The organism is Blautia acetica (genome assembly GCF_038739805.1).
GTDB lineage: Bacteria > Bacillota > Clostridia > Lachnospirales > Lachnospiraceae > Blautia.
This window is the reverse complement of the sequence record NZ_JBBEWO010000010.1, coordinates 57,672-102,597: the sequence shown is the minus strand read 5'-3', so window position 1 is coordinate 102,597 and position 44,926 is coordinate 57,672. Positions and strand designations below refer to the sequence as shown.

The following is a 44,926-nucleotide window of genomic DNA, read 5'->3' as shown; positions in this document are numbered from 1 at the left end:
ATCAACCTGCACTTTACCGGAGATTTCCATGCAATCGGTGCAGCCAACAACCTTCTGGCAGCTATGCTGGATAACCACATTTATCAGGGAAATGAACTGAACATCGACCCAAGAAAAATCACCTGGAGAAGATGTGTGGATATGAATGACCGTCAGCTTCGTTTCGTAGTAGACGGTATGGGCGGAAAGACCAACGGCATGCCAAGAGAAGACGGCTATGACATCACCGTAGCTTCTGAAATCATGGCAGTTCTGTGTCTGGCCAGAGACATTACAGACTTAAAGGAAAGACTGGGACGTATTATTGTTGGTTATACATACGGAAAAGTTTCCGAACAGAAACCGGTTACGGCTCATGACTTACACGCAGAAGGCGCTATGTGTGCCCTGTTAAAAGATGCTCTGAAGCCAAACCTGGTGCAGACCTTGGAGCATGTACCTGCCATCGTACACGGCGGCCCATTCGCAAACATTGCACACGGCTGCAACTCTGTTATCGCAACCAAGATGGCAATGAAATTAGGTGATTACGCCATTACAGAAGCAGGCTTCGGCGCTGACCTCGGCGCAGAGAAATTCCTGGATATCAAGTGCCGTATGGCAGACCTGCACCCAAGCGCAGTGGTTATCGTAGCAACGGTTCGTGCCCTCAAGTACAACGGCGGCGTGGCAAAAGCAGACTTAAATAACGAAAACCTGGAAGCATTGGAAAAAGGACTTCCGAACCTGTTAAAACATGTAAGCAACATTAAAAATGTATACAAACTGCCATGTGTGGTTGCTATCAATGCATTCCCCACAGATACGAAGGCAGAACTTGACCTGGTAGAACAGAAATGTAAGGAACTGGGCGTAAACGTTGCCCTGTCTGAAGTATGGGCCAAAGGCGGCGAAGGCGGTATTGCTCTTGCAAAAGAAGTTATCCGTCTGGTAGAAGAACCAAACGACTTTACCTTCTCTTATGAACTGGAAGGAAGCATTGAAGATAAATTAAACCAGATTGTACAGAAAGTATACGGCGGAAAGAAAGTTGTCCTGACAGCCAATGCGCAGAAACAGGCAGCACAGTTAGAAGCATTAGGATACGGAAACTGCCCAATCTGTGTGGCTAAGACACAGTACAGCTTAACAGACGACCAGACCAAACTGGGTGCGCCTACAGACTTTGAAGTAACCGTAAGAAACTTAAAGATTTCCGCAGGTGCAGGATTTATCGTAGCATTAACCGGTGAAATCATGACTATGCCGGGTCTGCCGAAAGTGCCGGCTGCTGAAAAGATTGATGTAGACGAGACAGGAAAGATTCACGGCTTGTTCTAAGCAGAAAGAGATACGGTTTTAAGGAGGATACAACAATGGGATTTTCAACAGTGCCATGCAATGAATTCGTAGAAGTCCTGGCTTCTAAAGCCCCGGTTCCCGGCGGCGGCGGCGCTTCTGCCTTAGTAGGAGCAGTAGGAACTGCTCTTGGAAATATGGTAGGAAGCCTTACAGTAGGCAAAAAGAAATATGCAGAGGTAGAAGAAGAAATGTGGGAGTTAAAGAAAAAATGCGATGAACTCCAGAAAGATTTTCTTCGCCTGATTGAGAGAGACGCAGAAGTATTCGAGCCTCTTTCCAAAGCATACGGTATGCCGAGAAATACAGAAGAGGAAAAGGCAGAAAAAGCACGTGTTATGGAAATCGTGTTAAAAGATGCCTGTTCTGTACCTATGGAAATCATGGAAAAATGCTGTGAAGCCATTGAAGTTATTGTAGAGTTCGCAGCAAAGGGTTCTACTTTGGCTATCAGTGATGCAGGGGTAGGCGCTGCTTTCTGTAAAGCTGCTTTAAAAGGAGCCAGCTTAAATGTTTACATCAATACAAAATCCATGGCCGACAGAGCTTATGCGGAAGAATTAAATAAAAAAGCAGACGCTATGCTGGCAAAATATACAAAGATTGCAGATGAAACATTTGAAAGCGTATTATCCAGATTAAAATAATCATAGAAAAAGAACTATTAGGAGGATGCTGGAAATGGCAAAAAGATTACTTGGTAAAGAAGTAACAGCAGCATTAAATGAGAGAATCAAAGCAGATGTTGCTGCACTGGAAGCAAAAGGGGTAAGACCAACTCTGGGAATTATTCGTGTAGGAGAGAATGAAAGCGATATTTCCTATGAAAGAGGAGCAACCAAACGCTGTGAAACTTTAGGTGTTGCATGTGAGAAAATCTTACTTCCGGCTGATGTTACACAGGAGGAACTTCTGGCAACCATTGACAAAGTAAATAAAGATGACAATATTCACGGAGTATTATTATTCCGTCCGCTTCCAAAACATCTGGATCAGTCTGTGATTGAAAATGCTCTGGACCCTGAAAAGGATGTAGACTGTATGACAGACGGCTCTATGTCCGGTGTATTTACCGGAAAGAACGTAGGTTTCCCTCCATGTACACCACAGGCTTGTATGGAAATTCTGGATTATTACGACATTGACTGCACAGGCAAGAAAGCAGTTGTTATCGGACGCAGTCTGGTTGTAGGTAAACCGGCTGCCATGATGCTGATTAAGAAAAATGCAACTGTTACAGTATGTCATACAAGAACCGTGGATATGCCTTCTGTAGTAAAAGAAGCAGATATCGTCATTGTTGCTGCAGGACGTGCAGGTGTAGTAGATGACACTTATTTAAGAGAAGGTCAGGTTGTTATTGATGTGGGTATCAATGTCAATGCAGAAGGAAAACTCTGTGGAGATGTGGATTTTGAAAAGGCAGAACCAATCGTAGAAGCTATCACTCCTGTGCCGGGCGGTGTAGGAAGCGTTACAACTTCTGTACTGGTAGGCCATGTGGTAGAAGCTGCTAAGAGAAAATTTGCATAAAAAGAACCCAGTACAGAAGAGATTCTATATTGGAGGTATGGGCGGAACCTGTTTTGGGTTCCGCCTTTTACAATGTATTTCGGATGAAAGGGCGGAACTATTCTTCTGTAAATTCTGTCATGTTTTTTCGATACCAAAGGGGCAGGAAATTTCTCTGACATTTGGCATTGGCCCGCTCTTTGATAGAGACAGAATCGAAAAACGTTTTCCACAATCTTGTATAAGAATCCTTTTTGTTTCGGACACTTTCCATGTAAGCCAGTTCTTGGGGTGTAATGGGAGTTAAAAAGGCTTCTTGATTTTTAGGGTGCACTACAGCAAGCAGGCGATTCTTATCTGTAATTATCCAGTCTTCTGAGGGCATACGGTCTTCAAAATGAGGAGCCAAGAGCGTCAGCACATGAGATTTCGGTTCAATGACAGAGAATAGAATCTGGTTTTCCAGACGGTCAAAGCGAACAAATTCTCGGAATTTGTGTGTTTCATTATATACACTTCGCTGCAATTCAAAAATGGCCTGTACCTCCGGCTGATGGAGCATATCCAGCACAGCGTTTCCACAGGCAAAGCCCAGCACCAGAAAACGGTAAATTCTGTCCAGCTTTTCCTCATGAGAAGACAGGGAGGCAGCATATACATACTGATACGCCTGAAAAGAGATTTTTTTGTGGATTGAGCGGATAACTTTCTGAACTTTTTCCATTTCCGTATCAATATGGCGGTATTCACAGAACAGTTCCAGGTTGCCCACAGGTTCTGTTTGAAGCCGGATATTGGAGTGTCCCAGCCGGGCTGCCCAAGCGTCATAAATACAGGTCATCATGGATTCAAAATTGTCATAACAGGTAAAAACAACCATGGAAGAGCCTCCTTTTCTTATAATTGACCCCAAAAGGTCTTACAACTGTCTTCTACGGTAGGCGGGACTTCCAGAAAATGGTGGTCAAAGAGGGAAAGCTGTTCATAAGTCTGAGGATGTTCTGCTTCCCAGGCTGTTTTTTTATCTGTGCCGGTCAGTTGGCGGGTAATAAAATCCTCTTCAATAGGAGTTCGATACAGCATTTTTCCCTGGCAGGTGATGAAATATTGTGCCCGCTTTAGAACTACCCCCATTTTCTTTAGCGCAGAAAAATCCAGAGTGCCCTGGCGGCGGGCCTGAACAATTCGCCACGCAGATTTATTGCCGATTCCCGGAACCTTTAACAAGTCGCCATAAGAAGCATGGGAAACTTCTACTGGAAAAATTTCCAGATGACGCAGCGCCCAGTCACACTTGGGGTCAAGCAGGATGTTAAAATTGGGCCTGGCGGGGCTGAGCAAATCCTCAGCATGAAAACCATAATAGCGCAGCAGCCAGTCCGCCTGATAAAGCCGATGTTCCCGAAGCAGAGGAGGGGCTGTGTCCAGAGATGGCAGAGCAGAGTCTTCGTTAAGGGGAATATAGGCAGAGAAAAAGACCCTCTTTAAATCAAATTTCTGATACATCTGCTGGGTTACCTGTAAAAGTTCATAGTCATTTTCAGCGGTGGCTCCGATAATCATCTGTGTGCTCTGTCCAGCAGGTACAAATGGCCGTTTTTTTTGCTTATCTATAGGGACTGACAGAGAACGGGAATTCTGTATCCGGGGTGTAAAAGCAGTTTTTTCCAGAGCCAAGGAGGAAGCACCGGACAAAGTACTGGCAGTATCCGTAAAAATTGTACTGGAGAGATACTGGTTTTGTCCAAAGCGCTCCATAGAAGCAGTTTTGCCCAGGGAAAGCCGGTAATCTATAATTTTCCCCTGTATCTGGGCCATAGGTTTTACAATGGACTGCTGTGTTTTTCCGGGGGCCAGGGTGTGCAGGCTTTTCTCCGTAGGGAGTTCCATATTGATACTCATACGGTCGGCCAGATATCCGGTCTGCTCAATAATTTCCGGAGACGCGCCAGGAACAGCCTTGGCATGGATATAGCCCCTGAAATGGTATTTTGTACGCAGAAGGTACAAAGTCTGATAGATCAGTTCCATGGTATGGGTAGGGTTTTTGATGACTCCGGAACTCAGAAACAGTCCTTCAATATAATTTCTTTTGTAAAATTCCATGGTGATACTGCAGAGTTCCTCCGGGGTAAAGGTGGTGCGCACCTTATCGTTGGAGCGGCGGTTCAGACAGTATTTACAGTCATAGACGCACTCATTAGAGAGCAGGACTTTCAAAAGAGAAATACACCTTCCGTCTGCGGCAAAGCTGTGACAGATACCTGCAGCACAGGAGTTCCCCAGACTGCCTTTTTTCCCTCTCCGGTCAGAACCACTGGAAGTACAGGCAACATCATATTTGGCAGCATCTGATAAAATCTGCAGTTTTTCTTCTAGGGAAAGAGAAAAATTCACTTTCATGTAAACACCTCTTTGTAAAAATGATAAAATAGAATCGAACATATATTCTGATTTTATTATAACAGGTATATAAAAAATGTCAAGAACAAATGTTCGTGAAATTGGGAGGAATTTTTTTGAAAGGTCTGTCATATAATCTAGCAATACGATGAAAGGGGTATTTTATGGATACATATAATATTTACAAGGATATACAGGCTCGTACAAACGGAGAAATTTACATAGGTGTTGTGGGTCCGGTGCGCACGGGGAAATCCACATTTGTGCGAAGATTTATGGAACTGGCTGCACTTCCCAATATGGAGGAAAACCTGAGAAATGAAATTCGTGACCAGCTTCCGCTAAGCGGTTCCGGTAAACTGATTACCACCGTAGAACCTAAATTTATTCCAAAAGAAGCAGCAGCAATCCAAATGGGAGAGGAATTTCAGGCGAAAATACGGTTGATAGACTGTGTGGGATTTTTGGTTCCCAATGCGGCAGGAAACATGGAAGACGGAAAGGAACGTATGGTAAAAACGCCCTGGTACAGTTATGAAATCCCCTTTCACCAGGCGGCAGAGACAGGCACCAGAAAAGTCATCGAAGAACATTCCAACATTGGCCTGGTGGTTACCTGTGACGGCTCTTTTGGGGAAATTCCCCGGGAAAGTTATATCACGGCAGAAGAGAAAACTGTGTCAGAACTAAAGAAAACAGGCAAGCCGTTTTTGATTATTTTAAATTCCCAGAAGCCTTATAAAGAAGAAACATTAGCCCTGGCAGAGGAACTGAAAAAGAAATATCAGGCCGGAGTTGTAAGTGTAAATTGTGAACAGTTGAGAAAAGAAGATGTGTCCAGAATTATGGAAAAACTTCTTTATGAATTCCCCATTGTGCAGATGGAATTTTATGTTCCAAAATGGGTGGAAATGCTGCCCGCTGACCATTATTTAAAGGAAAATCTTCTTGGGTCTATTCAAGAACTTATGAGTCATATGAAGTATGTAAAGGACGCGTCCAAAGACCATTTTGCGGTTGCTTCTGAGTATATCAGAAATATGATTCCGGAGAAGACAGACCTGTCCAGCGGAAGAATCTGTGTACGGGTAGAAATGGATGAAACCTGGTACTATGAGATTCTAAGCGAGATGACAGGCGTGGATATTTCTGATGAATATGAATTGATTCATACCATGCAGGAACTGGCAAAAATGAAAGAGGAATACGTCAAAGTAAAAGGCGCTATTTCCTCGGTTCGCGGTAAGGGATACGGTGTGGTAACTCCGGACAAAGAAGAGATAAAACTGGAAGAACCCGTTGTTATTAAACAGGGCAGTAAGTATGGGGTTAAAATCAAATCCATCAGCCCTTCCATACATATGATTCGCGCCAATATTGAAACAGAAATTGCGCCGATTGTGGGCAGTGAAGAACAGGCAAAAGATTTGATTTCTTATATTAAGGCCAGTGATGAGCGAAAGGAAAGTATCTGGCAGACGAACATTTTCGGCAAATCCATCGGACAGCTGGTGGAGGATGGGATTCACACAAAACTGGTGCAGATTGGAGATGAGAGTCAGGTAAAACTCCAGGACACCATGCAGAAAATCGTCAATGACAGCAAAGGCGGACTGGTGTGTATTATCATTTAAAAACAGAGAACTGCAGCACTGAAAAATGGGGCGTATCCATTGGATAAGCTCCGTTTTTTAGTGCCGCAGCAGCTTTCATAAACCTTTAAGATATGATAAAATAAAGAAAAATATACTTTATGAGGAGGAGAAAAGGCTATGGCAGATTCCAATTATGAGAAAGTTTTCCGACAGTACCAGGAGTGGTTTTTGCAGGACAATCCAAGGGAAACAGCAGACTTTCTGGGGTTGAAAACAGACAGAGAGTATCTCTATATTCCCTTCTTTGGAGAATTGTGTACCATTACCTTGAAAGACGGAAATATTGGAAAAGCAGACGGTTCTGCAGTGCCTGTAGAGGACAGGCTGACCATCATGCAGCACCTGCATTATCATAAAAAAGATGCCAGGGAAAGTACAAAACAGGTTCCTTTCCGTGAAATTAAAGAAGCAGCCGTTTTTGAAAAAGCCTACCAAAAATCAGCTCTGCTGCCTCTTGTACGAAACTTTTCGGGAAAGACGAAAGAACTGCTTCGGGCGGGATTAAGCATAAAAGGAAAACAGGAGCGGTTTGGGGATGTCAGCTTTACGCTGCAGGCTTTCCCTAAAATTTCTCTGACTTATATATTCTGGGATGGGGATGAGGAATTTCCGGCTTCCGCAAACATTCTTTTTGATGACCAGATTGCAAACTGGACACATCCGGAAAGTGTGCCGGTACTGGCCGAAACCGGTACCAGGAAACTGATAGAGGCCGCAGGAGGAGAACGTGGATTTTGGGTAGAAAGATAATGGTTTGCGTTGACTTTTATTGTAGAAAATTATATAATGAATACGGTTATAAATAGAAAAAAAGCTGAACATTTCCATGGAAACAGGAGAATTTCCTGTGCAAGTCCGTTACTGTAAAGCCAGATACATGAAATGTTCAAGGAGTGGAAGCATTCTGCGGCAACCGGATACTTCCAGGAATAATGAATAGAAAAAGCCGTTGTCTTGACAGGACAGCGGTTTTTTTCGGCAGGAATGAAGTGAGGAAACTATGACAGGAACCACGGGACTGGAAGGGTACTACAGTATTAAAAACAATAAAAAAATGCGCTATGGCTATACCACCGGCTCCTGCGCAGCAGGGGCTGCAAAGGCAGCGGCGTTTATGCTTCTTTTAAACAAATACAAAGAAACAGAAAGCCTGATGACGCCCAAAGGAATTCTTCTATCCCTGAAGATTCTGGATATTACCAGGGGAGAAAACTGGGTTTCCTGTGCTGTAGAAAAAGACGCAGGAGATGACCCGGATGTGACCCACGGGCTGAAAATTTTTGCCAAAGTAGAGAAAATTTCCGGGAAAGAAATTATCATCGACGGCGGCGTTGGCGTGGGAAGAGTGACGAAAAAAGGATTGGAACAGCCAGTAGGCAGTGCAGCAATCAATAAAGTTCCCCGTGCCATGATACAGAGGGCTTTGGAAGAAATCTGCAGCCAGGCAGACTACGAAGGCGGTCTTCTGGTAACCATCAGTGTGCCAAAAGGAGAACAGACCGCTGCCAGAACCTTTAATCCCCGGCTTGGGATTGAAGGGGGGATTTCTATACTTGGAACTTCTGGAATTGTTGAACCTATGAGTGAAGCAGCCCTTATCAAAAGCATTGAAGTGGAGATGCGGCAAAAGGTAGAAAACGGAGCCGAATATCTTTTAGTGACCCCGGGAAATTATGGTGTAGCATACATAAAAGAACATATGAATCTGCCTTTTTCAGAGAATATGAAATGCAGCAATTATGTGGGAGAAACTCTGGATATGGCTGTGGATATGGGGGTAAAAGGGATTCTTTTTATCTCTCATATCGGAAAGTTTGTGAAGGTAGCAGCAGGAATTATGAATACCCATTCCCGCTGTGCGGATGGCAGAGCCGAAATACTGGCCGCCAACGCCCTAAGGGCCGGAATTTCCATGGAAGGAGCCAGAGAAATTCTGAATACCATTACCACAGATGAAGGACTTACCGTGATACAAAAAGAAGGGCTTTTAGAGCCGGTTATGGGAGAGTTGATGGATCGAATCAGCTATTATCTGAATCATAGAACCTATGGAAGACTGCAGACAGAAGCGGTATTGTTTTCCAATGAATTCGGATATCTGGGAGAGACAAAAGAAGCCAAAACTCTGGCTGAACTGCTGCGGCGGCAGTATCCCTGCTATACAGAAAAGACAGAAGAAAAGGAGAAAAAAACATGAATGGAAAATTATTGGGACTGGGCGTAGGACCCGGAGACCCGGAATTATTAACCATAAAGGCTCTGCGGATAATACAGGAAAGTGACGTCATTGCTGTTCCCGGAAATGAGGTGCAGGAAAGCGTGGCTTATCAGATTGTAAAAGGTGTATATAAAGAACTGGACAGCAAACCGTTGATTCCCATAGCTATGCCTATGACAAAGGATAAAGCTGTATTGGAAGCAAACCATGAGAAAGCAGCTGATGACATAGAAGCCTGCTTAAAAGAGGGAAAACAGGTTGCATTTCTGACGCTGGGAGATCCTACGGTTTATTCCACCTATATGTACGTCCATAAACGGATTCTAAGCCGGGGATATGAGGTGGAAATTGTCAGCGGAATCACTTCTTTTTGCGCAGTAGCAGCCAGATTAAACAGGAGTCTTGTAGAAATGGCAGAGCCGCTTCATGTGATTCCGGCTACTTATAAAGCAGATGAAATGAATGAGATTCTGGCCCTTCCGGGAACCAAAGTTCTGATGAAAACAGGCAGAAAATTAAAACAGGTAAAAGAGAGTATTTTAAACAGCGGACAGTCTGCGGTTATGATTGAAAACTGCGGAATGGAAACAGAAAAAATATATGAGACTGCAGAGGAAATACCCGATGCGGCAGGTTATTATTCACTGATTATTGTGAAGGAAAAGGGGTGAAAACATGATACATTTTGTGGGTGCAGGAAGTGGAGCTGCAGATTTGATTACACTTAGAGGAAAGAAATTTCTGGAGGAAGCAGATGTGGTCATTTACGCCGGTTCTCTGGTAAATCCTCAGCTTTTGGAATACGCAAAAGAGGGCTGTGCAATTTATAACAGCGCGAAAATGACGCTGGAAGAAGTGCTGGAGGTTATGTTTCAGGCAGAAAAAGAGGAGAAAATGACTGTGCGTCTTCACACAGGAGACCCCTGTCTTTACGGGGCTATTCGGGAGCAGATGGATGTTTTGGATGAAAAAGGAATTTCCTATGATTACTGTCCGGGAGTCAGTTCTTTCTGCGGTGCGGCTTCTGCCCTGGATTTGGAATATACACTTCCCAATGTATCTCAGAGCGTTATCATTACAAGAATGGCTGGAAGGACGCCGGTACCGCCAAAAGAGAGCATCGAATCCTTTGCTGCTCATCAGGCTACCATGGTTGTATTTTTAAGTACGGGTATGCTGGAAGAACTCTCCAGGAGACTGATAGAGGGAGGATACCGTCCGGATACACCGGCTGCTATTGTCTATAAAGCCACCTGGGAGGATGAAAAATCTTTCGTGTGCACGGTGGACACCCTTGCGCAGACAGCCAGGGAAAATCATATTACGAAGACGGCTCTTATGATTATCGGCGATGTGGTGGCCCATCATTCTTATGACCGTTCCAAGCTGTATGACCCGGAATTTACTACAGAATTCAGAGAAGGAAATTCCCCGTTATAAGACACAAAATCTTGCCCAAGAACTATGGAGGTAGATTATGAAAATATCAATTATCAGCTTCAGCCAGTCCGGATACCGGCTGAGTGAAATGCTGTACTGGGTATTAAAAGAACGTTCTTATGAAGTGACATCTTATACGAAAAGCAAGTATACTAAAAAGGTGCTGGATGAGTCCCAGCTGGATGAAGAATCCAGAGATTTCAGAAACGTAAAACAGTTTGCAAAACCGGTGGATGAATCCATCCACGAGTGGACCGGACAGCGTTTTCAGGACAGTGATGCCATTGTGTTTGTGGGGGCCTGCGGCATAGCTGTGCGCAGCATTGCTCCTTTTGTAAAAAGTAAAAAGATGGATCCGGCTGTGGTGGTGGTAGACGAACAGGGACGTTTTTCCATTTCCCTTTTGTCCGGGCATCTGGGAGGAGCCAATGAACTGGCAGAAGAGGTTGGTGAGATTGTGCATGCCCAGCCGGTAGTCACAACGGCTACGGACTTAAATGATAAATTTGCAGTGGATATCTTTGCAAAAAAGAATGGTTGCTATATCTCAGATATGGTGCTGGCAAAAGAAATTTCTGCCGCTGTACTGGCCGGAAAACAGGTGGGATTTGCCAGTGACTTTCCGTGGATTGGGGAACTTCCTGCAGAGCTGAAGCTGTGTGGAGAAGAGGAAGAAGAAAAGCCGGAGCTTGGTATTTGCGTTACCTCTGGCTATTTGGAACATCCTTTTGTACACACTCTTTATTTGATACCCAGGGTGGTTACCACAGGAGTAGGCTGTAAAAAGGAAACCCCAAAGGGAACAGTGGAAAATGTAATCCGCAGAGCCTGTGACGAACTGCTGATTCCTTCTGTGGCTATGGAACAGGTAACCAGCATTGATTTAAAGAAAGAAGAACAGGGGATTTTGGAATACTGTCAGGAACGAAACCTTCCTTTTATTACCTACACGGCCGAGGAACTACAGGAAGTAGAAGGCACATATGCCCAGTCTGATTTTGTAAAAGAGACAACAGGTGTGGATAATGTGTGTGAAAGAGCGGCTCTTCTTGGCAGCAGCAGAGAGGGAAAAGGAAGACTGATACAGAGAAAATATGCACAGGACGGCGTGACTGTAGCCCTTGCGATGAAGAAATGGAGTGTGAATTTTGAATAAATTATATGTGGTAGGTATCGGGCCCGGTGCCTATGAAAAAATGACTATTGAAGCCTCACAGGCTTTGCAGAAAAGTGATGTGATTATTGGATATACCGTGTATGTAGACTTGGTAAGAAACCATTTTCCGGGAAAAGAATTTATGACAACACCGATGAAAAAAGAGGTAGACCGCTGTGTTCTGGCCTTTGAAGAAGCCATGAAAGGAAAGACGGTTTCCATGATTTGCAGCGGAGATGCAGGTGTGTACGGCATGTCCGGTCTGATGTACGAAGTGGGAGTCAAATATCCGGAGGTAGAACTGGAAATTATTCCGGGTGTCACTGCAGCTACAGGGGGAGCGGCTGTTCTTGGAGCGCCGCTGATTCATGATTTCTGCCTGATTAGTTTAAGCGATTTGCTCACTCCATGGGAGAAAATTGAGGCCCGTCTGCTGGGAGCATCCCAGGCGGATTTTGTGATTTGCCTGTACAATCCTTCCAGCAAAAAACGGCACGATTATCTGGAAAAAGCCTGTACATTAATGATGAAGTATAAGTCTCCCGATACTGTTTGCGGAATTGTAGGAAACATTGGACGGGAAGGGGAAAGTATGCAGGTCATGACACTGGAAGAGCTGAAAAATACCGGAGTGGATATGTTTACCACGGTGTTTGTAGGAAACTCCCAGACAAAAGAAATCAATGGAAAAATGGTAACACCGAGAGGCTACAAAAATGTGTAAAGTCATTATTTTTGCCGGGACAACAGAAGGCCGGCAGATAGCAGAATTTCTGAATCGAAGAAAGATTTCCGCGCTCATTTGCGTAGCCACGGAGTATGGAGAGCAGCTTTTGCCCGCTTCCGATACATTAGATGTTTCCCATAACCGCCTTTCAGAGCCGGAGATGGAATCGCTGATGAGGGAAAAGGGCAGTCCTTTGGTATTGGATGCCACCCATCCCTATGCCGCAGAAGTGACAGAAAATATAAGAAAAGCCTGTGAACAAACAGGCTCTCCTTATGTGAGAGTGCTAAGAGAAAATACTGCAGAGAACATGGAAACAGAAAGCCTTTATGCGGGCAGTGTAGAGGAAGCCGTTACACTTCTGGAACATACAAAAGGGAATATTCTGGTGACAACAGGAAGTAAAGAGGCGGAGAAATATACGGCGCTTTCAGATTATAAAAAGCGGGTATTTCTGCGGGTTTTATCCCTTCCCAATGTAGCGCAGCAGTGTGCAGCACTAGGCTTTGAGGGCAGGAATCTTATCTGTATGCAGGGACCGTTTTCTATGGAATTAAATGCAGCTATGCTTCGGCAGCTGGACTGTAAATATCTGGTAACGAAGATGTCGGGCAGCACCGGAGGCTTTCAGGAAAAGATAGAGGCTGCCAGAAGCTGCGGCTGTATACCGGTGATGATTGGCAGACCATTAAAAGAAGAAGGGATTTCTCTTATACAGTGTAAAAGGCTGCTGTGTGAGAGATTTTCGCTTTCCTCTCAGGCAGAAATTACTCTGGTTGGGATTGGAATGGGAAGTGAAAAAAGCCGTACCAGAGAAGCTGCAGAGGCTGTCCGGGGAGCGGATTTGCTGATTGGAGCCAGACGTATGGTGCAGTCCTGTGTCGGAAGAGGACAGGATGTGTATGTGGAATATGACAGTGAAAAGATTGGAAATTATATCCGTCTTCATCCCGAATACGAGAAGATTGCCATTGTCTTATCCGGAGACACCGGATTCTACAGCGGCGCCAGAAAGCTTCTGCAGGTGTTGGGAAATCAGGTAAAAGTGATATGCGGAATTTCTTCTCCGGTATACTTCATGAGCCGTATCCAAAAGACCTGGGACGATACTATACTTACCAGTGTCCATGGAAAACATACAGAACTTGTGGGGCTTATCCGCCGTCACAAAAAGGTATTTTCCATTCTGGGAACCTCAGATGGGATTGCCGAACTGGCAGAAAAGCTAATAGCGTCGGGGCTGAAAAATGTCCGTATGTACACCGGAGAAAGACTGTCCTATGAGGATGAAAAAATCAGACAGGGAGGGCCGGAGGATTTCCTGGGATATGAAGCAGATTCTCTGAGCGTAGTCTATGTGGAAAATTCCGATTATGAAAAACTTCCTGTTACCCATGGCATTTCAGACAGTGCATTTTTGCGGGATAAGGTTCCCATGACAAAGGAAGAAGTGCGTACTGTATCGCTTTCCAAGCTGCGCTTATATGAAGATTCTGTCTGCTATGACATAGGTGCAGGAACTGGTTCGGTGTCTATAGAAATGGCGGTGCGGGCCTTTTCGGGAAAGGTCTACGCCATAGAAAAGAAACCTCTTGCCGTAGAGGTTTTAAAGAAAAACAAAGCAAAATTCGGTGTGGGAAATCTGGAAATTATAGAAGGTCTGGCCCCGGAAGCCATGGAAGATTTGGAACCTTGTACCCATGCGTTTATCGGCGGTTCTTCGGGAAATATGAAGGAGATTATCCGTCTGCTTCTGAAAAAAAATCCTTGTGTGCGGATTGTCATAAACTGCATTGCACTGGAGACACTTTCCGAAGCCTTACAGTGCTTAAAGGAGCTGCCGCTTACGGATACAGAGATTGTACAGATTGCGGCAAGCAAGGCAAAAAGTGTGGCCAGCTACCATATGATGATGGGAGAAAATCCTATTTATATTATTTCCTGTACCGGAATTGGCGCTTCAGAATAAGAGAGGAAACGTTTATGAAGAACATACCTCGTTTTTTAATCACTGCAGGGGCCAGCGGCAGCGGAAAAACACTGGTAACCTGCGGAATTCTTCAGGCTTTTAAGAACAGAGGGCTTTCTGTGGCCTCTTTTAAGTGCGGCCCGGATTATATTGACCCCATGTTCCATGCCAAAGTGATAGGAACTGCCTCAGCGAATCTGGATACTTTTTTTACAGAGGAGGAAACCACCCGCTATCTGCTGGAGGAAAACAGCAGAGGATGTGAGATTTCTGTAATGGAAGGGGTCATGGGATATTATGATGGAGTGGGAGGCACAACCACAAAAGCCAGCGCTTATGATTTGGCAAAGGTGACAAAGACCCCTGTCGTATTACTGGTAAATTGCAAAGGCATGAGTGTTTCTATTCTGCCGTATATCGAAGGGTTTGTAAAATATCAGAAGGACAGTGGGATAGAAGGTGTTCTTTTAAATCAGATGTCCCCCATGCTGTATCCCAGAGTGAAAAAACTCATAGAAGACCAACTTTCTATTTCGGTGTACGGCTATATTCCCCCAGTGGAAGAATGTGATTTAAAGAGCCGTCATTTGGGATTGGTATTGCCGGATGAGATAGGGGAACTTCGGGAAAAACTGAACCGTCTTGCCGCTGTTCTGGAAGATACTGTAGAACTTGACGGGCTGCTTCGACTGGGGAAATCAGCCCCGGATTTGGAAGTGAGAACGCCGGATTTTTTAATAACATCCAATATGAAACAAGAGAAATCTCCGGTGTGTATCGGGGTTTCCAAAGATGAGGCGTTCTGCTTTTTATATGCCGACAATCTTCGGATTCTGGAAAAAATGGGAGCAAAAATCTGTTATTTTTCTCCTTTGCATGAGGAGCATCTTCCAAATGATTTGGACGGGCTGCTGCTCTGCGGCGGCTATCCGGAGCTTTTTGGAAAGAAACTGGAAGAAAACGAAACTTTACGGCTGGAAATCCGGAAAAAACTGCAGCAGGGACTGCCTCTTTTGGCAGAGTGCGGAGGCTTTATGTATCTACACGATACTTTTGAAGATATGGAAGGAAATTTCTGTAAGGGTATTGGGCACATAACCGGAAAGTCCTATCGCACCCCCCGGTTATCCCGTTTCGGATACATTCAGGTGAACAGCAAAAACGGGAAGCTGTTCGGAGCCGATACAGGCAGCTGCCCGGCCCATGAATTTCACTATTTTGATTCTACAAACTGCGGTACAGACTGTTATGCTGCAAAACCGGAGAGCAGCAGAGGCTGGGACTGCCTGCATGTTACAGATACTATGCTGGCAGGCTTTCCCCACTTTTATTATTACGGAAATCCCCGGCTTCCTATGGCTTTTACGGATTGCTGCAGAGCCTACAGAAAACATAAGAAAGAAGGTTTATAAAATGAATTTACAGGAGACTATCGAAAAAATTAAGCCGTTGAATCAAGAGGCTATAGCGTATACCCAAAAGCGTTGGGACAGCATTGCACATCCCCTTCACAGTCTTGGAAAGCTGGAAGATATGGTAGTACAGATTGCCGGTATTACAGGCAGCCCGGATGTGCAGAAACCCAGAAGAGTGCTGGTTCCCATGTGTGCAGATAACGGTGTGGTAGAGGAAGGTGTTACCCAGACCGGACAGGAGATTACAGCTCTGGTGGCAGAGAATTTTCTTCAGACAAAGGCGGCCTCCAGCATTATGTGTAAAAGTGTAGGCTGTGATATTTTTCCTGTAGATGTGGGAGTGGCTTCAGAGGTTAGTATCCTGAACCGCAAAATCGCATACGGCACAAAAAATATGGCAAAAGAGCCTGCTATGACCAGAGAACAGGCTGTCCAGGCTGTGGAAACAGGTATCGAAATTGCGGAAATGATGAAAGAAAAAGGTTATGATATCATTGCCACAGGAGAGATGGGAATTGGAAATACAACCACCAGCAGCGCTGTTGCGTCTGTGCTTTTGGACCTTCCGGTGGAAACTATGACCGGACGCGGCGCAGGACTTTCCACACAGGGATTTCATAAAAAAATCCAGGTTATCAAGGACGCCATTGCCCTGCATAAGCCGGATAAAGAGGATGCCTTAGATGTACTGTCAAAGGTAGGCGGCTTTGATATTGCGGCCATTGCAGGTCTGTTTTTAGGCGGTGCAGCCTTACAGATGCCGGTGATCATTGACGGTGTAATTTCAGCTACCGCAGCGTTGGCAGCGGCAGCAATCTGTCCTCTTGCAAAAGAATATATGCTGGCTTCCCATGTATCCAAAGAACCGGCAGGCTCCCTGCTTTTGGAAGCTCTTGGAAAGGAAGCACCTCTGCACTGCGATATGTGTCTGGGCGAAGGCACCGGAGCTTTGAATCTCTTCCCCCTTCTGGATACGGGACTGGCTGTGTACAATGGCATGAGTGATTTCAGCGGCTGGGGTATGGAGGCCTACAATCCTTTAGATTGATGGAGCACAGTATATGATTACAGTCATTACAGGAGGCAGCGGCAGCGGGAAATCTGCCTATGCCGAAAAAATAGTTACGGATTTTGGAGACCTGGAAAGGATTTACATTGCCACCATGTTTCCTTTTGATGAGGAAAGCCACCAGCGAATTGCCCGCCACCGCCAGATGCGGGCAGAAAAAAAGTTCTCTACCATAGAGTGCTATACCGGATTGAAAAATCTGAAAATTCCACCCAAAAGCTGCGTGCTTCTGGAATGTATGTCAAACCTGACGGCTAATGAAATGTTTCAAAAAGACGGGGCAGGAGAGCATACCGTGGAAGAAATTTTAGAGGGAGTACGCAGCCTGCAGACCCAGGCAAAACAGCTGGTAATTGTGACAAATGAGATATTTTCAGACGGCATTTCCTATGATACAGAAACACAGAGATACGAGAGCTATCTGGGGGAAATCAATCAAAAAATTGTCGGTATGGCGGACTGTGCCGTTGAGGTGGTTTATGGAATTCCTCTGTTTTTTAAGGGAAATGCAGAAAAATTTACAGAAAAGAAGGACAGATAAATGGGACGATTGTGGAACAGTTTTAAGATTGCGTTTTCGATGTATTCCAAAATACCCATGCCGAAAAGTGAATGGACAAAAGAAAATATGCGCTACATTATGTGCTTTTTTCCTCTGATTGGCGTGATTATCGGGGGACTTACCTGGCTGTGGGGGTACTTTGGGAAAGTTCTTGTCAGCAGCCATGTTTTTTATGCGGCTGTTCTGGTTCTGATACCGGTAGCGGTAAGTGGGGGAATCCATCTGGATGGGCTTTTGGATACCTCAGACGCTCTTCATTCTTATCAGCCCAGAGAACGAAAACTGGAAATTTTGAAGGACTCCCATGCAGGCGCATTTGCTATTATTACAGCAGTGGTGTATTTCCTTTTATACCTGGGTGTGTACAGTGAAATAACGCTGAAAAGTCTGCCGGTGGTCTGCATTGGCTTTGTACTTTCCAGAGCCTTGGGAGGCTTTTCCATAGCCGCATTTCCCATGGCAAAAAACACAGGGCTGGCAGCCGCTTTTTCCGATGGAGCACAGAAACAATGTGTGAAAATGGTATGTGCGATTTACGGAATTCTCTGCGTTGTCTCAATGCTGGCTTATGACCCTCTCATTGGAGGCTGCGCGGTTCTTGGAGCTGCTTTGGAATATCTGTATTACTACAAAATGTCTATGAAAGAGTTCGGCGGCATTACAGGAGATTTGGCGGGTTTTCATATGCAGATGAGTGAGCTGGTTATGGCATTCTTCTGCGTTGCGGGAGAAATTATCAGCAGATTTTTATAGAGAAAAAGGAAAGGATACGAGGATGAAATTAATCATAGGCGGTGCATTTCAGGGAAAAAAAGAATACGCAAAACAGCAGTTTTCTCTTCAGGAAGACCAGATGAGAGATGGAAAAGAAGCTGATTTTGAAGAACTTTTCCGTGTTCCCTGTCTTTACCATTTTCATGAATGGATTCAGAAAGGGCTGAAGCTGGGATGGGATTTTGACGGGATTACCGAAAGGCTTTTACAGGAAAATCCTGAACTGATTCTTATCTCCAATGAACTGGGATACGGGGTAGTTCCCATGGAGGCTTTTGACCGGACTTACAGAGAAACAACCGGGAGAATCTGTACAAAAATAGCTGCAGAAAGTCAGATGGTTATCCGGGTTGTCTGCGGTATGGGAATGGTGATAAAAAATGCTTAAAATCATACTGATACGTCATGGAAAAACTTATGGAAACACCAAAGGAAGATACATCGGGTCAAGGACAGATGAGCCTTTGTGCCGGGAAGGAAGAGAGTCTCTTCAAAAGAGGAAATATCCCAAAGCAGAGCTGGTGTATGTAAGTCCTATGAAACGCTGCATGGAGACTGCACAGTGCATTTATCCGGGAATTTCCATGGAAAGCAATGCCTTTTTAAAAGAATGTGACTTTGGATTATTTGAAAATAAATCCTACGAAGAACTGTCTGACTGTCCGGAGTATCAGGCCTGGATAGACAGTAACGGGACTCTGCCTTTTCCAAAAGGAGAGTCGCAGGAAAGCTTTAAAAAACGCTGCTCCAGAGGATTCGCCCGGTGTGTGGAGCAGGCCCTGCAAAGAGGGATTCAGCAGGCTGCCATGGTTGTGCATGGAGGAACCATCATGAGTATTCTCTGTGCTTTTGCTTCTCCAAAGGGAGCATATTTTCAGTGGCAGATTGGAAACGGCGAGTACTATGAATTGACGATTGAGGAAGAAGTATGGAAGAAAGAACAGGCAGTCAGCCTGGTGAAGAAAGGAACTTTTGGCAATGATTAAGTGGACTGCAGCGGCCCTGATTTTGGGCTTTTTAATAGATTTGCTGCTGGGAGACCCCAGGTGGCTTTACCATCCCGTGCGTATCATCGGAAACAGTATTTCTCTTCTGGAAAAATGGCTGCGGAAAGTATTTCCTGCCACAAAACAGGGGGAACAAAAAGCCGGGCTGGTACTGGTAATGCTGATTTGTGCGGGCAGTGGTCTGATACCGCTTTTGCTTTTATGTGCCGCATATAAAATCCATGTGGTTCTGGGCTTTTTGGCGGAAACTTTTTTCTGTTATCAGCTTCTTGCCACAAAGTCTTTGAGGGACGAGAGTATGCGGGTATACAGGGAACTGAAAAAGAAAGATTTACCGAAAGCCAGATACGCAGTTTCCATGATTGTAGGAAGAGATACGGCAGAACTTACGGAAGAGGGCGTGACAAAAGCCACTGTAGAAACCATTGCAGAAAATACCTCAGACGGCATTATTGCACCTCTGTTCTATATGGCAGTGGGAGGTCCGGCTCTGATGTTTCTGTACAAGGGAATTAATACCATGGATTCTATGGTGGGATACAAAAATGAAAAATATTTGTATTTTGGCAGATATGCGGCAAAGCTGGATGATATTGCTAATTATATTCCGGCCAGAATCTCAGCCTGGCTGATGATTGCAGGGGCTTATATTACAGGTATGGACGGGAAAAATGCAAAAAAAATTTTTCAGAGAGACCGTTATAACCATGCCAGTCCAAACTCTGCCCAGACGGAAGCTGTTATGGCAGGTGCACTGGATATTCAGCTTGCGGGAAACGCATACTATTTCGGAAAACTTTACGAAAAACCCACCATTGGAGACCCTCTGCGTGCCGTAGAATGTGAAGATATTCCGCGCGCCAACCGTCTGCTGTATGTAAGCGCCGGACTGGGAACCTTCGTGTTTGCTGCTTTGCGTTTGCTGGCAGTGGGAATTTGGGGACTGCTTTAAAGGAGAACATTATGGCAAATTTACATATTCACGGGGGAGATGTATACCGGTATCCCCATATGCTGGATTTTTCGGCAAACTGTAATCCGTATGGAATGCCGGAGGGCGTTAAAAAGGCGGCAAAAGAAGCCGTAGAAAAAGCAGATTGTTATCCGGATGTAGAGTGCACCGCGCTGCGAAAGGCTCTGTCTTTGGAAGAACAGGTACCTATGGAGCAGATTATCTGCGGCAACGGAGCTGCGGATTTGATTTTCGGACTGGTACTGGCATTAAAGCCGAAAAAGGCCCTTTTGCCAGCGCCTTCTTTCGCAGAATACGAGCAGGCGTTACAGGCGTCCGGGTGTGAAATTCGCCATTTCTTTCTGCGGGAAGAAGAAGAATTTGTACCGGGGCAGGACTTTATAGAAAAGATTACCGAAGACACAGATATGGTTTTCTTCTGCAATCCCAATAATCCTACAGGAGTTTTAAAGGATTTGGATTATATAAAAAAGATTGCAGAAAAGTGCAGGCAGTGCGGCACATTTCTGGTATTGGACGAGTGTTTTGTGGATTTCACAGAGCAACCGGAAAACTATACGATGAAGCCGTTTTTAGATGAATATTCCAACCTGTTTCTCGTGAAGGCCTTTACAAAAAAATATGCCATGGCTGGCCTCAGACTGGGATACGGATTTTGCAGTAACACAGAAGTCCTGGAACATATGCACCGCGTCATGCAGCCCTGGAATGTGTCTGTTGTGGCACAGGCAGCAGGCGAAGCAGCCTTAAAAGAAAAGGATTATGCAGAGGAAACACTAAAAAAAATTCAGATAGAAAAAGAGATTTTATTAAAAGGGTTAAAGGCCAGAGGACTTCGTATTTACGGTTCAAAGGCAAATTATATTTTCTTTCAGGGACCGGAAAACTTAAGAGAAGACGGCTTAAAACAGGGTATTTCTATTCGGGACTGCAGCAACTATGTGGGACTTGGGGAAGGATACTACCGGGTTGCAGTCCGGACAAAAGAAGAAAACAAAAAGCTGCTGGATGCGTTAGATGCAATACAGCGACAAAGTGGAAAGGAAGAGGGATTATGGCAAAAGCAATTATGATACAGGGCACAATGTCCAATGCGGGGAAGAGCCTGCTGGCTGCGGGACTCTGCAGAATTTTTAAACAGGACGGGTATAAAGTAGCACCTTTTAAATCCCAGAATATGGCACTTAATTCCTTCATTACAGAGGAGGGTTTAGAGATGGGAAGGGCGCAGGTTATGCAGGCAGAGGCTGCAAAAATCAAACCCTCTGTGCTCATGAATCCCATTCTTTTAAAGCCAACCAATGACATTGGAAGCCAGGTAATTGTCAATGGGGAAGTTCTGGGAACCATGAGCGCCAGAGACTATTTTGCTTACAAAAAACAGCTTCTGCCAAAGGTAATGGAGGCTTATCATAAGCTGGAAGAAGAGTATGATATTATTGTTATTGAAGGTGCGGGCAGTCCGGCAGAAATCAATTTAAAACAGGAAGATATTGTAAATATGGGAATGGCCAGACAGGCCAAAGCCCCGGTTCTTTTGGTAGGAGATATTGACAGAGGCGGTGTTTTTGCACAGCTTATGGGAACTATTTTTCTGCTGGAGGAAGACGAGCAGCAGATGGTCAAAGGCATGATTATTAACAAGTTCCGCGGGGATAAAACGATTTTAGACCCCGGTGTGGCAGCTCTGGAGGAGAAAACCGGAATTCCTGTGGTGGGCGTGGCTCCTTATATGGAACTGGAAGTGGAGGATGAAGACAGCCTGACAGAGCGTTTTGGAGGAAACCAGGAAGTGGACCTTATTGACATTGCAGTGATACGCGTGCCGAGAATCTCTAATTTTACGGATTTTAATGCCCTGGAGGTAATCCCCGGCGTCTCTGTGCGCTATATCAAACATGCAAAGGAACTGAAAAATCCAGACATGATTATTCTTCCCGGAACGAAAAATACCATGGAAGATTTACTCTGGATGCGTCAGAACGGACTGGAGGCAGCTGTACTGAAAAAAGCGGCGGAAGGCAAGGTGATTTTCGGTGTTTGCGGTGGATATCAGATGTTGGGAGAGTCTCTATCCGACCCCGACCATGTAGAAGCCGGAGGCGAAATCAAAGGTATGGGACTTCTGCCTATGCATACTATTTTCAGAGACTCCAAGACCAGAACCAGAGTGCAGGGCCGTTTCCCACAGGTAAAGGGAATTCTCCACACTCTGACGGGAACGGAACTGGAAGGATACGAAATTCATATGGGAGAAAGTATACTTTCAGAAGGAGCAGAACCTTTCACAGAAATCACAGATACTGTGAAAATGGAATCGAAAACAGACGGGGCGGCCTGCAGCAATGTGTACGGTTCTTATGTGCATGGAATTTTTGATAAGGAAGAAGTAGCGAAAAAAATTGTGGAAGCCTTAGGGGAGGCCAAGGGAATGGATGTTTCCCAGATGACCAGCGTGGACTTTGCACAGTTTAAGGAAACCCAGTATGATAAACTGGCAGACGGACTTCGGAAACATTTGGATATGAAGAAAATATATGAGATTCTGGAACAGGGAATTTGAAAGGCGGACAAGTATGAAAGTGCAACTGGAAAATGTAAAACCAAAAGAAATCGAAACCAGAAGTTTTGAAATTATTACAGAAGAACTGGGAGAGAAAAAGCTGACTCCCGAAACCGAATTGATTGTAAAAAGATGTATCCACACCAGTGCAGATTTTGATTATGCAGAGAACTTGTGCTTTTCTGAAAATGCGGTGGAAAAAGCCCTTGAGGCGATTAAAAACGGAGCATGTATTGTAACGGATACCCAGATGGCAAAAGCCGGTATCAATAAAAAAGCACTGGCAAAATATGGCGGAGAAGTATATTGTTTTATGTCGGATGAAGATGTGGCAAAACAGGCAAAAGAACAGGGAAGCACCAGAGCCACTGCCAGTATGGATAAAGCAGCTTCTATGGGAAAACCGTTGATTTTCGCCATTGGAAACGCACCTACAGCATTGGTTCGGCTATATGAACTGATAGAAGAGAAAAAAATTTCTCCATATTTGATTATAGGGGTTCCTGTAGGCTTCGTAAATGTGGTACAATCAAAAGAAATGATTATGGATACAGAGGTTCCTTATATTGTGGCCAGAGGCAGAAAGGGAGGCAGCAACATTGCGGCATGTATCTGTAATGCATTACTGTACATGATTGACAATGAAAGAGATTACTGGAAATAAGGTTTCCGGGAAAGGACCATTATGAAGTGTGAAAGATGCGGGAAAGAACTTTCAGATGCGGATTTATACTGTGACCGGTGCGGACAGGCCGTATTTCCGGAATATATGGATGAGGCGGATGTCTGGGCCTATTATAAATCGGACGAGGAACTGGAACAGATTCTGAAAGGGGAAAAAGAAGGAAAATCTCAGGAGCAAAAAAAGCAGCCGGAGCAAGCCTTAAAAAAAGAGGAAACATCTGCGGAAAACTCGGATGAAGCAGCAGAAAAGCCGGAGAGCGGCAAAAAGGGGTTCTGGGGCAGACGCAAAGAAAAAAAAGAAACAGAGGCGGCAGCTCCTGAAGAAAAAACGGAAGATGGGGCTGTGGAAACAGACAGCAATGAGAGCTCCGAAAAGTTTATAGAGCCGGTAACCGAGACAGAAAACGAGGCGCCGGAAAATACGGAGGATATGGCTGAACCGGAAGAACCCACAGTGCATACAGAAGTTATGACAGAAACGCCGGAAGTCCTGGAGGCGGAAACCGTGGAAACGCTGCCGGAAAAGGCACTTCTGGAGGAGAGCCAGGCTCACAGTGAACTGGAATCTGTTGCTGAAACCGTCAGCAATGAAGAAGAGGAAGAAAACTTTTTTGCAGAAGAGGACGATGAAGAAGAGGATGAAGAGGACGAAAAGGAAAAGCGAAATCTGACGCCGGAGGGCAAGAAAGCCAGAAGACGCAGGATTCTTTTGGCGGTTCTGTTTTTGCTTTTGTGTCTGACAGCGGGCATTTTCCTTAGTCTGCGTAAAATGAAAGAAATGGAGCAGCAGGAAAAAGAATATTATCAGCAGTTGGATTCTGCGGCAAATACAGAAAATACAAAGCAGAAAGAAGCATCAGAAGAAAACACTCAAAAAGCATCAGAAGAACCTGCAGCAGCTGAGGATAAGAAAGAGACGAAAAAAGAAGAGTATTTCAAGTTGGTTTCTGCAGAAGATGTGGATTTTTCCAAGTATAAGAAAATTCAGCCCACATCCACAGAAGAAAATTCCGTAAAACAGTCGGATTCTTACGATTACAGTGCTAAAAGCGCCATTGATGGAGACACAGCCTCTTCCTGGCAGGAAAATGAAGACGGTTCAGGCGAGGGAAAGGGAATCAAACTGACGTTGGATGGAAACCACAAAATACGGTATATAGTTTTGTATCTGGGAAACTGGCGGAGTGATGAACTCTGGGATTATAATTCCAGACCGAAAGAATTGACGATACAGGTGGGAGAAACACAGAAGAAAGATGTGAAGTTTTCCGACGAAAAGAAAAAATTCTGCCTTTCTTTTGATGAACCTGTAGACGCATCCTTTGTTTCTCTGTATATTAAATCCGTGTATGAGGGCTCCAGATGGCAGGATACCTGTATTTCAGAAATTGAATTATATGAATAAATAATAGAAAGAAACAAACGTGATTATAAGGGGCGACAACACTTGAGGCTGTCGCTCCTTGATTGCTACTTACTGGACTTTCTTTTCTCCTATCTGATAATCATAAATAAAGAACGTCATATCCCCTTTTTCGCCTTTTATGTCTATGATTTGCTTTTTCTCACACCGTCTTGTCAATCCCATGTGTTCATAAAATGGATAATTGCAACTGGTATCTGTGAACAGGTAAAAGTTGGAAATATCTTGCGACTTCATGTAGTCAACAACAGTTTGAAATAATTTTTTTCCCAATCCTTTGCCACGACATTTTTCACTGATTGCAAAGAACGCCAGCTCACCTTTGTACTTCTCTTTACAGGCAGAAAGCAATGCTTTATCGATTCCTTGCACAGCCGCAAATATTTTTGAGATTTCTCGTCCCTCTTTGGATATGTAAAGCGAAACGATAGATTTTAGCCATTTCATACGCAAAGAAAGCCGGCATTTATGGTTTTCAATATCTTTCCCCATGATAATACCAACTGGCTCACCGTTTATTTCTGCAACTTTTGTAAAGGTCTGATTGGTGAGACAACTGCTCAAATAAACTTTTGCCATTTTTGCCGCTGTCTTAGGAGAACAAAAGCGGTCATACTTCCATGCTTCCCGCACTATATTTTCCAGCGCCTGATGGTCTGTTTTCTGATACTCTCTTAGGATAATCTGTTCATTCATTTTTGCTTGTTTCCTCCATTTCTTGCTTTGCTACTTCTCATGGCATATAATAAACCGTACAGTAACAGTACAGTCAAGGGGGATTTTCTATGTTTTTTGATACAAATAAATTATTTACAATCGGACAATTTGCAAAACTGCACGAAATCAACAAAAAAACGCTCATGTGGTATGATAAAGTCGGCATATTAAAACCTGCTGTGATAAAACCGAATGGCTATCGGTATTATACATATCAGCAGAGTTCCCTACTGGAAACCATTCTTATGCTGCGGGAATTAAATGTGTCAATCTCAGAAATACAACACTTTTTGAATAACCGGTGTGCGTTTTCTTTAGAAAGTCTGTTGACTGATAAAATAACAGAGCTGGACAACACCATATCTCATCTTAAAGCTATCCGAGCCGTTATGAATGAGAAAAAGCAAAATATGACGCATATCCGCACGTTAGATATGTCCGGCTTCGAAATTGTTGAAAAGACAAAAGCACATTATTTCGTAACTGTCCCTACCACAACGGTTACATCATTTGAAAAGGAAATAGAAATGGTCGTAGATGAAACGAAAAAGTATCAATTACATCGTTTACATGACGCTTCCTATGGAGCTATGTTATCCGTCAAAAATCTATACAATGGCAATCTCAATGACTATTCCTTTTTGTATATTGAATTACCAGAACCAACGCATAAACAGGGACTTCACATACAGCCCAAGGGGAAATATCTAAGGGCTTTTTGTAAAGGAGATTGGAGTAAAATTCCAACCCGATATGAAGAAATTCTTTCCTATGCAGAGCAGCATTATTTACAATTTTCCGGCTTTGCTTATGAAAAAGGCCTCAATGAGCTTGTCATTGACACTTTTGATGATTATATTACGCAGATTGAAATACCAGTTCAAACGGAATAGTGTACTGTGGTCTTTCATATTTTGTGAATTACTTTACCGCATATATGGTTAAATTGCCGGATATCAACCATAAAATAGCGATTTATCCGACATTTTGCTTTCTTATTTAGGGATATGGTGTTATAATCTTTCTATAAAAATTAGAAAAAGGAGAAGGTGCCTATGAATTTTAAGAAAGCAGCAGCAACGAGTTCTGCAATTGTAATTGGGGCAACAACAATTTTGACAGGAATTCCGACTTCTGTATCTGCCGCACAGGTTCATACGGAAGTGGTACAGCAAGAACTTTCTACAAAAGAAACACAGGCAGAAACAAAAGTTGGGGAAGACACAAAAAAAGAAGTAAAAACGGAAACTGAGACGCAAAAACAGGATACGCAAAAACAAGAAACATCAAGTGAGGAAGGGCAGAATCTGGAATCCCCAAAAACGGAAGAGACTGCTCCAAGTCCTGCACCGGAAAAATCGGAAACTGAGACAGAAACCACTCCGAAACAGGAAAAGGTAAAAGAAGAATCAGAAGCGCAGCAGCCTGAGAACTCAAAAGAAGAAACTCCAACAGAGGAAAAAACAGAGGAAACTCAGCCAGTAGGAATTAAAATTGATGAAACGAATTTTCCGGATGCAGTTTTTCGGGCAGAACTGGAGAAAAAATCTTATGGTGAGGACGGTGTCTTAACTCCAGAGGAAATAAGTAAAATAGATCGGCTTAGTATTAATAATCCGAAAATAACTTCATTGCAGGGAATTCAGTATTTTACCGAACTGACAAGTATATATATTGCGAACACCAAGATAACCAATTTAGATTTAATCGGTTTGAATAAAATGGATACGATACACATGGCTTATAATTCCCAGTTATCGTCATTGAAAATTTCTTTACCGGCGCTTAAAAACCTGAGTTGTACCAACAATGGGCTGACGACTTTGAGTATTGACGCCCCGGCCTTGGAGCTCTTGAAGTGCCAGGGGAATAAACTGACTTCTCTGAGTGTGGATGGTTCAAAGGTGAGAAGTATAGAGTGCTATAATAATGAACTGCAAACTCTTTCCTTGAATACGCCGGCTTTAGAGGTTTTGAGTTGTTCCGACAATCAATTGACTTCCCTGGATGTGTCTGATATTAAAACTTTGACATCCGTGACTTACGACAATAATCCTCCATTAAAAACTCTGGATTTCAGAGGATGTGACAATCTGGAAAGAGGATATCATTCACAGAATCAGGAAACCGTTTATATATCTGCTGGCATGACGAAGTATATTGGTTGTCATGTAGTGCCTGAACATACAGGAAACCTGATTATTGATTTGAATGGTTATTTCATAGTAAATTCGGATGGAAGCAAATCGGTAGATTTGAATCAGGTCATTTCGCCTGCTTTTATTAAAGTTCTGGAGAAAGAAGGACATGCCTGCTTTGATTCAGAGACACATATTTTAACGATCCCGGCACAAGATAAAGCCACGGTATTAGAGGCAGGATTTGACGGTCAGATAAATTCAACAAAATGGACCTTTTATACAGATATCACGGCCGTGGATGACTGTGTTGTGAAATTTGACAGCATGGGCGGTACTTTGGTGGACGACCAGATGCTCAGCAATGGAGAGAAGGCTGCGGAACCAACGGTTCCTGTGAAAGAAGGTTATATTTTTACTGGTTGGTACACGGATAAAGAATGTACCACTTTATATGACTTCTCTGCGCCGGTGACAGCAGATATTACACTTTATGCAGGCTGGTCCACTCAAGCCGTGAATACACCACCAGTGATTACAGCCGGAGATATTACGCTGATGGTTGGAGATACCTTTGACCCATTGACCAATGTGACAGCTACAGATAAGGAAGATGGAAACCTCATTCTGACAAAAGATAACATTGCGGCAAATGATGTAGATACCAAAAAGGCGGGAACCTATCACGTTACTTATAAAGTAACAGATAAAAATGGAGCTTCTACAGAAAAGACCATTACAGTAACAGTAAAAGAAAATACCCCGCCTACCATTACAGCCAAAGATATAACGCTGAAGGTAGGGGACAGCTATAATCCTCTGTCCGGTGTTACAGCAGAAGACAAAGAGGACGGAAAAATCACCTTGACAAAAGACAACATTATAGCAAATGATGTGAACACGTCAAAAGCGGGAACCTATCATGTTACTTATAAAGTAACAGATAAAAATGGAGCTTCCACAGAAAAGACCATTACCGTGACTGTGAAAAAAATTACAAAAACAAGTACAACTACGGAAAAGTCACCGAAAACAGGTGATATGGCAAACCTGGGTCTGCTGACTTCCATGTTAGCCGGTTCTTCCGGACTGATTGCCGTTTTAAAAGGAAAGGGCAGAAGGAAAAAATAAATGAATTTTAAATACTTTACAAAAAGAGGCCGCCTTTGGGCAGCCTCTTTTTGTTGCTGAAAAGTATCGCATCTCTCACCGCTTTAAAAGCAGAAAAGAAATGACAATATTGAAGTATCATGCTATTATTTATGAATGATACAAATCTATGATATAGGAATTTAAAAATACTCAGTTGCAAAGAATTTCAGACAGGAGGAACAACCGCATGAATTGGAATATACCACCGCTTTTTCCGGTAAAAGGCGTTATCTTTGATATGGATGGCCTGATGCTGGATACGGAACGAATGATTCAATATAGTTGGGAAGTCACAGGAGGAGAACTGGGATACTCCAATTTTGGCAGCAATATTTTGCACACTCTGGGCATGAGCCGGGCCCAGAGAAATCAATATTTTCTGGAAAAATACGGGGAGGATTTTCCGCTGCAGCAGTTTACAGACCGTTATCATGAGGTTTATCATACCTATGAACGGGAACATGGGATTCCGCAAAAGAAAGGACTGAAAGAGCTTCTGGAACTTTTAAAGCAGCGGCAGATTCCCATGGCTGTGGCGACTTCTACCCATGGAGAGCACACGATACCGGAATTGAAACGACAGGGGATTTTCTCTTACTTTCAGGAAATTGTTACAGGAGACATGGTAAAAGAGGGGAAACCTAATCCCCGTATATACCAGCTTACCTGCGAGAAGCTGCAGCTATGGCCGGAGGAAGTACTGGCCTTGGAGGATTCTTATAATGGAATCCGTTCTGCCAGCCAAGCAGGCACGAAAGTCATTATGATTCCGGATATTCTCACGGATGATACCCCGGTAAGTTCCTATCTGTACGGGAAAATGGAATCACTGACCCAGGTGGCCCAGTGGATTTCCGGCCAGGAAAAATAGAAAATATTTTATTTATACCAAGGTAAAATATACAAAAATGAAATCCAGATATGAAAAGGAGGATTGGCTTTATGAAACGGAAAAGGAAACTTTTATTCGTTGTTGTTTTCGTTTTATATACAGTGATACTTGCTGGTATTTCTTTTTTCATTGGAAATCAAAGCGCAAGAAAACAGATAGAAAATTTAGCAGATGGGGGTACGGCAGAAACGTTCTATGCTGAGATTTCGGACAGAAAAAATAATTTTCTGCGAGTAACAGGGCTGGAAATAAATGATATAAATTTTCGTGGAGATTTTGTCTTTTCCATTGATGAGGAGACAAAAATGACGTGGAGATATACAGAAATCTCTGTGGAAGATTTGGACATAGGTGATACTGTTTCCATCACTTTTACCGGAGAAATTCAGGAAACAGCACCTGCAAAAATTACTCATGTGACGCAAATACAATTGCTGGAGGATGAGAAATAAAACCAGAACAGGCGTTATGGATGAGGATAAAAAGAATCAAGTGCGCTTATGAAATCCTTAAGTACGGAGGCTTTGCAGTCTTAGCTAAGGCTGTTTTAAAACAATAGACTTTTTTTCAGGAACTGCCGTTTGCACAATTCAAAATCATGCGCGGCAGTTCCTTTTTTATGCCCCGGTCAGAGATTCAGATACGGATGCGAAAATGTTATAAGATAGACATAAACCACTCCACAGTCTTGGGATTGTAGTGAGAGAAGAAGAGGCTTTCGCCTTTATCCAGGGTTTCAATGGCTGCCATATCTTCGCTGCTCAGTGTAAAGTCGAACACGTTAAAGTTCTGTTCCATTCTGTCTTTATGAACAGACTTAGGAATCACAACCACATCACTCTGCAGGAGAAAACGGAGAGCCGTCTGGGCAGCCGTCTTGTTATATTTCTTTCCGATTTCGGTCAGAATGGGATTGGTGAACATATCGTTTCTGCCTTCTGCAAACGGTCCCCATGATTCAATCTGGCAGCCAAGTTTCTGCATGTATTCTCTGGCAGTTTTCTGCTGTTGAAAAACATGAGTTTCGATTTGGTTTACAGCCGGTTTAATCTCAGAGAAATGTTCCAGGTCAAGATACCGGTCCGGACCAAAGTTGGATACACCTATGGCACGTATTTTTCCGGCTTTATAAAATTCTTCCATTGCGCGATAAGTTCCATAATAGTCTCCAAACGGCTGATGAATCAGAAGCAAATCCAGGTAGTCTGTGCGAAGCTTTTTCAGAGAGGCTTCAATAGAAGCTTTTGCTTTTTCATAACCTGCATTTGTAATCCATACTTTTGTTGTGAGGAAAAATTCTTCACGGGTTAAGCCACATTCGGCCAAAGCGTCCCCAACCCCCTCTTCATTCCCATAGGCCTGGGCTGTGTCAATACTTCTGTATCCCACTGCAATTGCGTCCAGGACACATTTTTTTGTATCATCAGGAGGTGTCTGATAGACTCCATATCCTAATTTCGGCATTTTAATTCCATTATTTAAAGTAACATATTCCATAGATAGTACCTCCTTTTATGAAAAGTAATTTTTATTTACAAGTTATACTTTACTTGATAATACAGAAAATGTACAATATTTATATGGAAAACTGCTTTGCAGAAAATGAAAAGTAAATAGAGAGAGGGAAGAAAGGAAGGAAACAGGATGTTGGATTTGAATGAACTGGAACAACTGATTGCTTTTGCAGATACAGGCACTTTGTCAAAGGTAGCAGAGGATTTCCATATTTCTACGCCGTCCGTTACCCGTTCTATGAAGAATGTGGAAGAGGCCTTTGGTGTTCCACTGTTTCACCGGACAAAGAATCGAATTGAACTAAATGAGACAGGAAGTATGGCTGTGGAATATGCCAGAAAGGTTTTGGATGAAGCGGAACATGCAGTTCGGAGAGTGAGAGAGTATAACGCCAGAAGAAAGACCATTACTGTAAAATCCTGTGCCCCGGCGCCATTATGGAAACTGCTCATGCAGTTAAATGGCCGGTATCCGGAAATGACGATTTCTTCTGGGATAGGACAGAATGAAGAAGTTTTAGAAGCCTTAAAGCGCCAGGAATGTGATTTTGCAATCTTGCCTTTTATGATTCAGGATGAGCATTTTGTCATAAAAGAATATATGAAAGAAAAACTCTTTGTCTGCGTACCAAAAAATCATGAACTTGCCAGATATAAAGAGCTGTCATTTCAGATTATCAATGGATTCAACTTTCTTTTGCGCTCAGAGCTGGGCTTTTGGGATACTATCTGCCGGAAAAAAATGCCTGCCTCTAGATTTTTGGTACAGACGGATGAATTTACAATGAACGAACTGATAAAATCATCATCGCTGCCATGTTTTGTAACGGACGCAGTGATGTCACAAGGGGCTATAGATACAGAGAAGAGAGTTGCGATTCCTATGACCGATTCTGAGGTAAATGTCACTTTTTATCTTGCGGTTAGGAAGAAAAAAGCCTGTGCATCCGTCTGCCACAAAGAATACACAAGCTTTTTTGACTGTTAGGCTTCTAAGACCTGTAAGTGTTCTACCAGAAGTTTCCGGATTCCTGGATATTCCCCCAGTCCTTTGACTACCGGCTCTACTTCGTATCCGGCAGCTTTAAACTGACTGTACCAGGATTCCGGGTCATCCCCTGCCATATCGTTTTTCGCATGGTCGCCTGCCACAATCATAAAGGGGGCCAGAACCACTTTAGAAGGCTCATATGCCTTTACCATACGCAGAAGACTTTCCATAGTAGGATAGGCCTCCACTGTTCCCAGGAAAATGTTTTCATATCCCTTATCTTTAAAGGTATAGTCCAAAGCCGCATAGATGGAGTTGGCATAATGGGTTGTGCCGTGTCCCATAAGCACCAGAACTTCTTCTTTCTTCAGGTGGGAAAATTCTTCAGCCACAGCCTGGATGACACTCAGATTGTCCTGCTCGCTGGTAAGAAGGGGATCCCCGAAGGAAATAGAATGAAAATATTCCTGATAAGACAAAGCGTCTTCTTTCATCAAATCATTTTCAATTCCATTGATAACATGGGTGGGCTGCACCAGCACGTCGGTGATACCGTCTGCCCGCATTTGTTCCATGGCTTCTTTTACCGTGTTGATATGAATATTATCGCGCTTGTTTACTTTTTTGATAATCATCTTGCTGGTCCAGGCCCGATACAGAGGGTAATGGGGGAAGGCCTGCTGCATATCCCGTTCAATAGCGTCGATGGTGACTTCCCTGGTATCGTTATGGCTGGTGCCGAAGCTTACTGCCAGAATGGCCTTTCTGGTTTCGTTTGACATGATTTTCTTACCTCCGTAGTGTGGATTCAAATTTACTTCTGCAATATATTGTTCCAGTGCCTTCAGATTTTTCGGCAGCGGAAGAGAGGATTTCAAAATCCCTTTTTTGCACAGGCTTTCGAAAAGCTCCAGAACCGCCGGGGGCTTCAGATTGGTCTGCCTTAAAGCTGCCCGGTTTCCGAAAACTTCGGCGGGGCTGCCGTGCATCAGCACCCTGCCTTCGTGAAAGAGCATGACTTCGTCCGCCCATTCATAGGCATAATTGACGTCATGAGTGGCCATGAGTACCGTAATGCCGTTTTCTGTCATGCGGTCTACAATGTGGTTGACCATAGTGGTGTGTTTGGGGTCTAAAGCTGCCGCAGGTTCGTCTAAAATAATAATGTCCGGGTGCATAACCAGAATGTCGGCAATGGAAACCTGCTTTTTCTGTCCTCCGCTTAAAGCATGGGTGGGTTTGTGGCGAAAAGGAGTGATTTCCAGATAATCAATGACTTCCTCCACTTCTTTTTTTGCCTGGTCTTCGGAAATCCCCAGGTTTAAAATTCCAAAAGAAATTTCCTGGTACACGCTGGCAGAGAAAAGCTGGTTGTCCGGGTCCTGAAACACAATGCCCACTTTGCTGCGCAGATGTAATAGTCCCTTTTTGTTATAGTTCACTTCTTCTCCGTTAAAATACAGTTTTCCCGACTGGGGTTTATGGATTCCCGTGCAGCAGAGGAAAAACGTAGACTTTCCGCTGCCATTGGCTCCCATAAAGGCCACTTTCTGTCCCCTTCGGATTTCCAGGGAAAGTCCGTTTAAAGAGTGGGAGTTGTCATCATCATAGGAAAAATGCAGATTATCGGCTTTTAATATCATATCTGAATTCATGAAAAAAATCTCCTCCATACAGCAAAAATAAATAAGGCGGTATCGAATGCCACAATGGCAGCAATGATTCGTTTCCTGGGAGGCCGGTTTTCCGACAGAACCCGTATGGTGCCGTCATAGCAGCGGGCTTCCATAGCGTCGTAGAGCCGGTTGGAACGTTGTACCGCCCGTATCATCAGCACAGATCCCAGCATACCGAAGGATTTCAGAGACGTCCGGTAATCCTTATTTCCCAGTCTGCAGTTTTGGGAAGTGGAAATGGCAGAAGCCACATCCAGCAGTACGAAGATAAACCGATAAATCAGCAGCATCAGTTCAATCAGCAGACGGGGACAGTGCAGTTTCCGCAAAACCTCCAGAATATCGGGCATTGGGGTGGTAAAGGACAAAAAGTACAGGCAGGAAACCGCGGAAAGAGCGGTGAGAATCAGCTGTACCGCATAAAAAAAGGAATGGTAGCTTGCCGTCAGATACCAGTTTCCAAGGGGAATGGCAAAGAAATCCATGGGGACCTGTTTTAAATTGAACATAATGGCTATGGTACTTAAAAACAAAAATGCCAGAGGTACGGTGAGAAACTTAAGATAACGCAAAACAGGGACTCCCCCTTTCCAAACGGTAAGAATCCCTGTCACAGCTAATACGATACCTGCCACCGCAGTCGAACGACTCATTACACAGATACACAGTGTAATCACTGCAAAGGCAAATTTCTCACTGGCATTTTCATATCTAAGCCGGGAATTGTAACACAGCTTATCAATGACTATCATAGAAACTCCTTTCGCCAGAGAACTTTAGTTTTCATCTTTCATCCATTTTTTACGCTCTACAAAACGTCCCATAAAAAAGGCAATGACGCCTACGCCAATACCGGTCTGGAGACAGAAGAGCAGGCTTTCCACTTCGCCGGGAAGTTCTCCGCCAATGAGCTTTTCAAAAATGGGGGTTGCCCAGGGTTCATAGGAGGAATCCACTTCCTCTACCACGGTGCTTCCGGCATCGTCGGAACCGCCGAATTCCGCGTCTTTTAAGACAAACAGCGGAACAAATGCAATTAAGAAAATAACCAGAATGGCCAGAATGACTTTTTTCTTCATCTTATTTTCCCTCCTTTAAATAACCAATCGCACGAAGTTCCGGTTTAGCATAGGTTTCCAGACCCATGATAATCAATACCGTGATGACGCCTTCAATAAGAGCCAGAGGAACCTGTGTAGGTGCAAATACCAGCAGGAATTTGCCTACTGCAGCGCCAAAGGTGGTATCCGCATGATGGGCAAGAGCCATCTGTACCGCAGTCACGCAGTATGTAAATAAGTCACCTAAAAATGCGGCCAAAAATACACAGACTTTTTTATCCACATTGGCCTTTTTCAGCACAACATAAAGACCATAAGATACAAAAGGTCCTGCGATTGCCATGGAGAATGTGTTTGCTCCAATCGTAGTCAGTCCGCCGTGTGCCAGTAAAATAGCCTGGAACAGGAGAACAATCAGCCCCAGAATGGAAACGGCAGACGGGCCAAACAGAATTGCTCCAAGCCCGGTGCCTGTCATGTGAGAACAGCTTCCGGTTACGGAAGGAATCTTCAAGGAAGAAATTACAAAGACAAAGGCGCCGGACATAGCCAGCAGGGTGACCAGATTTCGGTGTTCGTTTAAAGTTTTTTTGATAGACATGAATCCTGCAATGAGAAACGGTACGCACAGGACACCCCATGCGATGCAGAATCCTCCCGGAAGGTAACCTTCCATAATGTGCATGGCACTGACGGTTGGGACAATGCCGAAGGTAAGCGCAAAGGCGCTTGCCAGTACCAGAATACGTTTTTGATTTTTACTCATTTTTCTTCTCCCTTCTGATTTGCATGAATAAAATAAAAAACCTGTACGGCAGGGACCGACAGGCATCAGAAGAACAAGAGGTTATAGCAAGGTGAATTGATATGCTATGAGCCAACCTGTTCTTACACAAGGCCATCGTTCGTAACCTGTGTAAATCGCATGTATAAGGCAGGTCTTCTGACTCAGGTATCTTTGCTGCATTTTGCCTTCCCATTACAACAGTGGCATATTAAAATACAGCTCCTCCATTACAGCGGCGTGACCGTGTAAGATTTTCACTTAACTTTCCTATTCTCCTGCATAGCAGGCACCGTTATACATTCAATTCTTGTTCCATTGTAGCATATAGGGAAATTTTGTCAATGTTTTGTCAAATGAAATTGTACAAAAATCACAAAATACTTAAGTTGCACCCAAAAGAATTCTATGCTAAGATGAAAAAAGATTTTTAAGAAAAGCAACAAAAGATATGGGAGATTAAAAAACAATGAGTATTTCCATGATTGGCATTGACTACAGCAGAGCAGCCGTGGACATCCGCGCACAGTTTTCTTTTACCAAGAAAAACGCTGTAGCTGCAATGGAACATTTAAAGGAAGAACCGGGCATTGCAGGCTGTATTATTTTGTCTACCTGCAACCGAATGGAAATTTGGGCAAGCACCACGGAAGACTGGCAGGGTTCTCTCTATGAATTTTTGTGCCGGGAAAAAGGGAAAGAACCGGCAGAATATGCACAGTATTTTGCGGAAAGGACAGAAGAGGAAGCAGTAGAACATCTTTTTTATCTTACCAGCGGTCTGAAATCCCAGATTCTGGCAGAAGACCAGATCATTACCCAGGTAAAGGATGCTCTGAGTTTGTCCAGGGAAGCCTACTGCACGGACAATGTGCTGGAGGTACTGTTTCGCATGGCGGTGACGGCAGCCAAGAAGGTAAAGACAAAAGTCATCTTTTCCAGGGGCAACAGTTCCGTGATTCATCAAGCCATTCACTGCCTGGAGGAAAAGGGCTTTTCCTTGTCTGGCAAAACCTGCATGGTTATCGGAAACGGAGAAATGGGCAAGGTGGCGGCGCTGGCTCTTAGAGAAGCAGGTGCAGAGGTGACGGTTACGGTGCGCCAGTATCGAAGCGGCATTGTCAATATCCCCAAGGGCTGTGAGCGGATTAATTACGGTGACCGGGGAGAATTTCTGCCTCAGTGCGATTTGGTTGTCAGCGCTACGGCCAGTCCTAACTATACACTGACCAGGGAGCTTCTGGAAACCGTCCCGCCCGTGGAACATCTGGTATTGATTGATTTGGCCGTACCAAGAGATATTGAACCCTCTGCCGGAGAACTTTCCGGTATTACCCTGTACGACATAGACAGCTTTAAGATTGATGCGGTTTCTCCGAAGCTGCAGCAGAGTCTGGAAAAAGCCGGGGAAATTTTGCAGGAACAGATGGAGGATTTTTACAACTGGTATGGCGGCAGAGACTTAATTCCCAGAATCCAGGACATTAAGGCAGAGGCGGTGCAGGATTTAAATCTCCGGATACTGAAAATTCTGCGGAAAACTCCCATGGAAGAAAAAGACCGGGAAAATCTGCTGCAGGCCATTGATACAGCTGCGGCAAAGGTGGTTAACAAAATGATGTTCGGGCTGAAGGATTCTCTGGAAGAAAAGGAATTTTTAAACTGCGTGGAAGGACTGGAAAAACTGTATGAAAACTGAAAAGGAAAATAAAAAATTTTTTCCTGTGTTTATAGACCTGAGCACAAAGAGAGTCGTAGTGTTTGGCGCGGGGAAGATTGCCACAAGGAGAGCAGAGACGCTGCTGTCTTTTGCAGGGGAGCTTATCGTCATTGCTCCGGCCTGTACAGAGAGGATTGCACAGCTTTTTGAGGAAGGAAAGCTGGTATATAAAGAAAAACTTTATGACCGGGAAGATTTGTATGCAGCAGATGTGGTGCTGGCTGCCACAGATGATACAAAAGTCAATGAGGACATTTACAGCGCCTGCAAATGTCTGGGGATTCCGGTGAATACGGCCAGCAATCAGCAAAAATGTGATTTTCATTTTCCGGGTATTCTGGAATATGAAGGCGTGGTGCTGGGCTTTAACGGCAGCGGAAAAGACCACAAAAAGGTAAAAGAGGTCCGCGAAAAAACCCGGAAAGCCCTGGAACAAATCCGAAAGGAAGAAGAAAAATGCGAAAAATAATCATTGGAAGCCGGGAGAGCAAACTGGCAGTGGTGCAGAGCGAAATGGTGAAAAAGGCCATTGAGGACAGCCACGAAGACATAGAGGTGGAGATTTACACCATGAAAACCACGGGGGATAAGATTCTGGATAGAACCCTGGATAAAATCGGCGGGAAAGGACTCTTTGTGAAAGAATTGGACAAAGCTCTTTTAGACAGAAAAACGGACATTTCCGTGCATAGCTTAAAAGATATGCCCATGGAAGTACCAAAAGAACTGCCGCTTCTGGCTTTTTCCAAAAGAGAAGACCCAAGGGATGTGCTGGTACTTCCCCAAGGGGTACATACGCTGGATAAGACGAAACCCATTGGCTGTTCCAGTCTCCGGAGAATTTTGCAGTTAAAAGAACTGTATCCGGATATGGAGTGCAAAAGCGTAAGAGGCAATGTCCAGACCCGTTTGAAAAAACTGGACAGCGGGGAATACAGCGCTCTCATACTGGCTGCGGCAGGACTGAAACGGCTTGGGCTTGAAGCACGGATTTCCCGGTATTTTCAGCCGGAAGAGATGATTCCCGCTGCAGGACAGGGAATTCTGGCAGTGCAGGGACGGGCAGGAGAGCCTGGGGATTATCTGAAGGAATTTTCCGACTTGGAGGGATTCTATGCGGCAGTGGCAGAACGAGCCTTTGTCCGGCATTTAGACGGCGGCTGTTCCTCTCCTGTAGCAGCCCATGCCGTAGTCCGTGAGAAGGAAATCGTCCTTCGGGGCTTGTATTATGATGAAGAAACCGGAAAATATGAAAAAGGCATGATAACCGGTCCGACAGAAGAAGGGGAAACGCTGGGTATTTCTCTTGCACAAAAACTGCGTGATACATGCAAAAATCAAGAATAAAGGAGCAGATAACATGAGTACAGGAAAAGTCTGGCTGGTAGGAGCGGGACCGGGAGATGCGGGGCTCTTTACCATAAAAGGAATGGAAACACTGCAGCAGGCAGAGGTGGTGGTTTACGACAGTCTGGTGGGACAGGAAATTCTCTCCCGGATACCGGAGAGCGCCCGCTGTATCAATGTGGGAAAACGGGCTTCTCATCACACTATGCCCCAGGAACAGATTAATCAGGTATTGGTAGAAGAAGCAAAGAAAGGACACCGTGTGGTGCGCTTAAAAGGCGGAGATCCCTTCCTTTTCGGACGGGGCGGGGAAGAACTGGAACTGCTGGTGAAAGAGGGGATTCCCTACGAAGTAGTTCCGGGTGTGACTTCTCCCATTGCCGTGCCGGCTTACAATGGAATTCCTGTGACACACCGGGACTTTACCTCTTCGGTGCACATTATTACGGGACATAAGAAGCAGGGAGCGGCTTATGATATTGATTTTGACGCACTGGTACGGACAAAGGGAACTCTGGTCTTTTTAATGGGAGTCAGCGCGCTTTCTGATATCTGCCAGTCCCTTTTGCAGGCAGGTATGGATCAGGATATGCCTGCGGCGATTTTGCAGAAAGGAACTACAGCAGGTCAGAAAAGAATTGTGGCAACGGTTTCCACATTGGAGGAAGAAGTTAAGAAACAGGGCATTGAGACCCCTGCTATTATTGTAGTGGGAAAGGTCTGTGCTCTGGCCAAAGAGTTTGCCTGGCATGAAAAGCTGCCTCTTTCCGGGTATAAGGTTATGGTTACAAGGCCAAGAGATTTGATTTCCTCTATGGCTTCCAGGCTGCGGCTTTTGGGGGCGGAAGTTCTGGAACTTCCGGCTATCCGCACAGAACCTTTAAAAGACCAGACGCTGCTTTATAAAGCCCTAAAAGCAGTGGATACTTACCAGTGGGTTGTATTTACCAGCCCTACCGGAGTGCGGATTTTCTTTGAGGAATTGTTAAAATCCGCCACTGACATTCGGAAACTGGCGCACTTGAAAGTTGCCGCCATTGGAAAAGGGACGAAAAAAGCTTTAGAAGAAAAGGGCTTTTTTGCTGATTATATGCCGGAGGTTTTCGACGGAGAGGCTCTTGGAAGGGGGCTCTGTGAGCTTTGTGAGGGAACGGAGAAAATTCTGCTTCCCCGTGCAAAAATGTGCAATCAGGAAATCCTTGCAGAGCTTGCCAAAAAGCCGGGGATTCTGGTAGATGACATTTCCATTTACGATACGTTCTATGAGACCAGAGATTTGCTTGACCGCAAAAAAGAATTTGAAACAGGAAGCATTGACTGTGCGGTCTTTACCAGCGCGTCTACGGTGCGGGGCTTTAGAGAAGCCACACCGGGACTGGATTATACCAAAGTGCGGGCAGCCTGCATTGGCAGACAGACCCAGGCTGAGGCAGCGGCTCTTGGCATGGAAACGTATATGGCCCGGGAAGCGTCTATTGACAGCCTTCTTACTCTGGTAATACAATTAAAAGGAAAAACAGCCCGCAAGTAAGGCAGAAGGAGTTGGAAATTATGGATATGAACATCAGGCCAAGAAGATTAAGAGGCAGCGAAATTATGCGGAAAATGGTCAGAGAGACACGAATAGACAAAAGTTCTCTGATTTATCCGATTTTTGTAAAAGAAGGCACGGGAATCAAGGAAGAAATTGCCACTATGCCGGGTCAGTACCGTTACAGCGTTGACCGGCTTTCGAAGGCTTTGGAGGAGCTTTTGGACGCAGGAGTCAATAAGGTAATGTTTTTTGGTATTCCTGATGTAAAGGATGAGGTGGGAAGCCAGGCATATGCCAGCGATGGTATTGTGCAGAAGGCTTTAGAGAAGGCAAAAGCAGAATTTCAGGGCGATATGTACCTGATTACCGATGTGTGTATGTGCGAATACACTTCTCACGGACACTGCGGCGTCCTCTGCGGACATGAAGTAGAAAATGATAAAACTCTGGAACTTCTGGCAAAAACCGCCCTTTCCCATGTACAGGCAGGCGCGGATATGGTGGCGCCCTCTGATATGATGGATGGAAGAGTACGGGCTATCCGCAGTCTTTTGGACAGGAATGGACACAAGGAAATTCCCATTATGTCTTATGCGGTGAAATACGCCTCTGCTTTTTACGGTCCTTTCCGTGACGCGGCAGGTTCTGCGCCGTCTTTTGGAGACAGGAAAAGCTACCAGATGGATTTTCATAACCGCAGAGAGGGGCTGAAAGAAGCCCTTCTGGATGTGGAAGAGGGCGCGGATATTCTTATGGTGAAGCCTGCCATGTCTTATCTGGATATGGTACGGGAGGTAAAGGACCGGACCCAGATTCCGGTGGCTGCTTACTCAGTCAGCGGAGAATATGCCATGGTAAAAGCCGGGGCAAAACTTGGCTACATTGAGGAAGACCGGATTATCTGTGAGATGGCAGCCAGTGCATACCGGGCAGGCACAGACATTTATCTCACTTATTTTGCAAAAGAAATTGCCAGATTTATAGAGGAAGGAAGAATCGGATAATGACAAAATCAGAAGAATTATTTCAAAGAGCAGTAAAGAGAATTCCGGGGGGCGTCAACAGCCCGGTACGGGCCTATGGCTCTGTAACGGAAGCCCCACGCTTTATTCAGGGAGCAGTGGGCTGTAAAATTTTTGATGTGGACGGAAACGAATACATTGACTACATTGATTCCTGGGGACCTATGATTTTAGGACACAACAATGAGCAGATTAAGGAAGCGGTTATCCGCGCCAGTGAAAACGGTCTGAGTTTTGGCTGTGCTACGGAAAAAGAAGTGGAAATGGCGGAATTTATCTGTGAGAGAATTCCTCATGTAGAGATGATTCGCATGGTAAACTCCGGCACTGAGGCAGTCATGAGCGCTCTGCGCGTGGCAAGAGGCTATACGGGAAAATCCAAAATCATTAAATTTGCCGGCTGTTATCATGGGCATACAGACGCTATGCTGGTAAGTGCCGGAAGCGGTGTGATGACCAGTGGAGTACCGGACAGCGCCGGTGTGCCAAAGGGCTGCACCCAGGACACCATGATTGCGGTTTACAATGATTTAAACAGTGTAGAGCAGCTTTTGGTGGAAAGCAAGGATCAGGTAGCGGCTATGATTGTAGAGCCGGTAGGGGCCAACATGGGTGTAGTTCCTCCAAAGGAAGGCTTTTTGCAGGGTCTGCGGGATTTGTGCGACAAGCACGGGGCACTGCTGATCTTCGATGAGGTTATTACGGGATTCCGTCTCAGCTTTGCCGGAGCAGCCGGATATTTCGGAATTACCCCGGACCTGGTGACTTACGGTAAGATTATCGGTGCAGGTATGCCTGTAGGGGCTTACGGCGGAAGAAAAGAGATTATGGAAATGGTGGCGCCGGCAGGCCCGGTATATCAGGCAGGGACTTTAAGCGGAAACCCCATTGCTATGGCAGCGGGACTTGTCCAGTTAAAAATCCTCTGGGACGACCAGGATATTTATAAACGCCTGCATCAGAAAGGAGAATTGCTTTTTGACGGTATCCGAAACATTTTCCGTGAAAAGAATGTGCCATACCAGGTGAATTCCGTGTCCTCCCTGGGCTGTATCTTCTTTGCCAAAGAGCCGGTAACGGATTATGCTTCTGCAAAAGCCTCAGATACCAAAGCCTTTTCCGATTATTTCCAGTATATGTTAAACCACGGGGTACATATGGCGCCATCTCAGTTTGAAGCCATGTTCCTTTCAGATGCCCATACGGAGACAGACATTCAGGAAACCCTGCAGCTTTTGCAGCAGTATTTCGCATAAGGAGGCAGGCAAAGCCCTATGGATAGCAATCTTTCAAACCTTGTTTTTCTGCTGCTGTTTTTTCTGGCTGCATCGATATTGATTCTCGTGCAGAATCGTTCCAACCAAAAGAGGTTTTTAGCGCGGATAAAAAATTCCTGGGGACAAATTCCTCCAAAGGAATACACCTACGAGGAACTGGAGCATATTGCCCAGTTCTTCCGACAGCGTGAAAAAAACGGCTTTTACATTGATGACATTACCTGGAATGACCTGGATATGGACCGTATCTTTATACTCATCAATCAGAGCTGTTCCCCTGTAGGGGCGGAATGTCTCTATGATCTTTTGCGGAAACCGGTTTTTGAGGAAAAAGAGTTAAAGGAAAGGCAGCGGCTCATAGAGTTTTTCCGCAGTCATCAGGAAGAACGGCAGAAGCTGCAAATGCTTTTGGCCAGTATCCGAAGACCGGGAAATGTGGGGATTTTTGAAGCTGTTCATGTGACAAGAGAAGTTACGGTTCAGGGAAAAACGGGACAGGTGCTCTGCTTGGGGGCTTTTTTGCTGTCGCTGCTGTTTTTTGTCTTAAAGCCGAATCCGGGGGTGCTGGTTTTTCTGCTTGTCTGCCTTGTAAATATCGGAACTTATTGGGGCAAAAAGGGAGAAATTGACGCTTATCTCACCAGTTTCGGCTGTGTACTTCAGCTTCTTGAGGCCCAGAAGAAGCTGGAAAAAGCAGGGATTCACCAGCTAAAAGAGTATGAGGAGCAGGGAAAACAGTATAAAAAGCAGCTTTCCGGCTTTCGAAAGGGAGCATTTTGGGTAACGGAGCGCAGCAGTACGGCAGGAGGCGGATTAGGAGGACTTTTTATGGACTATATCCGCATGATGACCCATATCGACTTGATTAAATTTCACGATATGATGCACAGCATGCAGGAGCATATGACAGAAATCGAAGGACTGATTTCTCTGTTCGGATATCTGGAAAGTATGATTTCCATTGCGTCTTTCCGGGAAATTCTGCCTTATTACAGCCTGCCCCAGTTTCTTTCCGAGGACAGGGCCCGAATGGAAACAGAAGATTTGTATCATCCTTTGATTTCCCATCCGGTATCCAACAGTATTTCTGCCCAGGGCGGAATTTTAGTCACAGGCTCCAACGCTTCCGGAAAGTCTACGTTTTTGAAAAATGTTGCCATTAATGCCATTCTGGCTCAGACGGTTTACACCTGCACAGCTTCTTCTTACCGTGCCCCATATTTTAAGGTGATGACTTCTATGGCGCTGCGGGACGATTTGGAAAGCGGAGAGAGCTATTTCATCGTGGAAATCCGTTCTTTGAAGCGGATTCTGGATGAGGCGGACCGGGACGGAAATCTGCTCTGTATCATTGACGAGGTGCTGCGGGGAACCAATACCATAGAGCGCATTGCCGCCTCCTCTGAAATTCTGTGGAGTATTTGCAGAAGCCATGTGCTGTCTTTTGCAGCTACCCATGATATTGAATTGTCTTACATACTGCAAAACCGCTATAAAAACTATCATTTTGAGGAAGAAGTGGGAGAAGATGACGTGGTCTTTAACTATCTTCTGAAAGAAGGGCGTGTGACCACCCGAAATGCCATTCGCCTTCTGGATATGATGAAATATGACCGGAAACTGACCCAAAGGGCCCGCCGTGCGGTGGAACATTTTGAGCAGGAAGGAGTATGGGAGAACATCGAAGATTCGGTTGATAAATGTCGATAAATAAAAGAAAATAAAACACGAATTCTGACAATTTTTCTTGACACAGAGCACAAATATTGTCATAATAGAAGTGTCGAAAGGCCTTACAGCCTTCTAAATCATGTCGACTTTTCTCAATTTCGTTATCAGCATTAAGCTGTAACTTCAAGATTTCACATTCGCTGAAGGAAGAAAGAAAAGCCGGAATGTACAAAAGACGGTTCCATTCTTCTCCTCTGCAGCGGCAGATGTGTCTTGTATGTTACGCATTACATACTCTCTTACGGGGATGCCAAAAGGCATCCCCGTTTTCTGTTTTGTCAGGTTCGGACAAATACTGCCGGGCTTTTAGCAGAATCCGTGTCCGTTGCCGCAGCACAGAAGCAGGATAAGCAGAAGCAGACAGCTGTTGTCGCCATTGCCGCAGCCACATCCGTCATTGTTGAAACCGTTGCCGCAGAAAGCCAGCAGAATCAGAATCCAAACGATACAGTTACAGTCTCCGAAACCTCTTCCTGTCATAT

Annotated in this window: 43 protein-coding genes, 1 pseudogene and 1 riboswitch (1 of these 45 running past the window's edge); of the genes and pseudogenes, 34 read left to right on the top strand and 10 right to left on the bottom strand. The window is 44.5% G+C overall.

The annotated features are described in order from the left end of the window. The 3 genes from WBS51_RS08645 to WBS51_RS08635 form a co-directional block, all read left to right on the top strand. On the top strand, positions 1-1,320 hold a 1,320-nt coding region (locus WBS51_RS08645; protein WP_342694067.1), incomplete at its 5' end, for a formate--tetrahydrofolate ligase. 35 nt (positions 1,321-1,355) lie between these two features. After that, a complete protein-coding gene (locus WBS51_RS08640; protein WP_294461176.1) occupies positions 1,356-1,985 on the top strand; it encodes a cyclodeaminase/cyclohydrolase family protein in 630 nt (209 codons plus the stop codon). A 34-nt stretch (positions 1,986-2,019) separates the two neighbouring features. After that, entirely contained in the window at positions 2,020-2,871 is an 852-nt protein-coding gene (locus WBS51_RS08635; protein ID WP_173750315.1) for a bifunctional 5,10-methylenetetrahydrofolate dehydrogenase/5,10-methenyltetrahydrofolate cyclohydrolase, read from the top strand. Between the two features lie 97 nt (positions 2,872-2,968). Here WBS51_RS08635 and WBS51_RS08630 read toward each other — a convergent pair whose 3' ends face one another. Further along, positions 2,969-3,730: a TIGR03915 family putative DNA repair protein gene (locus tag WBS51_RS08630; protein ID WP_173750316.1), complete on the bottom strand. Its 762-nt coding sequence runs from the start codon at positions 3,728-3,730 to the stop codon at positions 2,969-2,971. A 17-nt stretch (positions 3,731-3,747) separates the two neighbouring features. After that, positions 3,748-5,253 (bottom strand): putative DNA modification/repair radical SAM protein, encoded by a 1,506-nt coding sequence (locus WBS51_RS08625; protein WP_291683226.1) that lies wholly within the window; start codon positions 5,251-5,253, stop codon positions 3,748-3,750. Positions 5,254-5,417: 164 nt separating this feature from the next. On the opposite strand from WBS51_RS08625, the gene spoIVA reads away from it, so the two are divergent. The 19 genes from spoIVA (at position 5,418) to WBS51_RS08530 (ending at position 24,870) form a co-directional block, all read left to right on the top strand. Continuing rightward, positions 5,418-6,887, top strand: coding sequence for a stage IV sporulation protein A (gene spoIVA, locus WBS51_RS08620; protein ID WP_291683227.1), 1,470 nt, complete (start codon positions 5,418-5,420; stop codon positions 6,885-6,887). Between the two features lie 138 nt (positions 6,888-7,025). Continuing rightward, positions 7,026-7,658 (top strand): DUF3786 domain-containing protein, encoded by a 633-nt coding sequence (locus WBS51_RS08615; RefSeq protein ID WP_173749625.1) that lies wholly within the window; start codon positions 7,026-7,028, stop codon positions 7,656-7,658. 250 nt (positions 7,659-7,908) lie between these two features. After that, positions 7,909-9,105, top strand: a complete 1,197-nt coding sequence (gene cbiD, locus WBS51_RS08610) for a cobalt-precorrin-5B (C(1))-methyltransferase CbiD (RefSeq protein ID WP_173749624.1) — start codon at positions 7,909-7,911, stop codon at positions 9,103-9,105. Then, on the top strand, positions 9,102-9,797 hold the full coding sequence (cobI, locus tag WBS51_RS08605) for a precorrin-2 C(20)-methyltransferase (RefSeq protein WP_173749623.1): 696 nt from the start codon (positions 9,102-9,104) through the stop codon (positions 9,795-9,797). The genes cbiD and cobI overlap by 4 nt, the downstream gene beginning before the upstream one ends. Positions 9,798-9,801: 4 nt before the next feature. Continuing rightward, positions 9,802-10,566: a precorrin-4 C(11)-methyltransferase gene (gene cobM, locus WBS51_RS08600; RefSeq protein WP_173749622.1), complete on the top strand. Its 765-nt coding sequence runs from the start codon at positions 9,802-9,804 to the stop codon at positions 10,564-10,566. 37 nt (positions 10,567-10,603) lie between these two features. Further along, a complete protein-coding gene (locus tag WBS51_RS08595) occupies positions 10,604-11,722 on the top strand; it encodes a cobalt-precorrin 5A hydrolase (RefSeq protein WP_173749621.1) in 1,119 nt (372 codons plus the stop codon). After that, positions 11,715-12,446 carry a precorrin-3B C(17)-methyltransferase gene (gene cobJ / locus WBS51_RS08590; RefSeq protein WP_173749620.1) on the top strand — a complete coding sequence of 244 codons (732 nt, stop codon included), beginning with the start codon at positions 11,715-11,717 and terminating at the stop codon, positions 12,444-12,446. Before WBS51_RS08595 ends, cobJ begins: the two co-directional genes overlap by 8 nt. After that, positions 12,439-14,418: a precorrin-6A reductase gene (gene cobK, locus WBS51_RS08585; RefSeq protein WP_291683229.1), complete on the top strand. Its 1,980-nt coding sequence runs from the start codon at positions 12,439-12,441 to the stop codon at positions 14,416-14,418. Before cobJ ends, cobK begins: the two co-directional genes overlap by 8 nt. Before the next feature lie 14 nt (positions 14,419-14,432). Further along, positions 14,433-15,830, top strand: coding sequence for a cobyrinate a,c-diamide synthase (locus WBS51_RS08580; protein WP_291683230.1), 1,398 nt, complete (start codon positions 14,433-14,435; stop codon positions 15,828-15,830). Between the two features lies 1 nt (position 15,831). Next, positions 15,832-16,881 carry a nicotinate-nucleotide--dimethylbenzimidazole phosphoribosyltransferase gene (gene cobT, locus WBS51_RS08575; protein WP_294461164.1) on the top strand — a complete coding sequence of 350 codons (1,050 nt, stop codon included), beginning with the start codon at positions 15,832-15,834 and terminating at the stop codon, positions 16,879-16,881. A 13-nt stretch (positions 16,882-16,894) separates the two neighbouring features. Further along, entirely contained in the window at positions 16,895-17,443 is a 549-nt protein-coding gene (locus tag WBS51_RS08570) for a bifunctional adenosylcobinamide kinase/adenosylcobinamide-phosphate guanylyltransferase (protein WP_291683232.1), read from the top strand. After that, positions 17,444-18,217 carry an adenosylcobinamide-GDP ribazoletransferase gene (locus WBS51_RS08565; protein ID WP_173749615.1) on the top strand — a complete coding sequence of 258 codons (774 nt, stop codon included), beginning with the start codon at positions 17,444-17,446 and terminating at the stop codon, positions 18,215-18,217. 22 nt (positions 18,218-18,239) lie between these two features. Beyond that, on the top strand, positions 18,240-18,626 hold the full coding sequence (locus tag WBS51_RS08560; RefSeq protein WP_173749614.1) for a bifunctional adenosylcobinamide kinase/adenosylcobinamide-phosphate guanylyltransferase: 387 nt from the start codon (positions 18,240-18,242) through the stop codon (positions 18,624-18,626). Beyond that, complete coding sequence (locus WBS51_RS08555) at positions 18,619-19,224, top strand: histidine phosphatase family protein (protein WP_294461159.1); 606 nt, start codon at positions 18,619-18,621, stop codon at positions 19,222-19,224. Before WBS51_RS08560 ends, WBS51_RS08555 begins: the two co-directional genes overlap by 8 nt. Continuing rightward, positions 19,217-20,197, top strand: coding sequence for an adenosylcobinamide-phosphate synthase CbiB (gene cbiB, locus WBS51_RS08550; protein WP_173749612.1), 981 nt, complete (start codon positions 19,217-19,219; stop codon positions 20,195-20,197). The genes WBS51_RS08555 and cbiB overlap by 8 nt, the downstream gene beginning before the upstream one ends. Before the next feature lie 11 nt (positions 20,198-20,208). Next, entirely contained in the window at positions 20,209-21,291 is a 1,083-nt protein-coding gene (locus WBS51_RS08545; protein ID WP_294461156.1) for a pyridoxal phosphate-dependent aminotransferase, read from the top strand. Next, positions 21,273-22,781 carry a cobyric acid synthase gene (locus WBS51_RS08540; RefSeq protein WP_173749610.1) on the top strand — a complete coding sequence of 503 codons (1,509 nt, stop codon included), beginning with the start codon at positions 21,273-21,275 and terminating at the stop codon, positions 22,779-22,781. The genes WBS51_RS08545 and WBS51_RS08540 overlap by 19 nt, the downstream gene beginning before the upstream one ends. Positions 22,782-22,794: 13 nt before the next feature. Continuing rightward, the gene (locus WBS51_RS08535) at positions 22,795-23,445 is read left to right on the top strand and encodes a precorrin-8X methylmutase (protein WP_173749609.1); all 651 of its coding nucleotides are present in this window, start codon (positions 22,795-22,797) and stop codon (positions 23,443-23,445) included. A gap of 21 nt (positions 23,446-23,466) precedes the next feature. Further along, the gene (locus WBS51_RS08530; protein WP_291683234.1) at positions 23,467-24,870 is read left to right on the top strand and encodes an NADase-type glycan-binding domain-containing protein; all 1,404 of its coding nucleotides are present in this window, start codon (positions 23,467-23,469) and stop codon (positions 24,868-24,870) included. 69 nt (positions 24,871-24,939) lie between these two features. Here WBS51_RS08530 and WBS51_RS08525 read toward each other — a convergent pair whose 3' ends face one another. Continuing rightward, positions 24,940-25,584 carry a GNAT family N-acetyltransferase gene (locus WBS51_RS08525; RefSeq protein ID WP_173749607.1) on the bottom strand — a complete coding sequence of 215 codons (645 nt, stop codon included), beginning with the start codon at positions 25,582-25,584 and terminating at the stop codon, positions 24,940-24,942. Positions 25,585-25,673: 89 nt separating this feature from the next. Here WBS51_RS08525 and WBS51_RS08520 point away from each other — a divergent pair, with 89 nt between their 5' ends. The 4 genes from WBS51_RS08520 to WBS51_RS08505 all read left to right on the top strand — a co-directional run bounded on the left by WBS51_RS08520 (position 25,674) and on the right by WBS51_RS08505 (position 30,239). Continuing rightward, entirely contained in the window at positions 25,674-26,498 is an 825-nt protein-coding gene (locus WBS51_RS08520) for a MerR family transcriptional regulator (RefSeq protein WP_291683235.1), read from the top strand. A gap of 162 nt (positions 26,499-26,660) precedes the next feature. Further along, positions 26,661-28,874 carry an immunoglobulin-like domain-containing protein gene (locus WBS51_RS08515; protein ID WP_294461151.1) on the top strand — a complete coding sequence of 738 codons (2,214 nt, stop codon included), beginning with the start codon at positions 26,661-26,663 and terminating at the stop codon, positions 28,872-28,874. Between the two features lie 208 nt (positions 28,875-29,082). Continuing rightward, positions 29,083-29,766, top strand: coding sequence for an HAD family hydrolase (locus WBS51_RS08510; protein WP_173749604.1), 684 nt, complete (start codon positions 29,083-29,085; stop codon positions 29,764-29,766). Positions 29,767-29,837: 71 nt separating this feature from the next. Continuing rightward, positions 29,838-30,239 (top strand): DUF3221 domain-containing protein, encoded by a 402-nt coding sequence (locus tag WBS51_RS08505; RefSeq protein ID WP_173749603.1) that lies wholly within the window; start codon positions 29,838-29,840, stop codon positions 30,237-30,239. A gap of 205 nt (positions 30,240-30,444) precedes the next feature. Here WBS51_RS08505 and WBS51_RS08500 read toward each other — a convergent pair whose 3' ends face one another. After that, complete coding sequence (locus WBS51_RS08500; protein WP_294461143.1) at positions 30,445-31,284, bottom strand: aldo/keto reductase; 840 nt, start codon at positions 31,282-31,284, stop codon at positions 30,445-30,447. 147 nt (positions 31,285-31,431) lie between these two features. On the opposite strand from WBS51_RS08500, the gene WBS51_RS08495 reads away from it, so the two are divergent. Next, positions 31,432-32,289: a LysR family transcriptional regulator gene (locus tag WBS51_RS08495; protein ID WP_294461142.1), complete on the top strand. Its 858-nt coding sequence runs from the start codon at positions 31,432-31,434 to the stop codon at positions 32,287-32,289. Here WBS51_RS08495 and WBS51_RS08490 read toward each other — a convergent pair. From WBS51_RS08490 to WBS51_RS08470, 5 genes and pseudogenes are all read right to left on the bottom strand, one after another. Next, positions 32,286-33,074, bottom strand: coding sequence for a sirohydrochlorin cobaltochelatase (locus WBS51_RS08490; RefSeq protein ID WP_294461181.1), 789 nt, complete (start codon positions 33,072-33,074; stop codon positions 32,286-32,288). The two genes, WBS51_RS08495 and WBS51_RS08490, sit on opposite strands and share 4 nt — an antisense overlap. Before the next feature lie 270 nt (positions 33,075-33,344). Continuing rightward, a pseudogene (locus WBS51_RS08485) lies at positions 33,345-33,935 on the bottom strand (energy-coupling factor ABC transporter ATP-binding protein); the annotation flags it as partial. Between the two features lie 8 nt (positions 33,936-33,943). Continuing rightward, positions 33,944-34,720: a cobalt ECF transporter T component CbiQ gene (gene cbiQ / locus WBS51_RS08480; protein WP_173749600.1), complete on the bottom strand. Its 777-nt coding sequence runs from the start codon at positions 34,718-34,720 to the stop codon at positions 33,944-33,946. A 24-nt stretch (positions 34,721-34,744) separates the two neighbouring features. Beyond that, positions 34,745-35,047 carry an energy-coupling factor ABC transporter substrate-binding protein gene (locus WBS51_RS08475; protein ID WP_173749599.1) on the bottom strand — a complete coding sequence of 101 codons (303 nt, stop codon included), beginning with the start codon at positions 35,045-35,047 and terminating at the stop codon, positions 34,745-34,747. Between the two features lies 1 nt (position 35,048). Continuing rightward, complete coding sequence (locus WBS51_RS08470) at positions 35,049-35,795, bottom strand: energy-coupling factor ABC transporter permease (RefSeq protein ID WP_173749598.1); 747 nt, start codon at positions 35,793-35,795, stop codon at positions 35,049-35,051. A gap of 150 nt (positions 35,796-35,945) precedes the next feature. Further along, positions 35,946-36,126: riboswitch (cobalamin riboswitch) on the bottom strand. Between the two features lie 156 nt (positions 36,127-36,282). Here WBS51_RS08470 and hemA point away from each other — a divergent pair. The 7 genes from hemA to WBS51_RS08435 are packed head-to-tail and all read left to right on the top strand — an operon-like array spanning position 36,283 to position 44,423. Further along, positions 36,283-37,512, top strand: coding sequence for a glutamyl-tRNA reductase (hemA, locus tag WBS51_RS08465; protein ID WP_294461137.1), 1,230 nt, complete (start codon positions 36,283-36,285; stop codon positions 37,510-37,512). 25 nt (positions 37,513-37,537) lie between these two features. Further along, entirely contained in the window at positions 37,538-38,002 is a 465-nt protein-coding gene (locus tag WBS51_RS08460; RefSeq protein WP_302702778.1) for a precorrin-2 dehydrogenase/sirohydrochlorin ferrochelatase family protein, read from the top strand. Beyond that, positions 37,990-38,880, top strand: a complete 891-nt coding sequence (gene hemC, locus WBS51_RS08455) for a hydroxymethylbilane synthase (protein ID WP_294461132.1) — start codon at positions 37,990-37,992, stop codon at positions 38,878-38,880. The genes WBS51_RS08460 and hemC overlap by 13 nt, the downstream gene beginning before the upstream one ends. Before the next feature lie 13 nt (positions 38,881-38,893). Then, positions 38,894-40,411 carry a uroporphyrinogen-III C-methyltransferase gene (gene cobA, locus WBS51_RS08450; RefSeq protein WP_294461129.1) on the top strand — a complete coding sequence of 506 codons (1,518 nt, stop codon included), beginning with the start codon at positions 38,894-38,896 and terminating at the stop codon, positions 40,409-40,411. A gap of 20 nt (positions 40,412-40,431) precedes the next feature. After that, the gene (gene hemB / locus WBS51_RS08445) at positions 40,432-41,418 is read left to right on the top strand and encodes a porphobilinogen synthase (RefSeq protein WP_291683241.1); all 987 of its coding nucleotides are present in this window, start codon (positions 40,432-40,434) and stop codon (positions 41,416-41,418) included. Beyond that, entirely contained in the window at positions 41,418-42,692 is a 1,275-nt protein-coding gene (gene hemL, locus WBS51_RS08440) for a glutamate-1-semialdehyde 2,1-aminomutase (protein ID WP_294461126.1), read from the top strand. The genes hemB and hemL overlap by 1 nt, the downstream gene beginning before the upstream one ends. A gap of 18 nt (positions 42,693-42,710) precedes the next feature. Further along, a complete protein-coding gene (locus WBS51_RS08435; RefSeq protein WP_291683242.1) occupies positions 42,711-44,423 on the top strand; it encodes a MutS-related protein in 1,713 nt (570 codons plus the stop codon). A gap of 327 nt (positions 44,424-44,750) precedes the next feature. On the opposite strand, the gene WBS51_RS08430 is transcribed toward WBS51_RS08435, so the two are convergent. Further along, on the bottom strand, positions 44,751-44,926 hold the 3' portion of the coding sequence (locus WBS51_RS08430) for a chorion class high-cysteine HCB protein 13 (RefSeq protein ID WP_173749590.1). Its footprint extends 58 nt past the window's final position; the window shows 176 of its 234 coding nt (coding positions 59-234); its start codon lies off the right edge, out of view; it ends in the stop codon at positions 44,751-44,753.

Excerpts from the sequence above, each read along its gene's own strand:
- WBS51_RS08640 (WP_294461176.1), top strand. The coding sequence starts at position 1,356 with ATGGGATTTTCAACAGTGCCATGCAATGAATTCGTAGAAGTCCTGGCT.
- WBS51_RS08635 (WP_173750315.1), top strand. The coding sequence starts at position 2,020 with ATGGCAAAAAGATTACTTGGTAAAGAAGTAACAGCAGCATTAAATGAG.
- WBS51_RS08630 (WP_173750316.1), bottom strand. The coding sequence starts at position 3,730 with ATGGTTGTTTTTACCTGTTATGACAATTTTGAATCCATGATGACCTGT.
- WBS51_RS08625 (WP_291683226.1), bottom strand. The coding sequence starts at position 5,253 with ATGAAAGTGAATTTTTCTCTTTCCCTAGAAGAAAAACTGCAGATTTTA.
- spoIVA (WP_291683227.1), top strand. The coding sequence starts at position 5,418 with ATGGATACATATAATATTTACAAGGATATACAGGCTCGTACAAACGGA.
- WBS51_RS08615 (WP_173749625.1), top strand. The coding sequence starts at position 7,026 with ATGGCAGATTCCAATTATGAGAAAGTTTTCCGACAGTACCAGGAGTGG.
- cbiD (WP_173749624.1), top strand. The coding sequence starts at position 7,909 with ATGACAGGAACCACGGGACTGGAAGGGTACTACAGTATTAAAAACAAT.
- cobI (WP_173749623.1), top strand. The coding sequence starts at position 9,102 with ATGAATGGAAAATTATTGGGACTGGGCGTAGGACCCGGAGACCCGGAA.
- cobM (WP_173749622.1), top strand. The coding sequence starts at position 9,802 with ATGATACATTTTGTGGGTGCAGGAAGTGGAGCTGCAGATTTGATTACA.
- WBS51_RS08595 (WP_173749621.1), top strand. The coding sequence starts at position 10,604 with ATGAAAATATCAATTATCAGCTTCAGCCAGTCCGGATACCGGCTGAGT.
- cobK (WP_291683229.1), top strand. The coding sequence starts at position 12,439 with ATGTGTAAAGTCATTATTTTTGCCGGGACAACAGAAGGCCGGCAGATA.
- WBS51_RS08580 (WP_291683230.1), top strand. The coding sequence starts at position 14,433 with ATGAAGAACATACCTCGTTTTTTAATCACTGCAGGGGCCAGCGGCAGC.
- cobT (WP_294461164.1), top strand. The coding sequence starts at position 15,832 with ATGAATTTACAGGAGACTATCGAAAAAATTAAGCCGTTGAATCAAGAG.
- WBS51_RS08570 (WP_291683232.1), top strand. The coding sequence starts at position 16,895 with ATGATTACAGTCATTACAGGAGGCAGCGGCAGCGGGAAATCTGCCTAT.
- WBS51_RS08565 (WP_173749615.1), top strand. The coding sequence starts at position 17,444 with ATGGGACGATTGTGGAACAGTTTTAAGATTGCGTTTTCGATGTATTCC.
- WBS51_RS08560 (WP_173749614.1), top strand. The coding sequence starts at position 18,240 with ATGAAATTAATCATAGGCGGTGCATTTCAGGGAAAAAAAGAATACGCA.
- WBS51_RS08555 (WP_294461159.1), top strand. The coding sequence starts at position 18,619 with ATGCTTAAAATCATACTGATACGTCATGGAAAAACTTATGGAAACACC.
- cbiB (WP_173749612.1), top strand. The coding sequence starts at position 19,217 with ATGATTAAGTGGACTGCAGCGGCCCTGATTTTGGGCTTTTTAATAGAT.
- WBS51_RS08545 (WP_294461156.1), top strand. The coding sequence starts at position 20,209 with ATGGCAAATTTACATATTCACGGGGGAGATGTATACCGGTATCCCCAT.
- WBS51_RS08540 (WP_173749610.1), top strand. The coding sequence starts at position 21,273 with ATGGCAAAAGCAATTATGATACAGGGCACAATGTCCAATGCGGGGAAG.
- WBS51_RS08535 (WP_173749609.1), top strand. The coding sequence starts at position 22,795 with ATGAAAGTGCAACTGGAAAATGTAAAACCAAAAGAAATCGAAACCAGA.
- WBS51_RS08530 (WP_291683234.1), top strand. The coding sequence starts at position 23,467 with ATGAAGTGTGAAAGATGCGGGAAAGAACTTTCAGATGCGGATTTATAC.
- WBS51_RS08525 (WP_173749607.1), bottom strand. The coding sequence starts at position 25,584 with ATGAATGAACAGATTATCCTAAGAGAGTATCAGAAAACAGACCATCAG.
- WBS51_RS08520 (WP_291683235.1), top strand. The coding sequence starts at position 25,674 with ATGTTTTTTGATACAAATAAATTATTTACAATCGGACAATTTGCAAAA.
- WBS51_RS08515 (WP_294461151.1), top strand. The coding sequence starts at position 26,661 with ATGAATTTTAAGAAAGCAGCAGCAACGAGTTCTGCAATTGTAATTGGG.
- WBS51_RS08510 (WP_173749604.1), top strand. The coding sequence starts at position 29,083 with ATGAATTGGAATATACCACCGCTTTTTCCGGTAAAAGGCGTTATCTTT.
- WBS51_RS08505 (WP_173749603.1), top strand. The coding sequence starts at position 29,838 with ATGAAACGGAAAAGGAAACTTTTATTCGTTGTTGTTTTCGTTTTATAT.
- WBS51_RS08500 (WP_294461143.1), bottom strand. The coding sequence starts at position 31,284 with ATGGAATATGTTACTTTAAATAATGGAATTAAAATGCCGAAATTAGGA.
- WBS51_RS08495 (WP_294461142.1), top strand. The coding sequence starts at position 31,432 with ATGTTGGATTTGAATGAACTGGAACAACTGATTGCTTTTGCAGATACA.
- WBS51_RS08490 (WP_294461181.1), bottom strand. The coding sequence starts at position 33,074 with ATGTCAAACGAAACCAGAAAGGCCATTCTGGCAGTAAGCTTCGGCACC.
- cbiQ (WP_173749600.1), bottom strand. The coding sequence starts at position 34,720 with ATGATAGTCATTGATAAGCTGTGTTACAATTCCCGGCTTAGATATGAA.
- WBS51_RS08475 (WP_173749599.1), bottom strand. The coding sequence starts at position 35,047 with ATGAAGAAAAAAGTCATTCTGGCCATTCTGGTTATTTTCTTAATTGCA.
- WBS51_RS08470 (WP_173749598.1), bottom strand. The coding sequence starts at position 35,795 with ATGAGTAAAAATCAAAAACGTATTCTGGTACTGGCAAGCGCCTTTGCG.
- hemA (WP_294461137.1), top strand. The coding sequence starts at position 36,283 with ATGAGTATTTCCATGATTGGCATTGACTACAGCAGAGCAGCCGTGGAC.
- hemC (WP_294461132.1), top strand. The coding sequence starts at position 37,990 with ATGCGAAAAATAATCATTGGAAGCCGGGAGAGCAAACTGGCAGTGGTG.
- cobA (WP_294461129.1), top strand. The coding sequence starts at position 38,894 with ATGAGTACAGGAAAAGTCTGGCTGGTAGGAGCGGGACCGGGAGATGCG.
- hemB (WP_291683241.1), top strand. The coding sequence starts at position 40,432 with ATGGATATGAACATCAGGCCAAGAAGATTAAGAGGCAGCGAAATTATG.
- hemL (WP_294461126.1), top strand. The coding sequence starts at position 41,418 with ATGACAAAATCAGAAGAATTATTTCAAAGAGCAGTAAAGAGAATTCCG.
- WBS51_RS08435 (WP_291683242.1), top strand. The coding sequence starts at position 42,711 with ATGGATAGCAATCTTTCAAACCTTGTTTTTCTGCTGCTGTTTTTTCTG.